The 54,433-nt window shown below is 71.7% G+C and carries 60 protein-coding genes and 1 pseudogene (1 of these 61 cut by a window edge); 35 read left to right on the top strand and 26 right to left on the bottom strand.

The genetic code is table 11. The annotated features are described in order from the left end of the window. Positions 1-166: 166 nt before the first annotated feature. On the top strand, positions 167-2,131 hold the full coding sequence (locus ABD976_RS02660) for a PhoX family protein (RefSeq protein WP_345356517.1): 1,965 nt from the start codon (positions 167-169) through the stop codon (positions 2,129-2,131). 181 nt (positions 2,132-2,312) lie between these two features. Continuing rightward, positions 2,313-2,867, top strand: coding sequence for a TetR/AcrR family transcriptional regulator (locus ABD976_RS02665; protein WP_345356520.1), 555 nt, complete (start codon positions 2,313-2,315; stop codon positions 2,865-2,867). Positions 2,868-2,978: 111 nt separating this feature from the next. On the opposite strand, the gene ABD976_RS02670 is transcribed toward ABD976_RS02665, so the two are convergent. From ABD976_RS02670 to ABD976_RS02705, 8 genes are all read right to left on the bottom strand, one after another. Further along, on the bottom strand, positions 2,979-3,179 hold the full coding sequence (locus ABD976_RS02670) for a hypothetical protein (protein ID WP_345356523.1): 201 nt from the start codon (positions 3,177-3,179) through the stop codon (positions 2,979-2,981). Continuing rightward, positions 3,176-3,397, bottom strand: a complete 222-nt coding sequence (locus ABD976_RS02675) for a hypothetical protein (RefSeq protein WP_345356526.1) — start codon at positions 3,395-3,397, stop codon at positions 3,176-3,178. The genes ABD976_RS02670 and ABD976_RS02675 overlap by 4 nt, the downstream gene beginning before the upstream one ends. An 83-nt stretch (positions 3,398-3,480) precedes the next feature. Further along, positions 3,481-4,668 (bottom strand): helix-turn-helix domain-containing protein, encoded by a 1,188-nt coding sequence (locus ABD976_RS02680; protein ID WP_345356529.1) that lies wholly within the window; start codon positions 4,666-4,668, stop codon positions 3,481-3,483. A gap of 298 nt (positions 4,669-4,966) precedes the next feature. Then, complete coding sequence (locus ABD976_RS02685) at positions 4,967-5,167, bottom strand: hypothetical protein (protein ID WP_345356532.1); 201 nt, start codon at positions 5,165-5,167, stop codon at positions 4,967-4,969. Then, positions 5,164-5,382: a hypothetical protein gene (locus ABD976_RS02690; protein ID WP_345356535.1), complete on the bottom strand. Its 219-nt coding sequence runs from the start codon at positions 5,380-5,382 to the stop codon at positions 5,164-5,166. Before ABD976_RS02690 ends, ABD976_RS02685 begins: the two co-directional genes overlap by 4 nt. Positions 5,383-5,471: 89 nt before the next feature. Next, positions 5,472-6,704, bottom strand: a complete 1,233-nt coding sequence (locus ABD976_RS02695) for a helix-turn-helix domain-containing protein (RefSeq protein ID WP_345356538.1) — start codon at positions 6,702-6,704, stop codon at positions 5,472-5,474. Positions 6,705-6,826: 122 nt separating this feature from the next. Then, entirely contained in the window at positions 6,827-8,035 is a 1,209-nt protein-coding gene (locus ABD976_RS02700) for an acyl-CoA dehydrogenase family protein (RefSeq protein ID WP_345356541.1), read from the bottom strand. A gap of 7 nt (positions 8,036-8,042) precedes the next feature. After that, positions 8,043-8,579, bottom strand: coding sequence for an SCP2 sterol-binding domain-containing protein (locus ABD976_RS02705; protein WP_345356544.1), 537 nt, complete (start codon positions 8,577-8,579; stop codon positions 8,043-8,045). A gap of 119 nt (positions 8,580-8,698) precedes the next feature. Here ABD976_RS02705 and ABD976_RS02710 point away from each other — a divergent pair, with 119 nt between their 5' ends. Beyond that, positions 8,699-9,349, top strand: coding sequence for a TetR/AcrR family transcriptional regulator (locus ABD976_RS02710; protein ID WP_345356547.1), 651 nt, complete (start codon positions 8,699-8,701; stop codon positions 9,347-9,349). Between the two features lie 74 nt (positions 9,350-9,423). Here ABD976_RS02710 and ABD976_RS02715 read toward each other — a convergent pair whose 3' ends face one another. The 3 genes from ABD976_RS02715 to ABD976_RS02725 all read right to left on the bottom strand — a co-directional run bounded on the left by ABD976_RS02715 (position 9,424) and on the right by ABD976_RS02725 (position 12,333). Further along, positions 9,424-9,975 carry a DUF4232 domain-containing protein gene (locus tag ABD976_RS02715; protein ID WP_345356550.1) on the bottom strand — a complete coding sequence of 184 codons (552 nt, stop codon included), beginning with the start codon at positions 9,973-9,975 and terminating at the stop codon, positions 9,424-9,426. 199 nt (positions 9,976-10,174) lie between these two features. Then, positions 10,175-10,993: a MaoC family dehydratase gene (locus ABD976_RS02720; RefSeq protein ID WP_345356553.1), complete on the bottom strand. Its 819-nt coding sequence runs from the start codon at positions 10,991-10,993 to the stop codon at positions 10,175-10,177. Between the two features lie 2 nt (positions 10,994-10,995). Further along, positions 10,996-12,333 carry a 3-oxoacyl-ACP reductase gene (locus ABD976_RS02725; protein ID WP_345356556.1) on the bottom strand — a complete coding sequence of 446 codons (1,338 nt, stop codon included), beginning with the start codon at positions 12,331-12,333 and terminating at the stop codon, positions 10,996-10,998. 111 nt (positions 12,334-12,444) lie between these two features. On the opposite strand from ABD976_RS02725, the gene ABD976_RS02730 reads away from it, so the two are divergent. Then, on the top strand, positions 12,445-13,719 hold the full coding sequence (locus ABD976_RS02730; protein ID WP_345356559.1) for an acetyl-CoA C-acetyltransferase: 1,275 nt from the start codon (positions 12,445-12,447) through the stop codon (positions 13,717-13,719). Positions 13,720-13,971: 252 nt separating this feature from the next. Here the strand turns inward: ABD976_RS02730 and ABD976_RS02735 are convergent, their stop codons facing one another. Continuing rightward, on the bottom strand, positions 13,972-14,589 hold the full coding sequence (locus tag ABD976_RS02735) for an SIMPL domain-containing protein (RefSeq protein ID WP_345356562.1): 618 nt from the start codon (positions 14,587-14,589) through the stop codon (positions 13,972-13,974). Positions 14,590-15,091: 502 nt separating this feature from the next. Between ABD976_RS02735 and ABD976_RS02740 the strand changes: the two genes are divergently transcribed. Further along, positions 15,092-15,745, top strand: coding sequence for a trimeric intracellular cation channel family protein (locus tag ABD976_RS02740; protein WP_345356565.1), 654 nt, complete (start codon positions 15,092-15,094; stop codon positions 15,743-15,745). 6 nt (positions 15,746-15,751) lie between these two features. On the opposite strand, the gene ABD976_RS02745 is transcribed toward ABD976_RS02740, so the two are convergent. The 3 genes from ABD976_RS02745 to ABD976_RS02755 are packed head-to-tail and all read right to left on the bottom strand — an operon-like array spanning position 15,752 to position 17,443. Beyond that, complete coding sequence (locus ABD976_RS02745; RefSeq protein ID WP_345356568.1) at positions 15,752-16,696, bottom strand: phosphotransferase; 945 nt, start codon at positions 16,694-16,696, stop codon at positions 15,752-15,754. Between the two features lie 58 nt (positions 16,697-16,754). Further along, on the bottom strand, positions 16,755-17,162 hold the full coding sequence (locus tag ABD976_RS02750) for a type II toxin-antitoxin system VapC family toxin (RefSeq protein ID WP_345356571.1): 408 nt from the start codon (positions 17,160-17,162) through the stop codon (positions 16,755-16,757). Further along, positions 17,159-17,443, bottom strand: a complete 285-nt coding sequence (locus ABD976_RS02755) for a type II toxin-antitoxin system prevent-host-death family antitoxin (RefSeq protein ID WP_345356574.1) — start codon at positions 17,441-17,443, stop codon at positions 17,159-17,161. The genes ABD976_RS02750 and ABD976_RS02755 overlap by 4 nt, the downstream gene beginning before the upstream one ends. Before the next feature lie 120 nt (positions 17,444-17,563). Between ABD976_RS02755 and ABD976_RS02760 the strand changes: the two genes are divergently transcribed. The 13 genes from ABD976_RS02760 to ABD976_RS02820 all read left to right on the top strand — a co-directional run bounded on the left by ABD976_RS02760 (position 17,564) and on the right by ABD976_RS02820 (position 30,015). Continuing rightward, positions 17,564-17,944, top strand: a complete 381-nt coding sequence (locus tag ABD976_RS02760) for a YunG family protein (RefSeq protein WP_345356577.1) — start codon at positions 17,564-17,566, stop codon at positions 17,942-17,944. Between the two features lie 95 nt (positions 17,945-18,039). Beyond that, entirely contained in the window at positions 18,040-18,255 is a 216-nt protein-coding gene (locus tag ABD976_RS02765; RefSeq protein WP_345356580.1) for an antitoxin, read from the top strand. Beyond that, a complete protein-coding gene (locus ABD976_RS02770; protein WP_345356583.1) occupies positions 18,248-18,397 on the top strand; it encodes a type II toxin-antitoxin system RelE/ParE family toxin in 150 nt (49 codons plus the stop codon). Before ABD976_RS02765 ends, ABD976_RS02770 begins: the two co-directional genes overlap by 8 nt. A 10-nt stretch (positions 18,398-18,407) precedes the next feature. Further along, positions 18,408-18,707, top strand: coding sequence for a HigA family addiction module antitoxin (locus ABD976_RS02775; RefSeq protein ID WP_345356586.1), 300 nt, complete (start codon positions 18,408-18,410; stop codon positions 18,705-18,707). A 99-nt stretch (positions 18,708-18,806) separates the two neighbouring features. Continuing rightward, positions 18,807-20,666, top strand: a complete 1,860-nt coding sequence (locus tag ABD976_RS02780; RefSeq protein WP_345356589.1) for an NHL domain-containing thioredoxin family protein — start codon at positions 18,807-18,809, stop codon at positions 20,664-20,666. A 46-nt stretch (positions 20,667-20,712) separates the two neighbouring features. Next, the gene (locus tag ABD976_RS02785; RefSeq protein ID WP_345356592.1) at positions 20,713-21,033 is read left to right on the top strand and encodes a GroES family chaperonin; all 321 of its coding nucleotides are present in this window, start codon (positions 20,713-20,715) and stop codon (positions 21,031-21,033) included. A 95-nt stretch (positions 21,034-21,128) separates the two neighbouring features. Continuing rightward, positions 21,129-23,153 (top strand): VanW family protein, encoded by a 2,025-nt coding sequence (locus ABD976_RS02790; RefSeq protein WP_345356595.1) that lies wholly within the window; start codon positions 21,129-21,131, stop codon positions 23,151-23,153. A 404-nt stretch (positions 23,154-23,557) separates the two neighbouring features. Then, the gene (locus ABD976_RS02795; protein WP_345356597.1) at positions 23,558-24,367 is read left to right on the top strand and encodes a basic amino acid ABC transporter substrate-binding protein; all 810 of its coding nucleotides are present in this window, start codon (positions 23,558-23,560) and stop codon (positions 24,365-24,367) included. Positions 24,368-24,552: 185 nt separating this feature from the next. Next, a complete protein-coding gene (locus ABD976_RS02800) occupies positions 24,553-25,362 on the top strand; it encodes an amino acid ABC transporter permease (RefSeq protein WP_345358664.1) in 810 nt (269 codons plus the stop codon). Then, a complete protein-coding gene (locus tag ABD976_RS02805) occupies positions 25,359-26,114 on the top strand; it encodes an amino acid ABC transporter ATP-binding protein (RefSeq protein WP_345356600.1) in 756 nt (251 codons plus the stop codon). Before ABD976_RS02800 ends, ABD976_RS02805 begins: the two co-directional genes overlap by 4 nt. Before the next feature lie 170 nt (positions 26,115-26,284). Next, positions 26,285-26,506 (top strand): hypothetical protein, encoded by a 222-nt coding sequence (locus ABD976_RS02810; protein WP_345356603.1) that lies wholly within the window; start codon positions 26,285-26,287, stop codon positions 26,504-26,506. 283 nt (positions 26,507-26,789) lie between these two features. Next, positions 26,790-29,057, top strand: coding sequence for an oxidoreductase (locus ABD976_RS02815; protein ID WP_345358667.1), 2,268 nt, complete (start codon positions 26,790-26,792; stop codon positions 29,055-29,057). Between the two features lie 85 nt (positions 29,058-29,142). Further along, positions 29,143-30,015 carry an SGNH/GDSL hydrolase family protein gene (locus tag ABD976_RS02820; protein ID WP_345356606.1) on the top strand — a complete coding sequence of 291 codons (873 nt, stop codon included), beginning with the start codon at positions 29,143-29,145 and terminating at the stop codon, positions 30,013-30,015. A 126-nt stretch (positions 30,016-30,141) separates the two neighbouring features. On the opposite strand, the gene ABD976_RS02825 is transcribed toward ABD976_RS02820, so the two are convergent. Continuing rightward, a complete protein-coding gene (locus ABD976_RS02825) occupies positions 30,142-31,326 on the bottom strand; it encodes a serine hydrolase domain-containing protein (protein WP_345356609.1) in 1,185 nt (394 codons plus the stop codon). 136 nt (positions 31,327-31,462) lie between these two features. On the opposite strand from ABD976_RS02825, the gene ABD976_RS02830 reads away from it, so the two are divergent. From ABD976_RS02830 to ABD976_RS02850, 5 genes are all read left to right on the top strand, one after another. Then, on the top strand, positions 31,463-32,587 hold the full coding sequence (locus tag ABD976_RS02830) for a sensor histidine kinase (protein ID WP_345356612.1): 1,125 nt from the start codon (positions 31,463-31,465) through the stop codon (positions 32,585-32,587). Then, the gene (locus tag ABD976_RS02835) at positions 32,584-33,276 is read left to right on the top strand and encodes a response regulator (RefSeq protein WP_345356615.1); all 693 of its coding nucleotides are present in this window, start codon (positions 32,584-32,586) and stop codon (positions 33,274-33,276) included. The genes ABD976_RS02830 and ABD976_RS02835 overlap by 4 nt, the downstream gene beginning before the upstream one ends. 218 nt (positions 33,277-33,494) lie before the next feature. Further along, positions 33,495-33,866: a type VII secretion target gene (locus ABD976_RS02840; RefSeq protein WP_345356618.1), complete on the top strand. Its 372-nt coding sequence runs from the start codon at positions 33,495-33,497 to the stop codon at positions 33,864-33,866. Positions 33,867-33,874: 8 nt separating this feature from the next. Further along, entirely contained in the window at positions 33,875-34,966 is a 1,092-nt protein-coding gene (locus tag ABD976_RS02845; RefSeq protein ID WP_345356620.1) for a polymorphic toxin type 44 domain-containing protein, read from the top strand. Next, positions 34,966-35,547, top strand: coding sequence for a hypothetical protein (locus tag ABD976_RS02850; RefSeq protein WP_345356622.1), 582 nt, complete (start codon positions 34,966-34,968; stop codon positions 35,545-35,547). Before ABD976_RS02845 ends, ABD976_RS02850 begins: the two co-directional genes overlap by 1 nt. A gap of 12 nt (positions 35,548-35,559) precedes the next feature. Here ABD976_RS02850 and ABD976_RS02855 read toward each other — a convergent pair whose 3' ends face one another. Then, entirely contained in the window at positions 35,560-36,768 is a 1,209-nt protein-coding gene (locus tag ABD976_RS02855; protein ID WP_345356624.1) for an ROK family transcriptional regulator, read from the bottom strand. Positions 36,769-36,880: 112 nt separating this feature from the next. Here ABD976_RS02855 and ABD976_RS02860 point away from each other — a divergent pair, with 112 nt between their 5' ends. The 4 genes from ABD976_RS02860 (at position 36,881) to ABD976_RS02875 (ending at position 41,940) form a co-directional block, all read left to right on the top strand. Next, complete coding sequence (locus ABD976_RS02860; protein ID WP_345356627.1) at positions 36,881-38,215, top strand: extracellular solute-binding protein; 1,335 nt, start codon at positions 36,881-36,883, stop codon at positions 38,213-38,215. 11 nt (positions 38,216-38,226) lie between these two features. Beyond that, on the top strand, positions 38,227-39,075 hold the full coding sequence (locus tag ABD976_RS02865; protein ID WP_345356630.1) for a carbohydrate ABC transporter permease: 849 nt from the start codon (positions 38,227-38,229) through the stop codon (positions 39,073-39,075). An 8-nt stretch (positions 39,076-39,083) separates the two neighbouring features. Beyond that, entirely contained in the window at positions 39,084-39,911 is an 828-nt protein-coding gene (locus ABD976_RS02870) for a carbohydrate ABC transporter permease (RefSeq protein WP_345356633.1), read from the top strand. A 409-nt stretch (positions 39,912-40,320) separates the two neighbouring features. After that, positions 40,321-41,940 (top strand): alpha/beta hydrolase, encoded by a 1,620-nt coding sequence (locus ABD976_RS02875; protein ID WP_345356636.1) that lies wholly within the window; start codon positions 40,321-40,323, stop codon positions 41,938-41,940. A 564-nt stretch (positions 41,941-42,504) separates the two neighbouring features. Here ABD976_RS02875 and ABD976_RS02880 read toward each other — a convergent pair. The 4 genes from ABD976_RS02880 to ABD976_RS02895 all read right to left on the bottom strand — a co-directional run bounded on the left by ABD976_RS02880 (position 42,505) and on the right by ABD976_RS02895 (position 46,315). Then, the gene (locus tag ABD976_RS02880; RefSeq protein ID WP_345356639.1) at positions 42,505-42,663 is read right to left on the bottom strand and encodes a hypothetical protein; all 159 of its coding nucleotides are present in this window, start codon (positions 42,661-42,663) and stop codon (positions 42,505-42,507) included. A 287-nt stretch (positions 42,664-42,950) separates the two neighbouring features. Further along, the gene (locus tag ABD976_RS02885) at positions 42,951-44,765 is read right to left on the bottom strand and encodes a phosphoenolpyruvate carboxykinase (GTP) (RefSeq protein ID WP_345356642.1); all 1,815 of its coding nucleotides are present in this window, start codon (positions 44,763-44,765) and stop codon (positions 42,951-42,953) included. A 398-nt stretch (positions 44,766-45,163) separates the two neighbouring features. Then, complete coding sequence (locus ABD976_RS02890) at positions 45,164-45,847, bottom strand: DUF6802 family protein (protein WP_345356645.1); 684 nt, start codon at positions 45,845-45,847, stop codon at positions 45,164-45,166. An 87-nt stretch (positions 45,848-45,934) separates the two neighbouring features. Then, entirely contained in the window at positions 45,935-46,315 is a 381-nt protein-coding gene (locus ABD976_RS02895; protein WP_345356648.1) for an effector-associated constant component EACC1, read from the bottom strand. 211 nt (positions 46,316-46,526) lie between these two features. Between ABD976_RS02895 and ABD976_RS02900 the strand changes: the two genes are divergently transcribed. Then, positions 46,527-48,353 carry a caspase, EACC1-associated type gene (locus ABD976_RS02900; protein WP_345356651.1) on the top strand — a complete coding sequence of 609 codons (1,827 nt, stop codon included), beginning with the start codon at positions 46,527-46,529 and terminating at the stop codon, positions 48,351-48,353. A gap of 48 nt (positions 48,354-48,401) precedes the next feature. Here ABD976_RS02900 and ABD976_RS29575 read toward each other — a convergent pair. Continuing rightward, a pseudogene (locus ABD976_RS29575) lies at positions 48,402-48,476 on the bottom strand (MerR family DNA-binding transcriptional regulator); the annotation flags it as partial. A gap of 127 nt (positions 48,477-48,603) precedes the next feature. Between ABD976_RS29575 and ABD976_RS02905 the strand changes: the two are divergent. Together ABD976_RS02905 and ABD976_RS02910 are read left to right on the top strand one after the other, a co-directional pair. Next, positions 48,604-48,909, top strand: coding sequence for a hypothetical protein (locus ABD976_RS02905; RefSeq protein WP_345356653.1), 306 nt, complete (start codon positions 48,604-48,606; stop codon positions 48,907-48,909). Between the two features lie 24 nt (positions 48,910-48,933). Next, positions 48,934-49,758: a hypothetical protein gene (locus tag ABD976_RS02910; protein WP_345356655.1), complete on the top strand. Its 825-nt coding sequence runs from the start codon at positions 48,934-48,936 to the stop codon at positions 49,756-49,758. 16 nt (positions 49,759-49,774) lie between these two features. Here the strand turns inward: ABD976_RS02910 and ABD976_RS02915 are convergent, their stop codons facing one another. The 4 genes from ABD976_RS02915 to ABD976_RS02930 form a co-directional block, all read right to left on the bottom strand. Continuing rightward, entirely contained in the window at positions 49,775-49,963 is a 189-nt protein-coding gene (locus ABD976_RS02915) for a DUF397 domain-containing protein (RefSeq protein ID WP_345356658.1), read from the bottom strand. Continuing rightward, on the bottom strand, positions 49,963-50,160 hold the full coding sequence (locus ABD976_RS02920; protein WP_345356661.1) for a DUF397 domain-containing protein: 198 nt from the start codon (positions 50,158-50,160) through the stop codon (positions 49,963-49,965). Before ABD976_RS02920 ends, ABD976_RS02915 begins: the two co-directional genes overlap by 1 nt. Before the next feature lie 137 nt (positions 50,161-50,297). Then, on the bottom strand, positions 50,298-50,489 hold the full coding sequence (locus tag ABD976_RS02925; protein WP_345356664.1) for a DUF397 domain-containing protein: 192 nt from the start codon (positions 50,487-50,489) through the stop codon (positions 50,298-50,300). Between the two features lie 16 nt (positions 50,490-50,505). Then, positions 50,506-51,348, bottom strand: a complete 843-nt coding sequence (locus tag ABD976_RS02930; RefSeq protein WP_345356667.1) for a helix-turn-helix domain-containing protein — start codon at positions 51,346-51,348, stop codon at positions 50,506-50,508. Between the two features lie 113 nt (positions 51,349-51,461). Here ABD976_RS02930 and ABD976_RS02935 point away from each other — a divergent pair, with 113 nt between their 5' ends. From ABD976_RS02935 to ABD976_RS02955, 5 genes are all read left to right on the top strand, one after another. Beyond that, positions 51,462-51,749, top strand: a complete 288-nt coding sequence (locus tag ABD976_RS02935) for an HC3 family zinc finger protein (RefSeq protein WP_345356670.1) — start codon at positions 51,462-51,464, stop codon at positions 51,747-51,749. Next, on the top strand, positions 51,746-52,204 hold the full coding sequence (locus ABD976_RS02940) for a hypothetical protein (RefSeq protein WP_345356673.1): 459 nt from the start codon (positions 51,746-51,748) through the stop codon (positions 52,202-52,204). Before ABD976_RS02935 ends, ABD976_RS02940 begins: the two co-directional genes overlap by 4 nt. A 175-nt stretch (positions 52,205-52,379) precedes the next feature. Continuing rightward, positions 52,380-53,405, top strand: coding sequence for a helix-turn-helix domain-containing protein (locus tag ABD976_RS02945; RefSeq protein ID WP_345356676.1), 1,026 nt, complete (start codon positions 52,380-52,382; stop codon positions 53,403-53,405). Positions 53,406-53,525: 120 nt separating this feature from the next. Then, on the top strand, positions 53,526-53,750 hold the full coding sequence (locus tag ABD976_RS02950; protein ID WP_345356679.1) for a DUF2283 domain-containing protein: 225 nt from the start codon (positions 53,526-53,528) through the stop codon (positions 53,748-53,750). A gap of 68 nt (positions 53,751-53,818) precedes the next feature. Next, positions 53,819-54,433, top strand: partial view of a TenA family protein gene (locus tag ABD976_RS02955; protein ID WP_345356682.1) — the 5' portion only. 69 nt of this gene lie beyond the right edge of the window; the window shows 615 of its 684 coding nt (coding positions 1-615); the start codon lies at positions 53,819-53,821; the stop codon falls past the right edge of the window.

Raw genomic sequence — 54,433 nt, forward strand, 5'->3', positions numbered from 1 at the left:
CCCTGAACCCAAGGGCACCCTTGCCCAAGTAACTTGGACAAGGGTGCCCCTCACTCATGTCACGTTCGGGTGAGGGGCCGACACGTCGACGTGCTGTGGGTCCGCGACCGGCGGTCGGGACGGGCTTACGCTGCGGTTTCCTTCGCGAGCAGCCTTGGAGGTCGCGGTGCCGGAACCGTCGGGCGAACATCGGTCCCTGCCCCTCGTGGGCCGGGCGCGGGCGACGTGCCGCCACCGGTGCGGCGACCAGTGCGCGGGTCCCCCGCCGAACCCCTCGGACACCCCGCACTTCGGCGACGTGCTGCGCGCGGTGCTGGACCGCCGGGGCCTGCTCAAGGCCGGTGCGGTGGTCGGCACCTCGATCGCGGTGCTGCCCGCGCTGCCGGGGCGGGAGGCCCGCGCCGCGCCGGGGCTCGACTTCACCCCGATCCGCCCGAGCACCGCCGACGCCGTGGTGGTCCCGGACGGCTACCGGCAGGACGTGGTGATCCGCTGGGGCGATCCGGTGCTGCCCGGCGCCCCGCAGTTCGACCCCGACGCGCAGACTCCCGAAGCGCAAGCCGCCCAGTTCGGCTACAACAACGACTTCTGCGCGCTGCTGCCGCTGTCCGGCCACCTCGACCTCATGGTCAACAACCACGAGTACACCAGCGAGGAGTTCCTGTTCCGCGGCTACGACCCGGCGCACCCCACCGAGCAGCAGGTGCGGATCGCCTGGGCGGCGCACGGCATGTCGGTGGTGGTGCTGGACCGCCGCGGCGCCCCGCGCCCCGTGCCGCACCGGCTGAACCGGCGGATCACCCTGCACACGGAGTTCGAGGTGCGCGGCCCGGCGGCGGGCAGCGACCTGCTGAAGACCCCCGCCGACCCCACCGGCACCCGCGTGCTGGGCACCATGAACAACTGCTCCGGCGGGGTCACGCCGTGGGGCACGGTGCTCTCCGGCGAGGAGAACTTCCACTTCTACTTCGCCGGGGCCGACCGGATCACCGACCCGGAGACGACGCGGCGGCTCGGCCGCTACGGGATCCGGGGCGGCGCCAGCGACCGCGGGTGGGAGCGGTTCGACTCCCGGTGGGACCTCGCGCGGCAGCCGAACGAGCCCAACCGGTTCGGCTGGGTCGTCGAGGTCGACCCGTACGACCCCGGATCGACGCCCGTCAAGCACACCGCGCTGGGACGGCTGAAGCACGAGGGCGCCACCGTCCGGATCGCCGACGACGGCCGCGTCGTGGCCTACACCGGCGACGACGAGCGGTTCGAGTACCTCTACCGCTTCGTCTCCGACGGCCGGGTCAAGCGCGGCGGCAGCAGGCACGCCCGCAGGCACAACATGGCGCTGCTGGACTCGGGGACGCTCTCGGTCGCCCGGTTCACCGGCGACAGCCCGCCCGCCGAGCTCGACGGTTCGGGCACGCTGCCCGCCGACGGCGAGTTCGACGGCACCGGCGAGTGGATCCCGCTGGCGCACGGCGACGTCAGCTTCGTGCCGGGGATGAGCGCCGAGGAGGTCCACGTCTTCACCCGGCTCGCCGCGGACGCGGTCGGCGCCACCAGGATGGACCGGCCCGAGGACGTGCAGCCGCACCCCCGCACCGGTCGGGTCTACTGCGCGCTGACCAACAACCGCCGCCGCGGCCCGGCCGAGGTCGACGAGGCCAACCCGCGCGCCGCCAACAAGCACGGGCAGGTCCTGGAACTCGACGACGACCACACCGGCACCGCGTTCCGCTGGAACCTGCTGCTGGTCTGCGGCGACCCGAACGACCCGTCGACCTACTTCGGCGGCTTCGACAAGTCGCAGGTCAGCCCGATCTCCTGCCCGGACAACCTGGCCTTCGACCGGCACGGCAACCTGTGGATCACCACCGACGGCAACGCGCTCGGCGCCAACGACGGCCTCTACGCGGTGCCGCTGGACGGACCGCAGCGCGGGCGGGTGATGCAGTTCCTCAGCGTGCCGCGCGGCGCGGAAGCCTGCGGGCCGGTGATCGCCGACGACCTCGTGCTGGTCTCCGCCCAGCACCCCGGCGAGGTCGACGGCGCCGACGCCGACCACCCGGCGTCGCACTGGCCGGACGGCGGGAACTCCCTGCCGCGGCCCGCGGTCGTCGCCGTCCGCCGCCGCTGAGACCACCCGTTCAGGTGCTCTTTCGCCGAGTGCGGGGCACCTTCGTCCGACATGGCCGGATGGAGGTGCCCCGCACTCCGCCGGTGCCGGGGAGCGCACCGCCGCGGCTCCCCGACCGGTGTGCCCCGGACGCGCCGCCGAACCGCCCGGGTCGTCGCCGACCGCCGGTAGACTGCGCTGCGTGCCCACCGGTCAGACGAGCGTGCACTCCGAGGACAAGCGGGCGCGGCGCTCGCGGGAGGCGATCGTCGGCGCGACCATCCGCTTGGTGTCCCGCGCGGGAAGCGAGGTCTCGGTCGCCGAGATCGCCCACGAGGCCGGGGTCAGCCGCCGCGCCGTCTACCTGAACTACGAGACGCGCGACAACGTGCTGCTGGCCTCGGTCGCCCACCTGCTGCGCTCGGCGTTCCCGGAGCACGACATCAGCGCCGCGCGCGGCGACGGCGACGAACCCCCCGAGCTGCTCCGGGACCTCGCCGGGCACCTGCTGGCGCACCGCGACTTCTACGCCACGGTGCTCACCGGCCCCAGCGCCCACCACGTGCAGCGCCACGTGCTCGACACCTTCGCCCCCGACGTCGCGGGCATCATGGGCACCGACCGGCCCGACCACGACATCCACTTCGTGATGTACGGGATCATCGGGCTGTGCACCGAGGCCCTCACCACGGCCGGGCCGACCGACGCCGAAGCCGTGGCCGCGACCATCTGGTGCACCCTCCGCCGCATCCGCTGAGCGCGCTACAGGCGGCGGAGTCCGGCGAGGACCCGTTCGAGCAGCCACCTGGGCGGTCGATTCAGGTCGCCGGAGAAGGCGGTCACGTAGCCGCGCGGGGGTCGGCGGTGCTCAGCCATGGCAGCCCGGTCCGCAGGCGTGGTGTCGGGCGTAGTGCTCGATCGAGGTCGTCACGCACGTCGTGCAGGCTTCTCGGGGCCTCGCCGCCGGGCGGAAGGCGGACGGCATGCCGCAGAGCGTTTTCGGCCCGCGTACCCGGATGTGCACGATGCCGCTCGTGTCGGTCCACGGACCGGTCGAGATCGTCGTCATCCCCGGACCACCACCCGGGGACGCGCGGGGCCGGTGGTCTTGGCCACCGGCCCCGCCGGGGTGCCGCCGCGCGCCGCGCTGAGCATCGGGGGATCGCGTCGCGTCGGGCGGTCGGTGGCCGTTCCGGGTCTGCTGATCCGCCACCACAGGCAGAATCCGGGGACGAAGATCGCGGCCCAGACCAGCACGGCGACGAGGACCAGCAGCGGTTGCGCCATGTCCTGAGCGTCGTCACGCGCTCACCGCCGCCACAGGGGTTGCGCGCGGATGCGCATCGCTGATCTGCCGATGCGCATGGGTGCTACCCGCCGTGGATCATCCCCCGGTATGCCTCGCGCAGTTCGGACGATTCGGGGAGCGGCGTCACCGCGGTGACCACCTCGCTGAGTCGCCAGTAGTTCGACGGGGGGATCTGACCGGTGGCGATCGCGGTGTGCGCGGCTCCGCACGCCTCGTCGAGCCGGTTGGTCTTCGCGGCGATGAGCGCGAGGTCGACGTGTGCTGAGGCGTAGCGACGTGGCCATGCCTGCACGGAGCCGTGCGGGGCGAAGCGGGCGATCACCTCGCGCGCGTAGCGTTCGCCTTCCGGGTCCCCGAGCCAAGCGAGGGTCGTTGCGGTGTAGGCATCCGCCTTGGTCGGGTCGTAGCGGTAGTGGTGCTCCACATCGGCGGGGGTGCCCAGACGCGCGCACAGGTCGTGGACCACCTCCAGCGCGCGGTAGGTCGCATCGGCGTCGCCGAGGCGGGCGGCGGCTCTCCCCTCCTGCGCGGTCGCCTGGATGGCGATGGAGCTTCCGGTGGGAGCGTGGTGCCGGGCGGTGCGGGCCAGCTCCCGCGCTCGACGGTGATCGCCTCGGGTGATGGCCCGCCACGCTTCGGTTTCGGCGATCCATGCCCGGATCTCGGGGTGCTCGGCGTCGTTCGCGAGGCTCGCCGCGCACCGGAGCCACGCCGTCGCCTGTCGATGCTGGTCGAGGTCGATGTGCACGGTCGCGGCGAGCAGGGACAGCCATCCGCCGATGATCACGAGGCGGCGGTGCTGCCCGAGGCTCATGCGGCCGGTGTCGAGCAGTCGGCCGACGTAGCCGACGTGTTCATCGATGCGCGGCAGCAGGTCGATCGGGGCCGTCGTCGGGTAGTCCGTCGCCAGATCGTCGAAGGCGCATTCCAGGTTCGTCAGCGTTTCATCGCCCACGTCGCTGGCCGCTACCCGACGGGCGAGCTCCAGAGCCTCGAATTCGCTACCGGTTCCGGGGTCGGTCTGTCGTGCGGGGGTGCGTTCGCGACCACGGGCGAGTTCCCGGAGCATCCCGCCCGTGCTGAGCAGATCGTCCAGTCGGCTCGCGGTGTGGAGGTCGACGGCCTGCCGCCCGGACTCGTACCGGGACAGGCTCGATTGGCTGCACGGCACCAGTGCCGCGAGCCGCGGTTGCGACAGGCCCGCAGCTTCCCGCGCAGCGCGCAGAGCTCCACCGAAGGTGGTGACCATGATGACGCCTCTTCCGCCGAGTCCCCGCCGTCGGCGTTCCGGGCGTCCCCGGGGCCTCCGGCGGGGAGGTACTACGAGCGTAGCGACGTCCTGATCAGGTGACGAGCGCCTGACGACTGCTCGCCCGAGTCTGGCTGGCGGCTTGGTGGGGGGATCGGAGGCGTACGCGGTGGATCGGCGTTTTGGGTTGTGCTACAGGCGGCGGAGTCCGGCGAGCACCCTTTCGAGCAGCCACCTGGGCGGTCGATTCAGGTCGCCGAAGAAGGCGGTCACGTAGCCGCGCGGGGGTCGCCGGTGCTCAGCCATGGCAGCCCGGTCCGCAGGCGTGGTGCCGGGCGTAGTGCTCGATCGAGGTCGTCACGCACGCCGTGCAGGCTTCTCGGGGTCTGGCCGCCGGGTGGAAGGCCGCCGGCATGTCGCAGAGGGTTTTCGGTCCGCTCACGCGGAGGTGGACGATGCCGCTCGCGTCGGTCCACGGACCGGTCGAGATCGTCGTCATCCCCGGACCACCTTCCGGGGGCGGGCGGGGCCGGTGGTGCTGGCCACCGGCCCCGCCGGGACGCCGCCGCGCGCCGCGCGGGATTTCGGGGGATCGCGTCGCGTCGGGCGGGTGGCCGCTCCGGGTCTGCTGATGCGCCACCACAGGCAGAATCCGGGGACGAAGATCGCGGCCCAGACCAGCACGGCGACGAGGACCAGCAGCGGTTGCGGCATGGCACAACCCTCGCCCCGGTCGGCGCGGGCGAGGGTTGCAGATCAACACGGGACGCCACGGGGTGCGGACTGCACCCTGCGGCAGGGGGTTACACGGTGAGCCCGAGGCGGGTCGCGAGGTTCCGGGCGTCGCGTTCGACGAGGCGACCGCCGGAGGTCACCAGTTCCCCGGCGAGCCCCCGGCTGAGCGGGTGGCAGCGCATGGATTCCTCGCTGATGTCGGTGGCGCGCTGGAGGGTGTGCAGCGCGGCCAGCGAGTCCCTCTTCTGGTGGTAGGAGCGCGACATCTCCAGCCACAGCCGGGCGCGGCGGTCCACGCTGGGCACGGAATCGGGGTCCACCGCGTCGGCGCGTTCCAGGGCGCTGGCGGACTTCCGCATGTCCACGTGGACCGACACGGCGGTCAGCATCGTGTTCGCGGTGCCGAACAGGGTCCAGGGGTGGGTGAAGTCCCGCGGCATCCGGCGGGCCATCTCTTCGCCCTCGTCCAGCGCGTGCAACGCGTTGCCCTCCTCGCCCATGCGGGCGGCCGTGATCGCGGCATGGAGGCGCACCGAGCCCCACAGGGCGCGGGAGTCGTCCGGACCGCTCGCCAGGTACGGCTCCAAGAGGTCAGCCGCGTCGTTGGCCAGCCGGTAGGCGTCCTCCTCCCGGCCGGTGGCCCGCCATACGTTGCCCAGCACCCACGCGGCCCCGGCGAGGGGCTCGGGCCGGTCGGCTTCCTGCGCCGAGGTCATGCACCGGTCCGCCGCGAGCCACAGCAGCGCGGAGTCCGCCACCCACGCGAGGACTTGTTCAGCCAGCGCGTAGGCCGAGGTCAGCGCCATGTGCGCAGTGCGGCGGTCCTTGCCGGTCGTGACCCGGGCGGCGCGGCGACCGTCGCGGACGAGCTGCGGCAGCAGCGCTCCGGCCGAGGCACGCGGTGTCGGGGAGGTGTGCCAGAGGTGCCAGGCGTCGGCCGCGCGTTGCAGCAGTGCCCGCACGTCCGGCTCCGGCCCGTCGTCCTGGAACCGGAATGGGGTGGACTCGATCGCCTCGCGCAGTCCGGACACCACGGGATGACCCTCGCGGCGCTGGAGACCGGCCGAAATCGGCGCGGACCCGGTCCCGGTCAAGGTCGTCACGTCAACGTGGAGCACGCTCGCCAGCGCCACCAGCATGTCCCACCGCGGGGGGAGCCTGCGGCCCCGCTCCACGTCCTTGAGCCACTGGGCGCTGCGGCCCACCAGGTTCGCCACGACGGGCCGGGACTTGCCCTGGCGTTCGCGTATCGCCTGGATGCGGGTACCGATCGGCAGGCCCGCGAGTTCGTCAGCGTTCATCGCTCTTCACCTCGTCCGCCGAGTCCCCGCCGTTGGCGTTCCGGGCGTCCCCGGGGCCTCCGGCGGGGAGGTACTACGAGCGTAGCGACGTCCTGATCAGGTGACGAGCAGCGTTCGGCGGGTCACTGGATGTGGCGGCCGGAGATGGCTCGGGCGATGACGAGCTGCTGGATCTGCTCGGTGCCTTCGAAGATGTCGTAGATCTTCGCGTCGCGGTGCATCCGCTCGACGGGGAACTCCCGGGTGTAGCCGTTGCCGCCGAGGATCTGGATGGCGCGTTCGGTGGCCCAGGTGGCGACCCGGCCCGCCTTGAGCTTGGACATCGAGCCCTCGCCCGCCCGGAATCCGTCGTTGCGGCCGAGCCAGGCGGCGCGGTGCACCAGCAGCCGGGCCGCGTCGATCTCCATCCGCATGTCGGCGAGGGTGAAGGCGATCGACTGGTTGTCGATGATCGGCCGCCCGAAGGTCTCGCGCTGCTGCGCGTACTCCAGCGCGGTCTCGTAGGCGGCGCGGGCGATGCCGAGGGCCTGGGCGCCGACCGTGGGGCGGGAGAGCTCGAAGGTCTTCATCGCGGCCTGACCGCTGGCCTTGCCGCCCTCGCGGGCGCGGGCGAGCCGCTCGTCGAGCTTCTCCTTGCCGCCCAGCAGGCACCGGCCCGGCACCCGCACGTCGTCGAGGAACACGTCGGCGGTGTGCGAGGCGCGCAGCCCGTGCTTGCGGATCTTGCTCGGGGAGCTGAGCCCCTTGGTGCCCGGCGGGACGACGAACGCGGCCTGACCGCGCGAGCCCAGCTCGGGGTCGACCACGGCCTGCACGACGTGGACGGTGGCGATGCCGCCGTTGGTGGCCCACGCCTTCTGGCCGTTGAGCACCCACTCGTCGGTGGCCTCGTCGTAGACGGCCTTGGTCCGCATCGCGGCGACGTCGGAACCGGCGTCCGGCTCGGACGAGCAGAACGCGGCGACCTTCGGATCGTCCGCGTCGCCGTAGCACTGCGGCACCCACTCGGCGAGCTGGTCGGGCGTGCCCGCGGCGAAGATCCCGGCGACGGCCAGCGTGGTGCCGAAGATCGCCATCCCGATGCCGCCGTCGCCCCAGAACAGCTCCTCGTTGGCGATGGGCAGCGACAGCCCGGTGTCGTCGGCCCAGAACGTGGCGACCGACTCGAAGCCGTAGAGCCCGACCTTGGCGGCCTCCTGGATGATCGGCCAGGGCGTTTCCTCGCGCTCGTCCCACTCGGCGGCGGCGGGGCGGATGGTCTTCTCGGCGAAGCCGCGCACCCAGTCGCGCAGCTCCCGCTGCTCCTCGCTCAGTTCCAACGAGAAAGTCATGGCGTCCTCAGGCTTTGGGGATCTGGAACAGCTTCGTGAGCCCGGCGGCGAAACCGACGTCGCCGGCCACCTTCAGCTTGCCGGTCATGAACATCATCGGTGCCGAGGCGTTCCCGGAGGCCAGTTTGAGGAATTCCGCCGGGGCCGCGGTGATGGTGACCCGGGGTTCGTGCTCGGGTTCCTTGCTGGTGGTGCAGGTCCCGCCGGAGAGCACGCACTCGTAGCGCAGCAGGTCGGACTCGTCGGTGCCGATCCGCCAGCGCACCACCGCCTCGGTGCGCTCCCCGCCGTCGTAGTGCTCGCCCATCCGCCGGAACACCTCGTCGAGGATGCGTTCGCGCAGTTCCGGGTGGGCCATCACGGCCTGGATCTGGGCGTCGGAGGCGCGCGAGATGAGCCGGGCGAACTGCTCGGGCGCCAGCTCGGCCAGCGCGGCGCCGGTGTCCGGCTGCGCGGCGGCGGCTTCGAGCAGGGCGACGAACCGCTCCTGGTCGACCTTCTTGGGATCGAGGTCGCCGAGGGCGGCGATCGGGTTCTCCGGCATCTGGTCCTCCATTACCTACTCGCGAGTAAGACTACGTTCGAGTAGCTTCGGTGACAACCGCCCACGGGTGATCTGTCCTGTTCTAACCTGGTGGGCAGGACCGGGGGACAAGAGGTGTGATGAAGGCCGAGGACAACGGGCGCCCGCGCAGCCGGCGGCTGCCGCGCGAGGTCCGGGAGCGGCAGATCCTGGACGCGGCCGTCGAGGTCTTCGCCGCCAGGGGCTTCCACAACGCCTCGATGGACGAGATCTCCGAGGTGGCCGGCGTGTCCAAGCCGATGCTCTACGCCTACCTCGGGGCCAAGGACGAGCTGTTCATCGCCTGCGTGCGGCGCGAATCCACGCTGCTCATCGAGACCATCGGCGGTGCGGCCGAAAGCGACCTGCCGCCCGTCGAACAGCTCTGGCGCGCGCTGCGCGTCTTCTTCGAGTACGTGCAGCGCAACCGCGCCGGCTGGACCGTGCTGCACCGGCAGACCAACTCCCAGGGCGAACCGAACGTCGCCGAGCTCGTCGAATGGCGGGAACGCGCGATGGTGCTCATCGCCGAACTCCTCGCCCGCGCCACCGACGGCTCGGCCCAGCCGATGCAGCCGCAGCAGACCGAACCGTTCGCCGCCGCCCTCGCCGGGGCGGGCGAAGCGCTGGCGGACTGGTGGGTGGACAACCCCGAGCACACCGCCGACGGCCTGGCGATGCGGCTGATGAACATGGTCTGGATGGGCTTCGGCGACCTCGTCGAAGGCCGCACCTGGACCCCCGCGGAGTAGCCGCCGGACGGTGCGGCTGCGGGCCGAGGGGCGCGGTCGGCCGGGGTGGGGCGCCCGGCCGACCGCGTTCGGGCTCAGCTGAGCTGACCCGGGTCGGCGACCATCTCGGTGACCTCCAGGGACTTGGCGGGGATCTCGATGGCGCCCTGCGGGAGGTCCACCACCAGCTGCTCCGGCATGTCGGGCAGGTGGGCCTGGAAGCCGCTGATCACGTAGCTGTTCGGGTCGCTCTTGGCTCCCTCGTGCACCGCGACGCCCGCGTAGGCGGCCTGACCCGGGGCGAGGCTGAAGTGGTCCACCGCGGGCGGCGTCTGCACGTTCTCGGTCGGCAGCTGCTCGACCGGCTCGCCGGTCATGTCGGTGCCGGACACGCCGGGCCATCCGCCGTTGAGCTCGCAGGTCTTGTCGGAGGTGTTCTTGATCTCCAGCGCGAAGGCGGGCCCCGGCTTGTCCGGCAGTGGCGTCATCGACAAGGCGAAGTCCGTGGCCGCGCAGTTGGAGGTGCCGATGTCGCCCGGGGCGGGGTCGGCCTGCTGCGACGCGGCCATCGCACCGCCACCGAGGAGCAGCATCGCGCCGCCGGCGATCGCGGCGATGGTCGAGGTCTTCTTGGTGCGGTTGAACATTTCGTCCCCCGTGCGCTCGTTGGTTCTTTCACCCCCTAAGACGCCCATCCCCCGGAGGGGTTGCGCGCCCGCCGGAAAAAAGATCATCGGCGCGCTCGACCGTCGTGGACCAGGTGAGGGGCACCTTCATCCGACATAGCCGGATGAAGGTGCCCCTCGCTCACCACACTTCTGGACTCACCACGCTCCCGGGTGACGATCAGCGGACGGTGCCGAGGAGGTGCGGTTTGCCCGAGCGCGACGTCAGGGCGAAGTCGCGGCCCCCCTCGGTGCGCCGCGCCGCGAAGTCCACGGTGGACGGCAGCAGCAGCGGCTTGGCGAAGTCCACCTCGACGGTGCAGGACTCCGGCAGCCGCAACGCCGCCAGGCACCGCGCCTTCGACCACATGCCGTGCGCGATCGCGCGCGGGAAGCCGAACGCCTTGGCCGCCAACGGGTTCAGGTGGATCGGATTGCGGTCGCCGGAGACCGCGGCGTAGCGGCGGCCGAGGTCGCCGGGCACCCGCCAGGTCGCGGTGCGCTCCCCGGCGTCCACCTCGCGCCGCGACGGCTCGCCCGAACCCGGACCGCGCCGCAGGTAGGTGCTGGTCTCCCGCCACACCACCGCGCCGTCCACCTCGGTCTCGGTGAGCACGTCGAACCGGACGCCCTTGGGGTGCGGGCGCGCGTCGGCGACCCGGACCCGCTGGGTCAGCTCCTCGGTCAGCAGCAGCGGCCGGTGCTGCTCGATGCGGTTGGCCACGTGCACCAGGCCCACCAGCGGGAACGGGAACCCCGGGTCGGTCATCAGCTTCACCGACATGCCGAAGGACAGCACGTGCGGGTAGGTGATGGGCAGCTCGTCGCGGAGGCCGAACCCGCACACCCGGTCGTAGGCGGCGAGGTGGTCGGGGTCCACGCGGATGCCGCGCCGGACGTACTCGGTGCTCGGCAGCTCGCCCCCGCGCCGGGTGGGCGTGGTGGCCACCGCCTTGGCGTAGAGCGCGGTGAGGTTCGGTGCGCCGGTCAGCTCGGTCATCGTCACGCTCCCAGCAGGCTCTGGCCGCAGACCCGGACCACGTTGCCGTTCACCCCGGCGGAGGACGGGTCGGCGAACCACGCGATCGTCTCGGCGACGTCGACCGGCAGCCCGCCCTGGCGCAGGCTGTTCATCCGGCGCCCCGCCTCGCGCACGGTGATCGGGATCGCCGCGGTCATCGACGTCTCGATGAACCCGGGCGCCACCGCGTTGATCGTCGCGCCGTGCTCGGCCGCCGCCGTCGCGGTGGCGCCGACCAGGCCGATCACCCCGGCCTTGGAGGTGGCGTAGTTGCTCTGCCCGACGTTGCCCGCGATGCCGCTCATCGACGACACGCAGACGATCCGGCCACCGGGGCGCAGCGGCGATCCGGGCGCCAGCAGCGCCTCGGTGATCCGCTCCGGCGCGGTGAGGTTCACCGCGAGCACCGCGGCCCACTGCTGCTCGTCCATCCGGCCGATCGTCTTGTCCCGGGTGATCCCGGCGTTGTGCACCACGACGTCCACCCCGCCGTGCCGCTGCGCCAGGTGTTCGGTGATCCGGCGCGGCGCGTCCTCGCCGGTGATGTCGAGCTGGAGGGTGGAGCCGCCGATCTCGTTGGCCACCGCGGCCAGGTCACCGCCCTGCGCGGGCACGTCCAGGCACACCACGTGCGCGCCGTCGCGGGCCAGGGTCCGCGCGATGGACGCGCCGATGCCGCGCGAGGCGCCGGTGACCAGCGCGACCTCGTCCGCCAGCGGGCGATCCGGGTCGACCTCGGGCACCTCGGCCGCGCCGACCCGCACGACCTGCCCGGAGACGAACGCCGATTTCGCCGACAGCAGGAAGCGCAGCGTCGAGTCGGTGGCGCCTTCGGCGCCGCGCGAGACGTGGACGAGCTGGGCGGTGGCGCCGCGCTTGAGCTCCTTGCCCGCGGTGCGCACGAAGCCCTCCAGCGCGCGCTGGGCGGCCCGCTCGCGCGGGTCGGTGATCTCCTCCGGCGGGGTGCCCAGCACGAGCAGCCGACCGCAGCGGTCGATCTCGCGGATCGTGGGGCCGAAGAAGTCGCGCAGCGCGTGCAGGTCCTCGCTGCGCGCGATGCCGGTGGCGTCGAACACCAGGCCCGCGTACCGCTCGCCCTCCTGGCCGGTGTGCCGGGCCGGGGCGCCGACCTCGGCCAGCGTCGCGGCGATCGCGTCGCCGAGCCGGGAACCGGGCGCCGCACCGACCAGGACCGGGCCGGTGACGACCGGGTCGCCGGGCTGGTGGCGGCGCAGCGGGGTCGGTGCGGGCAGCCCGAGGCGCTTGGTGATCTGCCGCCCGATCGGCGACGTGGTGAACTGCTGGTACCGGTCGGACATAGGACACTCCTGCGGGTTCGGCCATCGCTCGACGCACAAGCTACCCGCCGGTAACGTAGATTGCCCAGTGATGGCGACGCCGCCGCCCAGCCGACCAGCCGAGGAGTCACCATGTCCGTTCGCCGAGTAGCCATCGTCGGTGGCAACCGGATTCCGTTCGCGCGGGCGGGCGGGCCCTACTCGCGCGCTTCCAACCAGGACATGCTCACCGCCGCGCTGGACGGGCTGGTCGCCCGCTTCGGCCTCCAGGACGAGCGCGTCGGCGAGTTCGTCGCGGGCGCGGTGCTCAAGCACAGCCGCGACTTCAACCTCGCCCGGGAGACCGTGCTCGGTTCCCGCCTCGACGCGGCCACCCCCGCCCACGACGTGCAGATGGCCTGCGCGACCGGGCTGGAGGCCGTGGTGTCGGTGGCGAACAAGATCGCCCTCGGCCAGCTCGACTCGGGCATCGCCGGCGGCGTCGACACCACCAGCGACGCCCCCATCGAGCTCAACGACGACCTGCGCCGGGTGCTGCTGGAGCTCAACAACGCCAAGACCACCGCCGGACGGCTCAAGGCGCTGCGCGGGCTCCGGCCGCAGCAGGTCGTCCCCGGCCTGCCGCGCAACGCCGAACCGCGCACCGGGCTGTCCATGGGCGAGCACGCCGCCACCACCGCGCAGGCCTGGGAGATCGGCCGCCAGGAGCAGGACGAGCTCGCCGCCCGCAGCCACCAGCGCCTCGCCGCCGCCTACGACCGGGGTTTCTTCGACGACCTGCTCACCTCCTACCAGGGCCTGTCCCGCGACCAGAACCTGCGGCCGGACAGCGACGCCGACAAGCTCGCCAAGCTCAAGACCGTCTACGGGCGCGGCGCGGACGCCACCATGACCGCGGGCAACTCCACCCCGCTGTCCGACGGCGCCTCCACCGTGCTGCTGGCCAGCGAGGAGTGGGCCCGGCAGCGGCGGCTCCCGGTGCTGGCCTACCTCGGCGACGTGGTCACCGGCGCCGTCGACTACGTCGGTGGGGACGAGGGCCTGCTCATGGCGCCGACCTACGCCGTGCCGAAGCTGCTCGCCCGCACCGGCCTCGGCCTCGGCGACTTCGACTTCTACGAGATCCACGAGGCGTTCGCCTCGCAGGTGCTCGCCACGCTCAAGGCCTGGGAGGACCCCGGGTTCGGCCGCGACCGGCTCGGCCTCGACGGCGCCCTCGGCAGCCTCGACCGGGACAAGCTCAACGTCGTCGGCTCCTCGCTGGCCGCCGGGCACCCGTTCGCCGCCACCGGCGGCCGGATCGTGGCCACCCTCGCGAAGCTGCTCGCCGAGCGCGGCTCCGGCCGCGGCCTGATCTCGGTCTGCGCGGCGGGCGGCCAAGGCATGACCGCGGTCCTGGAGCGCTGAGCCCCCGCCCACGACGCCGGGGAGCCCGCACGCTCGCCGCTCGGAGCACCGCGGGCTCGACGTCCGGGTGAATCCGGCTGAGTGAGGGGCACCCTTGTCCCAGTTACTTGGGCAAGGGTGCCCCTCACTCATGTCCCCAACGGGTGATGCGGGCGTCGGTTCACCCGGACGGTTGGTGAGTGAGGGGCACCCTGTACCGAGTAACGCGGTACAGGGTGCCCCTCACTCGGCACGGATCACTCGGGCGTGGGGTCAGGCGAGGTTCCAGGTGGCGTTGCAGACGACGGTGACGGTGACCTCGCCGGGCGTGAGGTCGAGTTCCCGGACGTGGGCGGCGGTGCCCCGGGAGGCGCCGCCGAGCTGCGGGGCGGCGGGGCCCGAAGCGCGCGGGCGGTCGGCGCCGACGTCGCTGAGCCGGACGAGCTCGCCGAGGCGCACGCCCAGCGCGTCGGCGTAGGACTCGGCGCGGCGGCGGGCGTCGTGGACGGCGAGCCGCTGCGCCTCGTCGGTGGCCTCGGTCGGGTCGCTCAGCTCCCAGCGGGGGCCGTCCAGGCGCTCCGGTTCGGCGTCGATGAGCTCGGCGGCGAGCTGCTCCAGCGCCGCCGGGTCGCCGACCCGCAGCATGAAGTGCTGGACGGCGCGGCTGCCCGCGGGCGCGCCGTCCGCGACGTGCGGGCGGACCGACAGGGTCCTGGACGCGACCTCGACGTGCTCGGCGCCGAGGGTGGTCTCCAGCCCGGAGACGCGGGCGGCGAGATCGGCGATCGCCTGCTGGCGCTCGGCGGCGACCGCGCTGAACACGACGGTGAGGACGGCGCGGTCGGCGGTGCGCGGCACCTGCCCCGTTCCGGTGGTGACGACTTCGGCCATGCCCCCAGCCAACCACTCCCGCGGTGCCGATCGCTCGTGAGCGGACGCGGGTACCGGCGCGCGGAACGTCGTAACGCGGCGCTGACCAGGGGTGATGCGGTCCGCGGGCGGTTCCGGAGCGGCCCACGCTGAAGTGACGTACGACACACACGGCCGGGTGTGTAACGCCGGCCCGTCGTACGCCGATATGCAGGATGACCCCGCGGTGCTGTCGGACCCCCGACCTGGCAGCATCGCGGGGCTTTCCAATTCCCCGGGATTCGGTCCCTCTCCCCTGCTACCCGAAGAACCTCCGTTCATTCGCGTTTGTTCCCGAATGCCCGGTTTTTTCACCCGTTTCGACGATGCGGAAAGGAGAACGTGGCGTGGAAGCGCTCATCATCCTGATCGGCACCCTGGTCCCGACGCTGGCCGCGACCGCGTTCTACGTCGGCGACCGGCGCCGCTGACCCCGGCGCGGGACGGCGGGTGGGCGCGCACCGGTCGGCGCCAGACTGGTGGCATGCCACCCTCGCCGCTGCTCCTCGCGCTGGACCTGACCGGAACGTTCGCGTTCGGTCTCAACGGCGCGCTGACCGCGGTGCGCGCCGTCCGGCTGGACCTCGTCGGCGTCCTCGCCCTGGGCATGATGACGGCGCTCGGCGGCGGGATCATCCGCGACGTGCTGATCGGTTCGCTGCCGCCGGCGACGTTCAGCGATCTCCGCTACCTGGGGGTCGCCGCGGGCGGGGCGCTGGTGGCCTTCTTCCTGAGCGTGGAGCTGGAGCGCTTCACCAAGCTGATCACGATCTTCGACGCGGTCGGGTTGGGCGTGTTCTGCGTGACCGGGGCGCACATGGCGATCGAGTTCGGCCTGGGACCGGTGCAGGCGGTGCTGCTCGGAACGGTCACCGCGGTCGGCGGGGGAACGCTGCGCGACGTGGCCGTGCGGCGGGTCCCCTCGGTGCTGACCAGCGACTTCTACGCCGTTCCGGCCTTGGTGGGCGCCGCGCTCACCGTCCTGGCGATGCACCTCGGGATCTACGGGATCGCGAGTGCGCTGGTCGCGGCGGGGGTGGCCGTCGCGATCCGGCTGGCCGGGGTGCGCTACCGGCTCCGCGTGCCGAGCACCCCGAGGCGGCGCGGCGAGGCCGACCCGGGGCGCGGCGAGGGGTGAGGCGCGTCAGCCGGTCACGCCGCCCGCGAACGGCAACTCCCGCCAGTGCTCGACGGACGGCTTCAGCAGGTCGGCCAGCGACGGGAGCTGGGGCACGAGGGCCAGGCACATCAGCGTCCGGGACATGCCCACCGCCTCGATGAACCGCAGCGCCCGCTGGTCGAGCCGGCGCAGGCCGCGGCGCTGCGCGGCCTCGTCGTAGGCGTCCGCGCACTCGGGGCCGAAGGAGGCGAGGTCCCATTCCACCGGGCCGAGCGCGGTCAGCTCGAAATCGCCGTGCAGCGGGCCGTCGGCGGTGACGATGACGTTGTAGGCGGGGGCGTCGCCGTGCAGCGGTTGCAGGTCGACGCCGGGGAACTCCGCCTCGAACCGCTCGCGCGAGCCGACCAGGGGTGCCAGCACCGCCCACTCCCGCTGCGCGCGGTCGAGGTCGGCCGGGTCCATGAGGTCGGGGCGCCCTTCGAGGGCGGTGAGCCCGGCCCGCACCGCGTCCGGCTCGTCCGACGACAGGAACGGCAGCTCGCCGGGGTACTCGCGGAGGGTGGCGTGCAGGTCCGCGGTCATCCGGGCGCCCCGCACGAAGTCCGGTTCGGCGGTCTTGTCCACCAGCTGCCAGAACGTCATCGAGAAGCCGTCCCGCCGCACCGGTTCCAGCGGCACCAGCGGGCTCGGCGGGACCACCGGCGCGCCCTGCTCGACGAGCCAGCGCACCACGTCGAGCTCCCGCCGCTGCCGCGCGGCCTGGATCTCCGGGTCGCTGCCCGGCATCAGCACGGTGGGGACCCGCACCACCACCGGCGACGGGGCCAGGTGCACCACCACGGAGAACAGGTCGTAGAGCACGGTCGGCTCGGTCACCTCGAGCCCGAGGTCCCGGCCCGCGGCGGTGGCAGCCGCCACGGCGCGCGACGTGCGGGCGGCGATCTGCTCGGGCGTCATGAGTTCGGGCACGTCGGCGATGGTGCCACGCCCGACCCGGCGGCGGCGACGGATTTTCCGGGGGGCGGTGTCAGCCGATACCGGGCGCGGCGCATTCGAACCCCACCCGCGCTGCCGCGTCGAGCAGTCGGCGGTCGTAGGTCACGAAGGTGAGCTCCCGGCCGCCGGTCCGCGCCAGCACGGAGGCCGTGGCCAGGTGGATCGCGTCGAGGCTCCGCAGCTGGTGGTCGTCGTAGGCGGCTGCGGTGGCGCGCACGGTGCTGTCGATGTCGACGCGGAAGAGCCGGTTCAGGACGGCGGGCACGGCGGGCAGGGTGTCCGGGGCGCTCCGGCGCAGCGCCCTCGGGACCTCGACCTCCGCCAGAGCGGACGAGACCAGCGCGCGTTCGCTCCGGTCGCGGAGCCAGGCGACCAGCTCGTCGGTGCCCGGTTCCGAATGGCAGAGCTTCACGATGGCGGCCGCGTCCAGGTAGATCACCAGCGCTCCTCGTCGCGCTCGGCGGCGAGGGCGGCTGCCACGTCGACGGGGTCGCCCGCTGACGGCGGTGGTGCGGTGATCGGGCCGTGCACCGTGGGAGCGGTGGCCCGTCCGGCCGCGACGAGCTGGTCGAGCACCGCCGGTCCCCGACTGACCGGCACGAGTTGGACACCGGTCGGCTCGCCGTTGCTGGTGATCTCCACGGCATGCCGTTCGGCGGCGATCCTGCGGACGACCTCGCTGGTCCGCTGGTTCAGGTCGCGCATCGAAATCGAGTCCACGGTCCCGAGTGTAGAACAAAGCGTTCTACCCGGGTGCTGTCGACTCGCCTGCTGTCGGCGTGCGGGCTCATGCGGCTGAGGGCGCGAATGGCGTCGGTGGTCTGCGGCAGGCTGCGCCACATGATGCTCTGGTCCCTGGCGGACGTGGAACGTGCGATCCGAGCCTCTTGGGGTGCGGACACCTGTGCTCCGGAGGACATCCCGGACTGGCACCGAGGCAACCCCGCCCGCGGCCAATGCGGCACCACGGCCCTCGTGCTCAACGATCTCCTCGGCGGCGACCTCGTGCGAGGCGATGTGCACCGCGACGGCGAATGGGCCGACTACCACTGGTGGAACCGCCTCGGCGACGGCGTGGAACTGGACCTCACCCGGGAGCAGTTCGCCTCCCACGAGCTCGTCGGCCCCGGCGAACCCGTCCCTCGGCCGACCGGCCATACGCGCCTCGACACGGAGTACGGAATCCTTCGAGAACGAGTGCTGACGCACCTCAGGCGCTAGCCCTGCGACGGCGTCCAGCGCCCGTGTCGCACAGCTTCGGGCGTGCACCGCAGGAGAACAGCGCTGGCCCGCAGAACGATATGGATGGTGCGTGGATGAGCCGCATGAACGCGTGGGTGCCTGACGAGCTCGCCGAGCGGGCCCGCGATGCCCGACTCGACATCTCGGCGTCGACGCCGGCCGCCATCGCCGCTGAGCTGGCACGCATCGCTCCTGACGCCTGGTTGGCGACGTTGCCCGAGCCGGATGGGCTCAGCCGTGAGGCGGCCGTTGCCGCGCTCGATGACGCGCGTGCGGAGTTCGGTGCGTGAGCTCAGCGTCGAACGCCGTGGTGCTGGACTGAAGGGTGACCGCGCCGGGCAGTGCAGCATCCGCGTGAACCAGCAGTGGCGGATCTGCTTCCGCTGGACCGACGCCGGACCGGAAGCCGTTGAGTTCACCGACTACCACTGAGGGGGAGGTCATGGACACCGACATCGTGATGCCACCCACGCATCCTGGGGTGGTCCTGCGCGAGGAGTTCCTCGAACCGATGGGGATCACGGAGTACTGGCTGGCGAAGGATCTGGGCATTCCGCAGACCCGGGTCAGCGCGATCACGCACGGCCGGCGGGGGATCACGGCTGACACCGGATTGCGCCTGTCGCGCTACTTCGCCATGTCCGAGGGCTTCTGGACCGGGCTGCAGGACGACTACGACCGGGCGATCGCCAAGGACAAGCTCGGCGGGACGCTCGACTCGATCACACCGATCAGCGCGTGATCGTTTCGTCCGCGCGGTGGCGGAACTCATGAGCGAGGGCCGACCCAGGAGTGACCGCCCCGCGGAACAGCGCCGGGTGCGGTGTTGTTGACTCCGGGCGTGAGCATCGAGCAGCAGCCCCGGCGCGCCCGCGTGCGCGCGCCCGAGTTCGTCGGCCGCCAGTGGTTGAACACCGGCGGTGCGCCGATCACCCTGGCCGACCTGCGCGGACGGGTCGTCCTCTTGGACTTCTGGACGTTCTGCTGCATCAACTGCCTGCACGTGCTCGACGAGCTGCGCCCGCTGGAGGAGGAGTTCGCCGCGGAGCTGGTGGTGCTCGGCGTGCACTCGCCGAAGTTCGAGCACGAGGCGGACCCGGACGCGCTGGCCGCCGCCGTGGAGCGCTACGCGGTGCACCACCCGGTGCTGGACGACCCGGAGCTGGCGACCTGGCAGAACTACGCGGTCAAGGCGTGGCCGACCCTGGTGGTGATCGACCCGGAGGGCTACGTGGTGCACGTCGCCGCCGGTGAGGGGCACCTGGAGGCGCTGCGCGGGGTGGTCGCGGAGCTGGTCGCCGAGCACGGCGCGAAGGGCACCCTGCGGCGCGGTGACGACCCGTACGTGCCGCCGCCCGCGCCCGCCACGACGTTGCGCTTCCCCGGCAAGGTCGCCGCGCTGGGCAGCGGGAACCTGCTGGTCTCGGACTCGGCGAACCACGCGCTGGTGGAGTTCGAGCCCGACGGCGAGACGGTGCGGCGGCGGATCGGCAGCGGGCGCCGCGGCGCCGCCGACGGCGGTCCGGACCAGGCGGAGTTCGCCGAGCCCGCCGGGGTCGCGGTGCTGCCCGCCGAGGTCGCCGAGCGGGTCGGCTACGACGTGGTGGTCGCCGACACGGTCAACCACCTGCTGCGTGGGGTGCGGCTGTCCGACGGGCAGGTCACGACGCTGGCCGGCACCGGTGAGCAGTGGCGCGACGGCGCCGACTCCGGTCCGGCCCGCGAGGTCGCGCTGAGCAGCCCGTGGGACCTCGCCTGGTGGGAGCCCGCCGGCGGCGTGGTGATCGCGATGGCGGGCAACCACACCCTCGGCTGCTTCGACCCGGTCACCGGGCAGGTGCGCCGGTTCGCCGGGACGACGGTGGAGAGCCTGCGCGACGGCGAGGTGTCGCAGGCGTTCTTCGCCCAGCCCTCCGGCCTGGCCGCCGCTGCCGACCGGTTGTGGCTGGCCGACTCCGAGACCTCCGCGCTGCGCTGGGTGGAACCGGTCGAGGGCGGTTTCGCGGTGCGCACCGCCGTGGGCACCGGGCTGTTCGACTTCGGCCACGTCGACGGGCCCGCCGCCGAGGCGCTGCTGCAGCACCCGCTGGGCGTGGCGGTGCTGCCGGACGGCTCGGTCGCGGTGTGCGACACCTACAACGGCGCGATCCGCCGCTACGACCCGGCGACCGAGGAGGTCTCCACGCTGGCCACCGACGTCGCCGAGCCCTCCGGCGCGGTGGTGGTCGACGGCGAGCTGGTCGTGGTGGCCTCGGCCGCGCACCGCCTGGAGCGCCCGGTGCCGCCGGGGGTGTCGGCCACCCTGGTCCGGGGCGCGGCCCAGCAGGTCACCCGCCCGGACACCGAGCTGGCCCCGGGCGAGGTGGAGGTGGCGGTGGTGTTCACCCCACCGGCGGGCACCAAGCTCGACGAGCGCTACGGGCCGTCGACCCGGGTGGAGATCAGCGCCTCGCCGCCGGAACTGCTCGTCGAGGGAGCCGGGGCCGACACCGCGCTGAGCCGCCGCGTGGTGCTCTCCGACACCGTCGAGCACGGCGTGCTGCACGTGGTGGCGCAGGCCGCGAGCTGCGACGACGACCCCGCCGTGGAGCACCCGGTGTGCCGGCTCACCCGCCAGGACTGGGGCGTGCCGATCAAGGTGACCGCCGCCGGTCCGCGGCGGCTGCCGCTCATGATGGGCGGGCTCGATGCCGAGGTGTGATGCCCTGCTCACCGACACGCGTGGTAGCGCCGAGTAAACTTTTCGGGTGACCGATGGCAAGCTCGAAATCCAGATGCTGCACGACCGGGTCATGGTGCGGATCTCCCAGGAATCGGGGGAACGCCGCAGCAACGGCGGCATCGTGATCCCGGCGACCGCCCAGATGGCCAAACGGCTCGTCTGGGGCGAGGTATTCGGGGTCGGCAGCCACGTCCGTGCCGTCAAGACGGGCGATCAGGTGCTGTTCAACCCCGAGGACCAGTTCGAGGTCGAGGTCCAGGGGCAGGCGTACCTGGTGATGCGGGAGCGGGACCTGCACGCGGTGGCCAGCGAGGGCACCGAGCAGGGCACCGGCCTGTACCTGTGACCGGCGGCCCGCTCGCGCGCGGGCGGGCGCGGAGCCGATGCGCCGACCTGTTCTGACGTGCCCCGCCGCAAGACCGACAGGGAGAAGGGGAAGCGGTGTCGGAAAACCACGACCGCCGTCACGGTGGTGAGGAGCCGACCGAGCGGCTCTCCGCCGGGCCGGAGACCAGCGCGGAGCGGACCCAGCGGATCCCGCCGGTCGACGACCGGACCCGCCCGGACGTCCCGCGCCCGCCGGCCGAGACCGACACCGAGCGCACCGAGCAGATCGCCGCGCTGCCGTCGGACTTCCCCGGCTACTCGGCGCACGAGGCCACCCAGGCCATCCCGCGCTACCCGGAACCCCCGCAGCAGCAGCCGCAGCCGCCGCAGTCGCCGCAGCAGTCGCCCAGGGGGCGCAAGAGCGGTCTGGTCAAGGCGGGCATCGCGGCCGGTTCGGTGGTCGGCGCCCTGGCCCTGCTCTACCTCGGCGACCTGGCGTTGAGCAGCGGCACCGTGCCGCGCGGCACCGTCGTCGCCGACGTGGCGATCGGCGGGCTGGAACCGGCGGCGGCCGAGCAGCGGCTGCGCACCGAGCTGGAGCCGCGACTGGACGACCCGGTGCAGCTCCAGGTCGGCGACAACCTGGCCCCGCTGGACCCGGCGCAGGCCGGGCTGCGGATGGACTGGGCGGCGACGGTCGAGCACGCGGGCAGCCAGCCGCTGAACCCGTTCACCCGGATCTCCTCGCTGTTCACCACCCGCGAGGTCGCACCGGTCAACGGCGGCGACCGGGACCAGCTCGTGCAGGCGCTGGAGGAGGTCAAGCCCCGGCTGGACCGCGCGCCCGCCGAGGGCACCATCCGGTTCGAGGGCACCCGGCCGGTCCCGGTGGACCCGGTGACCGGGCGCAGCGTCGACGTCGCGGCGGCCGCGAGCACCGTGCTGGCCGACTGGGCCGACGAGGGACCGGTGCGGCTGCCGTTCTCCGAGCAGCAGGTGAGCACCACCGCCGACGGCGTCCGCCAAGCGGTCCGGGAGGTGGCCCGCCCGGCGGTGTCCGCACCGGTGACGGTGCGCGGCGAGGGCAAGGACGCCCAGCTCGCCCCGGAGACGATGGCCGCCGCGCTGCGGTTCGAGCCGAACGGCCAGGGCGGGCTGAAGGCCTCGATCGACGTGCCGACCGCGGTCGCCGGGGTGGAGCCGCAGCTCGCGGACACGATCAAGCCGGGCAAGGACGCGGAGATCGTGGTGGAGGGCGGCCGACCGGTGGTCAAGCCGTCCAGCGACGGCATCGGCATCGACTGGGGCAAGAGCTTCGAGAACCTGCTGGAGGTCGCCAAGCGGGAGCAGGACCGCTCGGTGCGGGCGATCTACGTCCACGAGCCGGCCGAGCTCACCACCGACGAGGCCAACGCGCTCGGGGTGCGCGAGGTCGTCGGCGAGTTCACCACCGGCGGGTTCGGGCAGACGTCCGGGGTGAACATCCGGCGCACCGCCGAGGAGGTCAACGGCGCGCTGGTCAAGCCGGGCGAGACGTTCAGCCTCAACGGGCACACCGGTCCGCGCGGCGTCGAGCAGGGCTACGTGGAGTCCGGGATCATCGAGGACGGCCGCCCGGCGAAGGCGGTCGGCGGCGGCATCTCGCAGTTCGCCACCACGATCTACAACGCGGCGTACTTCGCCGGGATGCAGGACGTGGAGCACAAGCCGCACAGCTACTACATCAGCCGCTACCCGGAGGGCCGGGAGTCGACGGTGTTCCAGAGCCCCTCCGGCAAGAGCCTCATCGACGTGAAGTTCAAGAACATCTCGGACAGCGGCATCCTGATCACGACGCAGTGGACGCCCTCGTCGATCACGGTGAAGCTGTGGGGCACCAAGCAGTTCGACGTGACCTCCGAGATCGGGCCGCGGTCGAACCCGACGCCGCCGCCGGAGAAGGTGATCCCGCCGGGCGAGCCGTGCAGCCCGAGCAGCGGCATCGGCGGCTTCACGGTCACCGACACCCGCACGATCCGCAACCTCAAGACCGGCAAGGTGAGCACCGAGCGGCAGACCACGGTGTACGACCCGCAACCGATCATCCACTGCGGCGGGCCGCCCCCGGCCCAGGGCGCGGCAGGCGCGCCGCCCCGCTGAGCCCGTGCTCGCCAGGCGCTGATCGAACCGAGTGAGGGGCACCTTCATCCGACTATGCCGGATGAAGGTGCCCCTCACTCATGCATCGGACGGCTGCGGCCGCGTTCCGTCACCGTGCGCGCACGGCAGGTGCGCCGCGCCGGTCGACGCGGGCGGGCGTCGACCCGTGGTGGTGACCACACCGCCCCGGCGCGCAGCGCCGCAACAACCCGGCGGCGCCCGGACGCCGACCGGAAGGTTTCCGGTACCGATCCGTCTCGGCGAACGGGTTTCCCGGAGATGGCCATCCGGCGTCGGTTCGGGGCGGCAAGACGTGATGGCTTCGCAATCCGGGCGGCTGGGATTGCGCCTGAACGAGTGGCACCATTCGAGAACTTGCGTTCCCACCTACTAGGAGTGACATCGTGGCGCGTCGCAGAACTCCCCGAGCGCTGGCCCTGCTGCCCGCCCTGGCGCTCGCCGCCGCGGCGGCCGGCTGCGCGGAACCGACCACCAGCGGCACCGGCAAGGGCGGGGTGGCCCTGATCGAGCCCGGGGTCCTCACCACCTGCACCCACCTGCCCTACGAGCCGTTCCAGTTCCCGCAGGGACCGGAGATCGTCGGCTTCGACGTGGACCTCGTCGACCTCATCGCCCGCGACCTCGGGGTGGAGCAGAAGATCGTCGACGCGCCCTTCGACGAGGGCATCCAGTCCGGTGAGTCGCTCAACACCGGGCAGTGCGACGTGGCGGCCGCGGCGATGACCATCACCGAGGAGCGCCGGCAGAACATGGACTTCTCGGAGCCCTACTTCGACGCCACCCAGGCGCTGCTGGTCAAGCCGGACTCGGGGATCACCGACTTCGAGCAGCTCCGGGGCAAGAAGCTCGGCGTGCAGGTCGGCACCACCGGCTTCGAGTACGCCGAGGAGAACAAGGAGAAGTTCGGCTACGAGATCATCGTCTTCGACGACCTCGCGCTGCAGACCACCGCGGTGCAGACCGGCCGGATCGACGCCGCGATCAACGACAACGGCGTGCTGCTGAACTTCGCCAAGCAGAACCCGGACACCCGCGTCACCACCGAGTTCCCCACCGGCGACCAGTACGGCATCGGGGTGCGGACCGGCAACACCGCGCTGCTGGAGCAGGTCAACGAGTCCCTGCGCAAGGCCAAGGAATCCGGCGAGTACGACGCCATCTACGAGAAGTGGTTCGGCACCAAACCGCAGTGAGGGCCGCAGTGAGCGATGCCCTCCCCCGGGGGCCGGCGCGAACCGCCGGCCCCCGATACTGACCGGGGCGCGGCGGCACCCCCACCGCACGCCCGGCCCGCCGGAACGCCAGCGGTGCGCCACCCGCGCGCCGAGACACACAGGAGAGGTCGATGACAACCGAGATCGACCGGCCCAAGAGCGGGATGGGCCGTCGGCAACGCGCGAGGCTCAACCGGGCGGTCCAGTACGCGGTGCTGGTGGTCGTCCTGGTCGTGCTCGCCCTGGTCGCCGACTGGGAGCAGATCGGGCGGGCGTTCTTCAACGTCGAGGTCGCCAAGGCGCAGTTCCCGGGCGTGATCACCACCGCCCTGCTGAACACCGTCATCTACACCGTGCTCGGCTTCGCCTTCGGCCTCGGCCTGGGCGTCGTGCTCGCGCTGATGAAGATGTCCCCGGTCGCGCCGTACCGGTGGATCGCCACCGGCTACATCGAGCTGTTCCGCGGCCTGCCCGCGCTGCTGGTGTTCATCGCGCTGGGCTTCGGCGTGCCGATCGCCTTCCAGCTCCGCTTCGACATCTACTCCACGGTGATGCTCAGCCTCGGCCTGGTCGGCGCCGCCTACATCGCCGAGACCATCCGGGCGGGCATCCAGGCGGTCCCCAAGGGCCAGGTGGAAGCGGCCCGCTCGCTGGGCATGTCGCCGAGCCGCACCATGCTGACCGTGGTGCTGCCGCAGGCGTTCCGCATCATCCTGCCGCCGCTGACCAACGAGCTGATCCTGATCACCAAGGACTCCTCGCTGATCTACCTGCTCGGTCTGTCCGCCGACCAGTACGAGCTGGCCAAGTTCGGCCGCGGCGCGCTGAACCAGTACCAGTCGCTGACCCCGATCCTGATCGCGGGTCTGTGCTACCTGATCATCACCATCCCGCTCTCCCGGCTGTCGGTGCTGCTGGAGCGCAAGTACGGCGGCGGGGCGCGGTCCAAGGCCGGACACGGAGGCGCGGCATGAGCGACGTCGTGATCGAGATCGCCGGACTGCACAAGTCCTTCGGGTCGCTGGAAGTGCTGCGCGGTGTCGACGTGCGGGTGCGGCGCGGCGAGGTGGTGTGCGTCATCGGGCCGTCCGGCTCCGGCAAGTCCACCCTGCTGCGCTGCGTGAACCTGCTGGAGGAGCCCACCGCGGGCACCGTCTCGGTGGACGGCGCCGAGCTGACCGACCCGGACGCCGACATCGACGCCGCGCGCCGCCGGATCGGCATGGTCTTCCAGCAGTTCAACCTGTTCTCGCACCTGTCCGTGCTGGACAACCTCACCGTCGCGCAGCGCAAGGTGCTCAAGCGGGACAAGCAGGAGGCCGAGCGCGTCGCGCGGGAGAACCTGGCGCGGGTCGGGCTCGCCGAGAAGGCCGACTCGATGCCCGCGCAGCTCTCCGGCGGCCAGCAGCAGCGCGTCGCGATCGCCCGCGCGCTGGCGATGAACCCGCAGGTGATGCTGTTCGACGAGCCGACCTCGGCGCTGGACCCCGAGCTGGTCGGCGACGTCCTCGGCGTGATGCGCCAGCTCGCCGACGAGGGCATGACGATGCTCGTGGTCACCCACGAGATGCAGTTCGCCCGCGAGGTCGCCGACCGGGTGCTGTTCATGGACGGCGGCGGCATCGTCGAGCAGGGCCCGCCCGCCGAGGTGATCGGCGCCCCGAAGCAGGAGCGGACGAAGACGTTCCTCGCCCGCGTCCTCGACCCGACGCACGCGGTGGAGTAGGCGGCGGGCGCCGTGGTTCCACGTGGAACCACGGCGCCCGCCGTTGGGCGACATGGTGGATTTCCGCCGCTCTTTCGGGTCGCATCCGGCCGCACCGCGGTCCGGGGCTGGTCGAATCGCAGCGGAAGCGGCGCCCGAGACGCCGCTCACGTTTCGAGGTGGGAGTCCCCATGCTTCGCAAGATCGCCGTCAGCGCCGCGCTCGCGGCCGGGTTCCTGGTCACCGCCGCTCCGGGCATCGCCGCCGCCGCCGAGCCCACGTGGCGGTACGTGACCTCGGGTGGTCACTCATACGTGCACAACGAGTGCCGGAACCTCAAGCGGTTCAGCAACGTCACCGAATGCATGATCGTGAAGGTCGGCAACCTCAAGTACGAGCTCTACGTCCGATGACCCCGGCCGGGCGACCTGCCGCCCAACGGTCCCCGAGCCGCCGCCCGGCCCGAGCCGGGTGACGCTTTCCTGAGTGAGGGGCACCCTTGCCCGAGTAACTGGGACAAGGGTGCCCCTCACCTATGTCCCCGAAGGGTGACGCCCGGGTGACTGGTCCGATCGGTTGGACCCTGCCGATCGGGGAAACTCCCGGGGGCCGCCGCACGTCCGAACCGGTAGCGGTAGTTGATCGGCTACCGTTCGCGTGGAGCAGCGGGGCGGACATCCGGGGGTGCGGGCGTTGGTGGTCAGGCCGTGGGACAGCAGCACCGGTCCGACGTCCCTGGCGGAGCACCGGTTCGACGAGTCGCTGCGCCAGAGCCGCGGTGAGCGGCGCGCGACCCTGCCGCTGGACGTCCACTCGCCGCACTACGACGACGCCCGCGTGCTGCGCGGCGAGTACCTGACCCGGCGGCTGATCGAGTCGCTGGAGGAAGCCGGTGGCTGGCGGCCGTTCTCCCGCCGCACCGGGCAGCAGCCGGTGATCGTCATCGAGGACGCGGTGATCACCGGGCAGGTGGACCTGCGCGCGGCGGACCTGCCGTACCTGCTGGAGTTCGTCCGCTGCCGGTTCGAGACCACCCCGGACCTGCGGCAGGCGACGCTGGCCGGGCTGGTGCTGTGGCACTGCCGGTTCCCCGGGCTCAACGCGCGCAACCTCAACGCCGCCAACGACACCGTGCTGCGCGGCTGCACCAGCGTCGACGGCATCGTGGACCTGGCCGACGCCGACCTGGGCGGCTCGCTGCTGCTCAACGACAGCGAGCTGCGCAACCCCGGCGGGCGGGCGATCTACGCCGACCGGCTCTCGGTGTCCGGTGCGCTGCTGGCGCTGCGGTTGCGGACGGCGGGCGAGATCCGCATCCCCGGCGCGAAGGTCGGCGGCAACCTCACGATCTCCGGCGGTTCGCTGCGCAACCGGGGCCACTTCGCCATCAACGGCAACGGGATCCAGATCGGCGGCAGCCTGCGCCTCGACGTCGACCCGCACACGGGTCGGGCGTTCACCACCGCCGGGCTGCTGTTCCTGCCCAGCGCGCACATCAGCGGCGACCTGCGGCTGCGCGACGCGGTGCTGGAACCGGGCGTGCCGCCGCCCAAGCGCGGCGAGTCCAAGTACGACGACCCGACCAGCACGCTGATCCTGGACCGGGGCAGCGTCCGGGGCGACATCCAGATCGACCAGAACTTCCGCAGCGGCGGCACCCTCCGGATGGTCAGCACGCACGTCGGCGGTGACCTGCGGATGTCCGGCGCGCACATCGACCTGAGCTGGTCGCGTTCGCAGTCGGCGTCGGTGGAGCAGCCGCTGCGGGCGCTGCACATCGACGGCGCCGAGATCCTCGGCAACCTGGAGGCCTCGCGGGTCGCGCTGCACGGGCAGCTCCGGATGATCGACGTCCACGTGCACGGCAGCTTCCAGCTCAACCACAGCACGGTGGTCGGTCCGCGCACGGACGCGGTGCTGGCCAGCCGCCTGCAGGTGGGCAGCAACCTGGAGTGCCGGGACGCCGACGTCCTCGGCAGCCTCCAGCTCCAGGGCGCCCGGTTCGGCGCGAACGTCGACCTGCGCGCCAGCCACCTCACCAAACCCGCCTGGCACCGGCACCGGATGGCCTACAAGCCGTCGGTGGACCTGCGCGCCGCGCACATCGAGCGCGACCTGGTGTGCGCGGCCAGCAACGTGCGGGCGTTCCGCGCCGAGGGCGAGATCCAGCTGCGCCGCGCGGAGGTCGGTCGGCAGGCCAACTTCTGGGGGTGCCAGCTCGGCGACGGCGGTTCCCGCAACGCGATCAACGCCTTCGGGCTGGTCGCCCAGGAACTCACCCTGGTGCCGGGCGAGCCGCCGCTGGGCCGGATCATGCTGCGCCGCGCCCAGTGCGAGCTGCTGGCCGACAACGCCGAGCTGTGGCGGGCGCAGGGCGGCGTGGACGTCGAGGACTTCGGCTACGACAACTTCTCCGAGCCGGTGGAGCCGACCGACACCGCGCGGGTGCGGGAGCGGCTGGACTGGCTGCGCACCACCGGCGGCCGGTACCAGCCCGGCCCGTACGACCAGCTCGCGAAGGTGTTCCGGGGCAACGGCAACGAGGAGCACGCGGTCACGGTGCTGATCGAGAAGCAGCGCCGCCGCTACCAGGCCATCGCGGCGGCGACCCGGCCCGCGTTCCGCTGGCCGGTGCGGTTGTGGAGCATGCTGCAACTGGTGACGGTCAGCTACGGCTTCCGCCCGCTGCGCGCGCTGATCTGGCTGCTGCTGCTGACCGGGGCGGGCTCGACCTGGTTCAGCTTCCACGAGCTGCGCCCGATCAACGAGGAGGACCACCCGGTGTGGAACCCGTTCCTCTACACGGTCGACCAGCTCGTGCCGATCATCAACCTGGGCCACGACGTGATGTGGCAGGCGCACGGGAGCTCGCAGTGGATCACCGTGGTGCTCATCGCCGCGGGCTGGATCCTGGCCACCACGGTGGCGGCGGGCATCACCAGATCGCTGCGCCGGGAGGTGTAACTTCGCGCGGGATTCGGGTGATTCGTCCGGTCCGGCGCCGCAGGGCGTGCTAGTTCAGGAAGGTCCGCCTGACCAGGAGGTCCTCGTGCGCCTTCCCGCCCGCCTCACCGCCGCGGTCACCACCGCCGCCGCCGCGTCCGCGCTCCTCGCCCCGGCCGCCGCCGCCCAGGACACCTACGAGTACGTCGCGCTCGGCGATTCCGCCGCGGCCGGCCCGCTGATCCCGAACCCGGACCCGAACCTGCTGTGCCTGCGATCCCGGTCGAACTACCCGGGCGTGGCGGCCGACCTGCTCGGCGCCGCGCTCACCGACGTCACCTGCTCCGGGGCGGTGATCGACGACTTCAGCGGGCGGCAGCACGGTTTCCTCGCCCCGCAGTACGACGCGCTGTCGGCGAGCACCGACCTGGTCACCGTCACCATCGGCGGCAACGACGCCGAGCTGGTGCAGGCCGCGATCTCCTGCATCAACCTGCTGCCCGAGCCGATCGGCCGGTCCTGCGCGGACCGCTTCACCGCGGGCGGCCGGGACGAGCTGGCGGCGCGGATCGCCGCCGTGGAGCCGGAGTTCGACGCCGCGCTGCGCACCATCCGGCAGCGCTCGCCGCAGGCGCACGTCGTGGTGGTCGGCTACGGCACCTACATCCGGCCCGGCGGCTGCTACCCGAGGCAGCCGATCTGGGGCCGCGACGCGACCTACGTCCAGCAGGCGGTGGACGGGATCAGCGCGATGCTGGCCGAGGTGTCCGCCCGGCACGGGGCGACGTTCGTCGACATCGGGCCGATGAGCGTCGGCCACGACGTGTGCGCCCCGATCGGCGAGAAGTGGTTCGAGGGCGTGCTGCCCACCTCGCCCGCCGCGCCGCTGCACCCCAACGAGGCCGGGATGCGCGCGTTCGGCGAGGCCGTCGCCGCCGCCGTCAAGGCCACCAGCCCCACCCCGGCCACCGCGTCCTGACCCGGCATCACCCGAACGTGAAGTGAGTGAGGGGCACCCTTGCCCAAGTTACTCGGACAAGGGTGCCCCTCACCTCGTTCCGGAACGGTGACGGCGGGGGCGCCGTCGCCGCGTCGTCAGCGGAGATCAGGGGGTGCCGCAGAGGGCGTTCTCGACGAGGTCCGCGGCGTGGTCGCCCGCCACGGGCGGGGCGCCTTCCTCGGGCAGCATGGAGTCGGTGTTGATGGTGACCATCACGCTGCGGCTGCCGTCGTCGGTGACGCCGTTGCGGGTCATGAAGCCCGGGATGTCGCCGCCGTGCGACCAGAAACCGCCGCACTCGTTGGGCGCCCACATCAGGCCGAGGCCGTAGCGGGCACCGGGCCACACGACGTCGAACATCTCGGCGCGCACGGTCTTCTTCATCTCGGCGAGCTCGGCGGGGCGCAGCACCTCACCGCGCATCAGGGCCTGCAGGAACCGGTTGCCGTCCTCGGTGGTGCTGATGATCTCACCGGCTGCCCCGGCCCAGGACGGGTTGAGCGCCGTGGCGTCGATCGGCGGGCCGTAGGTGGGGTTCGGCGAGGTCATGTCGTCGGGGAAGCGCTCGTAGCCGACGGCGTGCGGGGCGGGCAGGAACGGGAACTCGCCGGGGATGTGGGTGTCGTGCAGGCCCAGCGGCTCGATGATGCGCTCCCGCGTCTCCTGCGCCCACTCGTTGCCGGTGACCGACTCGATGACCATCCCGGCCAGGATGTAGTTCGTGTTGGAGTAGGCCCAGGAGGTGCCGGGGGCGAACAGGGGCTGCTGGGCCATCGCGAACTCGACGAGCTGCTCCGGCTCGAAGCTGGTGAACCGCTCCCGCAGGAAGCCTTCCTGCTCGAACATGTCGGTCATCCCGTTGATGAACTCGGGCAGCCCGCTGGTGTGCTGGAGCAGCTGCCGCACGGTGATCGCGCGGCCGTCGTTGCCGTTGCCGGTGACGACCCCGGGCAGCCACTTCGCCACGGGGTCCTCCAGCGAGAGCTTGCCCTCGCCGACCAGTTGCAGCAGGGTCGTGGCCACGAACGTCTTGGTGTAGCTGCCGATCCGGAACTTGGCGTCCCACGGGACCGGAGTGCCGGTCGTGGTGTTGCCGACGCCGCTGCGCACCTTGACCTCGCCGCGCGGGGTGTCGAGCTCGGCCAGCACGCCGGGAGCGCCCTGGACCAGCAGTGCGTCGGCGTCGCGCTGCATGGTGTCGGCCTCGGGGGTGGCCTGGGCGAGCCCGGCCAGCATGGTGCTCTGCGCGGTGACGATCATCAGGGCGGCTGCTACGAAAGTTCGCTTCATGGGGAGGAACAGTAGGTTCGCCGAGCACGGTGGGTCGTCGCCCCGGAACGGGATCTTCGGCTACCCCCTCGGGGGTAGCCGCGGATACCCCCGGAGGTGGGTCCGCGCGGGGGAGGCGCTCGCCTAACGTGAGCCCATGCCGGCGAATCCCCGAACCACCGCGGCCGACGTGCTGCTCGCGGTGCTGCTGACCGCGTTGGCCATCGTCACGCAGGCAGGCTCGCCCGCCCCGGAACCGGACTGGTCGGCGTACGTGCTCGCCGCGCTGACCGCCGCGCCCGTCGCGCTGCGGCAGACCGCTCCGGTGCTGACCCTGCTGGTCATCCTGGCCGCGACCACCGCGAGCGGCCTGCTCGGCCACGGCCTGACCAACGTCGGGATCGGCTCGCTGATCGGGCTGTTCTCGGTCGCCATCCTGCGTTCCAGACCGGTGGCCGCGGCCATGTGGGCGCTGTCCTTCGCCGTGATCCTGTTCAACGGCTTCCACTCCGTGCCCGAGGTCGTCTGGACGCACGGCCTGATGGCCGGGGTGGCGCTGGCCGGTGTCTGGATGCTCGGCGACAGCACGAAGCGCTGGTCGCAGCGCGCCGAACGGGCCGCCGAGGAGGCGGCGCAGGCGGTCGCCAACGAGCGGGTGCGCATCGGCCGGGAGCTGCACGACATCGTCGCGCACCACATGTCGGTGATCTCGTTGCAGGCCGGGCTCGCCAAGTACGTCATCGACACCGATCCGCCGACCGCGGTGCGGGCGATCGACACCGTCGGGGACACCAGCCGCGAAGCGCTCACCGAACTGCGTCGACTGCTCGACGTGCTGCGGGTGGACGACGACGCGTCCGAGCCGGACGACGCCTACCACCCGCAACCGGGGCTGGCGTCGCTGGACGAGCTCGTGGAGCGGACCCGCGGCGCCGGGTTGCGGGTCGACCTGGTGACCACCGGGCAGCCCCGAGACCTCCCGGCGGGCCCCGATCTGTGCGCCTACCGCATCGCCCAGGAGTCGTTGACCAACGTGCTCAAGCACGCGGGACCGGCCAGCGCGCGGATCGAGCTCGATTACGGTGAGCGGATGCTCACCCTGGGAGTGACCGACGACGGTGCCGCGCCCGCGAAGTCCAGGACTTCCCCGAAATCGCACGGGATTCGCGGGATGCGGGAGCGCGCGGAGCTCTACGGCGGCGCGCTCACCGCCGGGCCGCGGGAGACCGGGGGGTTCGGCGTGGTGCTGCGCTTGCCGATCGACGAGGTGGGGAAGGCATGAACATCCGCGTGCTGGTCGCCGACGACCAGGACCTGATCCGCGCCGGTCTCGTCGCGCTGCTCACGGCCGCGCCGGGCCTGGAGGTCGCGGGCGAGGCCGCCGACGGCGCCCAGGCGGTGCGGATGGCCGCCGAGACCCGTCCGGACGTGATCCTGATGGACATCAAGATGCCCGGCGTGGACGGGATCAGCGCGACGCACCAGATCCTCCGGGCGCACCAGGAGGACCCGCCGCGGGTGATCGTGCTGACCACCTTCGACCTGCCGGAGTACGTCTACACCGCGTTGGGCGAAGGCGCCGCGGGGTTCCTGCTCAAGGACACCCCGCCGGACCGGATCATCACCGCGGTGCACGCGATCGCGGCGGGCGACGTGCTGATCTCGCCGCACATCACCTACCAGCTGGTCGAGACCTACGCCCAGCACCACCACCGCGCCACGGCCGTCGAGGACTCCGCGCTGCGCGCCCTGACCGCGCGGGAGACCGAGGTGCTGCGCCTGGTCGGCAACGGGCTGACCAACGCGCAGATCGCCCGGCGGCTGGTGCTCAGCGAGGCGACGGTCAAGACCCACGTCAAGCGGATGATGGGCAAGCTGCACCTCACCAGCCGCGCCCAGGCCGTCGTCGTGGCCTACGAGACCGGCCTGATCGTCGCCGCCGCGAACGCCCCTCACCCGAACGTGAAGTGAGTGAGGGGCACCCTGCACCCCGTAACGTGGTACAGGGTGCCCCTCACCTCGTTCCCGGACCGGTGACGGCGTTGCCGAATGGCCGCGGGCGGAATCGGACAACGGGGGGTTGATCCCCCATCGGGGTGGCGGCAGGATGAATCGTCCGGAATTCGCGGGGCCGACTGGGGGTCTCCTCGCGATCGTGTTCTGTTCGCGGCCTGGTGGGGTGGAGGCGCATGGGCATCTTCGATCGGCTCAATCCTGGTTCCGAACCGCCCGCCGGCGGCGGGGGAGGTGAGATCCAGGTCGATCCCGCGAAGCTGACGCAGATCTCCGGGGCGGCCGAGGACGTCGCGGGCGGGGTCCGGTCGGACGGCACGCACGCCGAGGAGGGGTCGGGCGCGGCGTCGCGGGCGCTCGGCGGTGCGGACTTCGCGCTGGGGGACGCGCTCGCGAAGACCTCCGAGACGTGGGGCACGCAGATCGGCACGCTGGAGCTGGCCTGCACCAAGATCGCCGACTCGCTGGCGGCCACGGCGAAGGACCACGAGTACACCGAGGCCGAGAACGAGATGTCGATGGCCGAGATCGCCCAGCACTTCGAGTGAGGTAGTCGATGCTGTCCTACGAATCCGTCTACAACGCGCCGGTGGACGAGCTCAAGGCCGCCGTCGACGCCTGGAGCGAGCAGATCGGCAAGCTCAAGTCCCTCGAAGCCGACATGAACGAAACCGTGCTCATGCCCGTGCAGACCTGCGGGTGGACCGGGCAGGACGCCTCGGCGGCCATCTCCTTCATCGACCAGACCTCGCAGGAGTTCGCCGACGCGGTCGCGCAGGCCACCGGGATCCGCGACATCCTCCAAGAGGCCCACGACGCGATCCGCACGGCCAAGGAGCGGCTGCACACCATCGCCGAGACGGAAGCGCCGGACAAGGGCTTGAAGGTCAGCGGCTCCGGCGAGGTCGAGGCCGACAGCTGGATCCCGGGCTCCGACTGGTGGAACGAGGAGGAGATCCAGCAGATCTCGCTGGAGATCGACCGCGCCCGGGTCAACGCCACCGAGGCCGACGACAACGCCGCCGCCGCGCTGCGCCGCAACGTCGCCGAGGACCACGACTTCAACGCGCCGACCCACCAGACCCTCGCCGAGGCCGAGGCCGCGATCAGCGAGGGCCGGTTCAACAAGGCCGAGAAGCTGATGTTCGACGAGATGATGCGCAACGTCGGCAGCGACGAGGTCAAGGAGATGCGGGAGAACCTCGACTCCAAGCTCACCACGCCCGAGGCGTTCCTGGACTGGTTCAACCAGGTCAAGACCGGCGCGGAGTGGGACCACAAACCGATCCTGGAGGAGGAGCTCGGGCTGGAGGTCCAGCAGGAGTACAACCTCAAGATCCCGGGCGATCCGGAGGGGCGCTCGGTCAGCTACGACATGTGGTCCAACATCCACTACGGTTACGTCGGCGCCGCGGCGGGTTTCGACGCCGAGACGCTGATCCAGGGCGCGTCGATCAGCGAGGGCGCGACCGGCCGGGACGACGCGGGCGACCAGGTCACCATGCGCGCCGGGATCGAGCTGTACGAGAAGTACGGCGACGATCTGACGCAGGAGCAGTTCCACCAGGAGATGATCAAGACCATCGACAAGATGGAGGACCAGGGGGCGCCCCAGGTCGACGAGTGGGAAGCGCGGAAGTACGAGTGATGCGCCGGATCTGGTGGATCGTCCTCGGCGTCGTCGTGCTGCTCGTCGTCGGGCTCGCCGCGTGGGCCGTGCCGCTGCTGGCCCAGGGGCGCGCCGACGTCCCGGCCCGGCGGTTGGTCGTCGCGACGCCCGCCGCACCCGGGGACTGGCGGGTGACCTCGGACGAGCTCCGCGCGGTCCCCGAGCTGACCGGGCTCGACGAGCGGTGGTCGCGGGTGTGGGAGCGGCCCGACGGCGCGGACGTGCAGCAGGCCGCGCTCCGGTTCTCCTCGCCGCTGTGGGCCGCGCGGGCGTTCGGCGGCGACGATCCGGCGCAGCAGCAGGCGGAGTTCTTCGACGCGGTCGACGAGCTGCCGGTCGAGCCGGACACGGGTGCCGACGAGGCGGCGGTGTTCTGCGGCCGGGAGTTCGCCCGGGGCGACGGCTGCGCGAGCTGGTTCGTGTGGCTGCGCTACGGCCAGTACGTCATCTCGCTCACCGCCGACGACCTCGCCGACGACGCCCCGGACGACCGGTTGCCCGGGTGGCTCGCCGACACCGTCGCCGAGGCCGATCGCGCGGTCACCGGCGCCCTGCGCTGAGACCCGCGCCGCTCACGCCGGGGCCTCGGCGCCGAGCAGCGTGGTGAGCCGGGGCGAGTAGCTGCGGTCCAGCACCAGCGAGGCCGCGCCGACCGCGCCCGCGTGCTCGCCGATCAGCGCGGTCTGCACCCGCACCGGGCGGACCTCCGGCGCCCACACCTGGGCGTCGAGGACGGTGGCGACCCGGTCGCGGACGAGGTCGCCGACGTGGCGCAGCGCCGGTCCGCCGAGCACCACCCGGTCCACGTCGAGCATCCCGACCACCGCGGCCAGCGAGCGGCCGAGCCGGGTGGCGGCCTGCCGCAGCACCTTCACCGCGTCGGCCTCGCCCGCGGCGGCGCGGCGGCACAGCCGCGCGTAGGACTCGGCGATCGGACCGCCGTCCCCGCCGCCGGAGTCGGCGACGATGGCGCGCATCGAGCAGTACGCCTCCAGGCAGCCGCGCCGACCGCAGTGGCACAGCCGGGTGCCGCCCGCGGGCACGTGCCCGATCTCGCCGGCGTTGCCGCTGACGCCGCGGTGCACCCGGTCGGCGAGCACCACGCCGAGCCCGACGCCCGAGCCGAGGTAGGCGTAGGCGAACGAACCGGCGCGCTGCTCGCCCCCGGCCCAGCGCTCGCCGATCGCCGCGGCGGTCGCGTCGTTGTCCATCACCACCGGCAGCCCGATCCGCTCCGACACCGCGTCGGCCAGCGGGACGGCGGGCCAGCCGGTGAGGTTCGGCGGGGACAGCACGGTGCGCTGCGCGGCGTCCAGCGGCCCGGGCACGGCGAGCCCGGCGCCGAGCACCTCGTCCGGGTCGACGCGGGAGACGAGCTGCTTGCAGGTCCGCGCCAGCGCGCTGATCACGGCGGCGGGTTCGGCGCCCGCGGGCACCCGCCTGCTCGCGGTGTGCCGGACGCCGCCCGCCAGGTCCAGCAGCACGCCGGTGATCCGCTCCGGGTCCAGGTGCAGCCCGACCGCCGAGCAGGCCTCGGGCACCACCTGGAGCAGCACCCGCCGCTTGCCGCCGGTGGACGGCGCGTGCCCGCTCTCGCTGACCAGCCCGTCGGCGATCAGGGCGCGCACGATGTTGGACATGGTCTGCGCGGTGAGCCCGGTGCGCTGGGCGAGTTCGACCCGGCTGACGCCGCCGCCGCGGCGGATCGCGTCGAGCACCACCGCCCGGTTGAACCCGCCCACCCGGGGGAGATTGGTGCCCTGCCACGACTCCTCCGCCATCGGCGCTCCTCATCCGGTGGGCGACACGTTGACTTGGTTCAACGAATGGAATTAACGTGCTCGAAGAGTGTGATCCGGGTCTCAGGTCAGGCGCAACCACCGGAGGACCGCAATGCGTCGAAGAACCGCTCTGCTGCTCGCCGGACTGCTGGCGCTGCCGCTCGCCGCGTGCGGGGGCGGCGCCGCCGCCGATCCCGACACCATCACCGTCGCCTACCACCGCTACGGCAACATCCAGTCCGTCGAAACCTGGATGCAGCGCGTCAAAGCCCAGTACGAGCAGGCGAATCCGGGCAAGCACGTCAAGCTCGACCCGGTGGTGGCCCCGGAGAGCGAGTACCTCTCCAAGCTCCAGCTCCGGATGCGCTCGCCGTCCACCGCGCCCGACGTGCTCTACGAGGACAGCTTCAGCATCAACTCCGACGTGGCCGCCGGGTACCTCGCCCCGCTGGACGAGCGGCTCGCCCAGTGGCCCGACTGGGACCAGTACATCGAGACCACCAAGCAGGCCGGGCGCGCCGCGGACGGGCGGATCTACGGGGTTCCGCTGGACACCGACACCCGCGGCCTCTGGTACAACCGCGAGCTGTTCGCCGACGCCGGGCTGCCGACCGACTGGCGGCCCCGCACCTGGGCCGACGTGCTCGACGCCGCCCGCCGGATCACCCAGCGGCATCCCGACGTCATCGGCCTCGACCTGGCGCTGGGCAAGTCCGAGGGCGAGTCGGTGAGCATGCAGACGGTGGAGATGCTGCTCTACGGCACGCCCACCGGCACCCTCTACGACGAGCGGGCGGGCAAGTGGATCGCGCCCAGCGCCGGGTTCACCGACGCCATGCGGTTCCTGTCCACCGCGATCGGCGAGGGCCTGACGCAGAGCAAGGCGCAGATCGCCGACGCCCAGTACGACAAGCGGCTGCGCGACGAACTGGCCAGGCAGGGCAAGGTCGCGATCCGGCTCGACGGCAGCTTCGCCTCCGGCAACTGGGAGAACGCGGGCTGGACCGACTGGCACCGCACCATGTCCGCCGCGCCGATGCCCACCCAGCACGGCCAGCCGCCGGGCACGGTGACGCTCTCCGGCGGGTGGACGCTGGCGATGAGCGCGTCCGGGCAGAAGAAGGACGCCGCGTTCGAGTTCATCAAGCAGGCCATGAGCAAGGACAACGTCGTCCAGTACGCGCTGGCCAGCGGCAACCTGCCCGCCCGGGCCGACGCCGCCGCCGACCCCCGCATCGCCGAGTCCAACCCGCTCAACCCGTTCTGGATCGGCCTGCTCGGCAACACCCACTACCGGCCCGCGCTGCCGGAATACCCCAAGGTGTCGGAGGAGATCCAGCGGTCGGTGCTCGACGTGGTCGGCGGCGCACCGCCGGAGCGGGTCGGCGACGAGTGGTCGCGCCGGGTCGCCGAGATCGTCGATCCGGCCAACACCCGCGCCGGCTGATGATCGGCCGGTTGCGGTGGTTGCCGCCGATGCTCCCGGCGCTGCTGCTGCTCGGGTTGTTCGTGGCCGGGCCGATCCTGTGGAGCGGCTACATCTCGCTGACCAACGCGGCGCTGACCGGGGCGGCGGCCACCGACCCGGAGTTCGTCGGGCTGGAGAACTTCCGGCGGCTGTTCACCGATCCGGAGCTGTGGCGCTCGGTGTGGCTGACCGTGGTGTTCGTGGCGGGTTCGGCGGTGTTCGGGCAGAACCTGCTCGGCCTGGGCATCGCTCTGCTCACCCGGCACCGCAACCGGTTCATCAGCGGCGCGGTGGGCACCGTGGTGGTCTCGGCGTGGGTGCTGCCGGAACTGGTGGCGGCGTTCGCCGTCTACGCGTTCCTCAACCCCGACGGCACGCTGAACGCGCTGCTGGCCTGGTTCGGGCTGGACGGCCAGCAGTGGTTGTTCACGGCGCCGATGCTGGCGGTGGTGCTGGCGAACGTGTGGCGCGGCACCGCGTTCTCGATGCTGGTCTACCAGGCCGCGCTCGCCGAGGTGCCCGGCGATCTGACCGAGGCGGCGCAGGTGGACGGCGCGGGTTCGGTGCGGCGGTTCTGGCACGTGGTGCTGCCGGTGATCCGCCGGTCGGTGCTGACCAACCTGATGCTCATCACGTTGCAGACCATCGGGGTGTTCACGCTGATCTACGTGCTCACCGCGGGCAGCCTCGACGGCGCCACCCGCACGCTGCCGCTGCTGATGTACGAGCAGGCCTTCGAGCTGGACGAGATCGGTTACGCCGCCGCGAGTTCGCTGGTGCTGCTGGGCATCGGCGCGCTGTTCGCGGTGGTGTACGCGGCGACGCTGGAGGAGAAGTGATCCCGTCGGTGACCGCCGCGCGCCGGCGCACGGCGTCGGTCGTGGTGAACCTGGTGCTGGCCGCGATCGGCCTGGTGTTCCTGGCCCCGCTGCTGTGGCTGCTCACGGCCGCCTTCGACGCCGACGCGCCGCTGGCCGCCCGGCCGCCGCGGGAGCTGACGCTGGACAACTTCGCCCGGGTGCTCACCTGGGACGTCAGCCTCGGCCCGGTGCTCAACGGGCTGCTGATGTGCGGCGGCGCGGCGCTGGTCGCGGTCTCGGCGGCGGTGCTGTGCGCCTACCCGCTGTCGCGCTACCAGCTCCGGTTCCGGCGACCGTTCCTCTACGCCGTGCTGTTCGCCTCCGGGCTGCCGATGACGGCGGTGATGGTGCCGGTGTACAGCATGTTCGTCCGGCTGCACCTGATCGACTCGATGGCGGGCACCGCGCTGTTCCTGGCCGCGACCTCGCTGCCGATCGCGATCTGGATGACGAAGAACTTCATGGACGGCGTGCCGATCGCGCTGGAGGAGGCGGCGTGGGTCGACGGCGCGTCCGGGATGCAGGCGCTGCGGCGGATCGTGCTGCCGCTGGTGCTGCCGGGGCTGAGCGTGGTCGCCATCTTCACGTTCATCACGGCGTGGGGGAACTTCTACGTGCCGTTCGTGCTGCTGCTCGACCCGGCCAAGCAGCCCGCCTCGGTCGGCGTCTACACCTTCTTCGGCCAGGGCGGGCTCATCGCCTACGGCGAGCTCGCGGCCTACTCGCTGGTCTACACGGCGCCGGTGGTGCTGCTCTACCTGCTCGTCAGCCGGACCCTCGGCGGAGCCTTCGCCCTCTCCGGCGCCATCAAGTGACCCGTTCCCGGTGAGGGGCACCCTGTACCCCATGACGTGGTACAGGGTGCCCCTCACTCACCACCCGACCGAGTGCCACACCACCCGACCTCACCCGTCTGGGAGCTGAGTGAGGGGCACCCTTGCCCAAGTAACTCGGGCAAGGGTGCCCCTCACTCATGGCGCATTCGGGTGACGGGCGGACCGGCGGCCCGGTGGTCCGCCCGCGCTTGCAGGTCGCGTCCGGGTGCGACCTCGACGTGGGCGGGGGTACCGCCGCGTGGGCGCTCGGGGGGCCGACTCGGTGAAAAGGCCCGTAGCTGACATTTGTCATCGCGGTAGTTGACCGAAAGCGGTACCCGGGCGGGGTGTCGCCTGATCGAATGACCTCGTGATCACCAAGGGTCACCTTGAGGATTGAGGGGGTTCGATGCGCAAGGCGACGCTGACCACGGCGGTCGCGATCGCGGTCGGGGCGCTGGTGGGCTCGGCCGCACCGGTGCTCGCCGCGCCCGCCGACGCGCCGTTCGAGGTGCCGGAGCGGTACGCGAAGCAGCGGATCGAGTGGGCGCCCTGCCTGCCCGATCCGCTGCCGCCCGGACTGCCGCCGGGCTCGGAACGGCTGGAGTGCGGCACGTTCACCGCGCCGATGGACTGGCACGACCCGGAATCCGGCGAGGACGTCACGATCGCGGTGAGCCGGCTGGCCGCGCCGGGCGGGGACGGCCGCGCGCTGTTCACCAACCCCGGCGGACCCGGCGGCGCGGGCCTGTCCATGCCGCTGGCGCTGCTCCAGATGGGCCGCACCGACCTGCTGGCGAACTTCGACGTCTACGGCATCGACGTGCGCGGCACCGGTGCGAGCAGCACGGTGTCCTGCGGCCCGCAGGAGTACTCGCCGCTGGACCCGAAGGACCGCAGCCCGGACAACATCCGCGCCATGCTGGGGATGGCCGAGGGCATCGCGGGCGACTGCCAGGAGCACAGCGGTGAACTCGGCCGCCACGTCACCACCGAGCAGACCGTCGCCGACCTCGACCTGCTGCGCCTGGTCGAGCAGCGCGAGCAGGTGAGCTGGTACGGCATCTCGGGCGGCACCTGGCTCGGCGCCTACTACGCGACGTACTTCCCGGACTCGGTGGAGCGCGCGGTGCTGGACTCCAACACCCAGTTCACCGGGAGCTGGCAGCAGGTCTTCGGCTGGCAGCCGCTGGCCATCGAACGGCGCTGGCGGGAGGACCTGCGGCCGTGGCTGGCCGAGGGCGACCACGCCTACGGCCTCGGCGCGACCCCGGAGGCCGTGCAGGCCACCGTCGACCGCGTCCGGGCGGAGCTCAAGGCGGACCCCATCCCCACGCCGAACGGGCCGCTCGACCACAACGCCGTCGACAACCTGCTGGTGCAGTCGCTCTACAGCAAGAGCAGCTTCGACACCTACGGCCGGACGATGGCCGAGCTCGCCGCCGGTGCGCCGACGGAGCAGGCGGTGTCGGCGCTGGTGGCGACCCGGACCCGGCAGCTGCCGATGCAGGCCGACCCGGCCGACTCGATGTCCGCCACGTTCTACTCGATCCGCTGCAACGACACCGCCCACCGCGGCGGGCCGGGCTGGGCCGTGGCCAACTCCGAGGTCCAGGGCCGGATGTTCCCCACCTACGGCTATCACACGATCAACCAGCCGTGCGCCTACTGGGACCGCCCCGACGTGCAGCTGAAGCGGCCGACCGGTGAAGGCGTGGTCCCGGTGCTGATGCTCCAGTCGGAGAACGACATGGCCACCGCCACCGAGGGCGCGAAGATCGCGCACCACCAGTTCGAGGGCTCCCGCATGGTGCTGGTCCGCGACGAGGGCGACCACGGGGTCTACGGGATCGGCAACACCTGCGTCGACGACGCGGTGGAGCGCTACCTGATCGACGGCGTGGTGCCCGAGCAGGACCTCACCTGCCAGGGCACCGGACTCCCCGAGCCGGGCGCCATCAGCGCTTTCGGGCAGGGGCAGGCAAGCATCTGGCAAAACCTGGAGCACTTCTCGGACGTGCTTGGTTGAGTCTTCCGGCCTGCGGAGCGGTGCGGGTGGCGGAACCTCAGCGGCCTTCTCGCTCCGGGCGCCCTTCCTGATGTACCAAGCACGTACACGGCGTCAGGGCGTCCTCGCGAGAAGGCCGCTGAGAACCCGCGGCGGTGCCGGTTGATCAGGTGGGGCAAAGCGGAAGCGGCTGGCGCCGCTTGCCTGACGATGGTTCCGGGTCGCGCGTGCGTGGGCCGGAAGCGGCTTCGCCGCTTGCCTGACGATGGTTCCGTTTGGCGCGTGCGTGGTGCGGCCGGTGGTCTCGTCCGGGTGATCTTCGTGGAGTGAGGGGCACCCTTGTCCAAGTATGTTGGGCAAGGGTGCCCCTCACTCATTCAACTTTCGGGTGAGCGGCGGTTCCGGGTTGCCGGGCGCGTGGGCCGCCGGTCGTGGTGAGGGCGGGGTGGGTCGCGCTCCGCCCGGGTCGTTCGGCTTCGTCCTCGGTCGTGGCACCCGCCGGGAAGCCCCGTCTCCGATAGGGCCGTCTCCGGCAGGTCTGTCTCCGGGAGGCCCGGAGACGGGCTGTCGCGGGTCGGTGGTCGACTAGCGGGTCCGGGGTCCTCCGTCCAGCTCGTCGATCCACTCGTCCGTCGTGCGGCGGTCGTCGTCCGCGTCGAACACCTCGTCGGCGTCGGAGCGCAGTGCGACGAACAGCGCGGCGATCGCGATCAGCGTCAGCATCAGCAGTGCCAGTGAAGCCACGGCACACCCCCCATCCGCCCCGGACGGGTCCGCCGTTCGGCGGGCCGGCGGGACACCGCCAGTGTCCGCCGAGTCGCTGGTCAGGAGCATTCCCCCACACCAGCGGCGGAACCGCGGCAAGATCGCCGGGGGCCGGACGCGAGAACGGCGCTCCCCCGAAAGGACTTCACCTTCCCTGGGGGAACGCCGCACGATCGCGCACGATTCGCCGTTCAGCACTGCGGGCAGGTGGCCCGGTCGGCTTCCCACGTTGCCGCCCGAAGACCACCTGCCCGAGTGTCGCCCGGTCAGTTACCGAGACGCTGTTTCAAGGCCGCGAGCTCGTCGCGCATGGAGCTGGGCAGCGCGTCGCCGATGGTGTCGAACCACTCGTCGATCAGCGGCAGCTCCGCCTTCCACTCCTCGACGTCGACCTTGAGGGACTCGTCCACGTCCGAGGCCGGGGTGTCCAGCCCGGAGAGGTCCAGGGAGTCGGCGTACGGGACCATGCCGACCGGGGTCTCGGCGGCGGTCGCCCGGCCCTCGATCCGCTCCACGATCCACTTCAGCACGCGGCCGTTCTCGCCGAACCCGGGCCACAGGAACCGCTTGTCGTCACCGCGGCGGAACCAGTTGACGTAGAAGATCCGGGGCAGCTTCGAGGAGTCGGCCGCCTTGCCGATGTTCACCCAGTGCTGGAAGTAGTCGCCGACGTTGTAGCCGATGAACGGCAGCATCGCCATCGGGTCGCGGCGCACCTCGCCGACCTTGCCCGCCGCGGCGGCGGTCTTCTCCGACGACAGGGTGGCGCCCATGAACACGCCGTGCTGCCAGTCGAACGACTCGTTGACCAGCGGGATCGTCGTCTTGCGCCGGCCACCGAACAGGATCGCCGAGATCGGCACGCCCTTCGGGTCGTCCCACTCCGGCGCCAGGATCGGGCACTGCGACATCGGCGTGCAGTAGCGGGAGTTCGGGTGCGCGGCGGGCTCGTCGGCCTCCGGCGTCCAGTCCCGGCCCTTCCAGTCGGTGAGGTGCTCGGGCTGGCCCTCCATCTCCTCCCACCAGACGTCGCCCTCGTCGGTCAGCGCGACGTTGGTGAACAGCGAGTTGCCCTGCTCGATGGTGCGCATCGCGTTCGGGTTGGTCTTCCAGTTGGTGCCCGGCGCGACGCCGAAGAAACCGGCCTCCGGGTTCACCGCGTAGAGCCGCCCGTCCTCGCCGAAGCGCATCCAGGCGATGTCGTCACCCAGGGTCTCCACCTTCCAGCCGGGGATGGTCGGCTGGAGCATGGCGAGGTTGGTCTTGCCGCACGCCGACGGGAACGCGGCGGCGACGTAGTAGACCTTGTTCTCCGGCGAGATGAGCTTGAGGATGAGCATGTGCTCGGCGAGCCAGCCCTCGTCCCGGGCCATCGCCGAGGCGATCCGCAGCGAGTAGCACTTCTTGCCGAGCAGCGCGTTCCCGCCGTAGCCGGAGCCGAAGCTCCAGATCATCCGCTCCTCGGGGAAGTGGGTGATGTACTTGGTGTCGTTGCAGGGCCACGGCACGTCCTGCTCGCCGGGCTCCAGCGGGGCGCCGACCGAGTGCAGCGCGGGCACGAAGTCGCCGTCGTCGCCGAGCCGCTCCAGCGCCGCGCTGCCCATCCGGGTCATGATCCGCATCGAGGCCACGACGTACTCGGAGTCGCTGATCTCCACGCCGAGCTTGGGCTCGTCGGCGGTCAGCGGGCCCATGCAGAACGGGATCACGTACATCGTCCGGCCACGCATGCAGCCCCGGTAGAGCTCGGTCATGATGGCCTTCATCTCGGCCGGGTCCATCCAGTTGTTGGTGACCCCCGAGTCCTTCTCCTCGCGGGAGCAGATGAAGGTCCGCTCCTCGACCCGCGCCACGTCGCTGGGGTCGGAGGCCGCGTGGAAGGAGTTCGGCTTGTCCGCCAGCCGGGTGAAGGTGCCCGCGGCTACCAGCCGGTCGGTCATGCGCTGCCACTCGGCGTCGGAGCCGTCGCACCACACCACCTGGTCCGGGGTGGTGAGCTCGGCGACCTCGCGCACCCACGACAGCAGCCGTTCGTGCGTGGTCGGTGCCTGGTCGAGACCGGGGATGGTCAATGCCGTCATCTCGTCGTGTCTCCTGACTGGGCGCCACAGCCCGGATTTTCGACGTCGGTCTCCCGACGTCTTGAGGGAATGCTCCGCCCGGCCCGAAGGCCGAGTGGATTGGGAAGGGATGCACCGAGGTTAACGGGGAAGGCGCCGCACAACGGAGATCGGAGTTGTTCCATCTCTCACAGGAACGATAAGGGAATCGATTCAGAACCGGACAGGGCAGTGGTCTGGACGAAATTCCCGCTGGAGACTCCGGCGGGCCATGCAAGGATTTCCGGCAATTCGGTCCCGGCGCCGGAGGGGTATGCGTGGTGACCCGCGGTGGTGAGCGCGGGCCATCGCGCGCTCAAACCCCCCGATGGCCTGGAATTCAATGGGATTTCCGGATTACTCCGGGTGGAAAGGGAAACTCAGTTCCACGCGGAGTCGGAAGGCGCGCCGGAAGCGGCGGAGGTGCCCGCGGCCGGGGCGGGCGGCTGCTCGTCGAACGTCCAGGCGGCGTCGTCGGTGGCGGCGGTGAGCCGGTCCGGGGTGTAGCCGCCGGACTGGTCCACGCTGCCCTGTTCGATGACCCGCCACTCGCCGTCGCCGGAGTGGTGGGAGATCGTCACCCCGCCGGCCTGGTCGATCTCGACCACCTGGTCGGCCGAGCCGTCGCCGTCGATGTCGGTGACCAGCATGGTGCCCTGCTCGTTCTGCACCACGGCGGTGTCGGCGATGCCGTCGGAGTTGGTGTCCTCGGTGGCGGGGCCGACCTGCACGTCGCCCTGCGGGGTGTCGAGCACCATCGACTGCTCGCCGCCGCCCTGGTCGCCGCCGTGCTGCTGCGGGGCCTCGCCCGTCCAGTGGCCGCTCGCCCCGTCGTACCGGGCCTGGCTGACGACCTGGCCTTCGGCGCCGATCGTCTGCATCACGTCGGCCTGCCCGTCGGCGTTCTCGTCGATGTAGGCGACGTAGCCGGTGTCGGTCATCACCGCGACGGTCTCGTCGATGCCGTTGCCGTCCAGGTCGTAGTTGGCCTCGGCGGTGTACTCCTCGCCTTCGACGGTGATGGTGAGGTCACCATTGCCGGCGCCGGTCTCCTCGATGTACACGTGCGGCCCCCTCGCGTAGCGGTCACTTGTCGATGGGATGCAGCGTAGGGCTCCCCGGTTCCACCCGACCAGGGGTTCGATCAGGGGTCAGTCGCGTTCGACGGCTTCGGCCTCGCGCGCCTTCAGCAGGCCGTCGATGATCCGGTCGTGCTGGTCCTGCGACGAGGCGACCAGTTCGATGCTGCGCTCGCCGTCCTTGATCAGCACCTTGCGGTTCTTGTTGGTCTGCACCCACATCCGGGCGAGCTGGCACACGGCGATCAGGACGGTGGAGTTCGCCAGCGTGACGACCAGCGTCCCCAGCTCGGTCGCCGCGCCCTTGGCGCCCTCCGGCGCGGGCGGCGCGTCCGGGATCGCCACGTCCTCGACGTCGAGGGCGAGCAGGTCGGCCCGCAGCCGCCGGGTCAGGCGGTCCAGCTCCTCGCCGTCGCTCCCGGCTTCGCTGACCTCGATGGAAACGCGGTTCATCGGTCCCCCTCCGCTGGTTGAATGCGGGACACCGTAGCGGAGGCGGGCGGTGGCCGGGCGGCTTTCGCGCGGACGCGACCGGAGACCGAGCGCGGGCGAGTTGTCCGATCCGCCCTCGGGGTGATCAGGAACCGTGATACATTCGTTATATTCGCGAGCGTGAGATCGCTGGCGTGGCACGCTGATCGTGGGTATGGGGGTTGGGGCTGTGGTGACGGGAAAGCGCCGGGCGCTGCTCATCGCGACCGAGAGCTATTCCGACGCCACCTTCCGGCGATTGCGGGCGCCGCACGCCGATGCCGAGGCGCTGGCCGCGGTGCTCCGCGATCCGGCCATCGGCGGGTACGAGGTGGAAGCGCTGCGCAACCCGCCCGCGCACGTTGCGAACCTGGCGATCGAAGACCTCTTCGCGGCGGCGCGGCTGGACGACCTGGTCCTGCTCTACCTCTCCGGGCACGGCATCAAGGACGACTACGGCCGGCTGCACCTGGCGATGGCCAACTCCCGCCACGACCGGCTCAACGCGACCGCGGTCAGCGCCCAGTTCGTCCGCAACCAGATGGACGGCACCCGGTCCCGCCGGGTGGTGGTCGTGCTGGACTGCTGCTTCGCCGGTGCGTTCCCGCCGGGATCGACCCACCGGACCGGGGAGAACGCCGGAGCCCTCGAACAGCTCGGCGGGCGCGGCAGCGCGGTCATGACGTCCTCGTCGGCGCTGGAGTACTCCTTCGAATCGGGCGAGGACGCCGGGTCGACGCTCGTCGGGGCGGCCGGTCCGTCGGTGTTCACCGGGGCCCTGGTCGAGGGGCTGCGCACCGGTTCCGCGGACCGCAACGCCGACGGCCTGGTCGACGTCGACGAGCTCTACGACTTCATCTACGCCCAGGTCGAAGCCGCGGGAAAACCCCAAACCCCCGGCCTGGACAGCAGGTTCCAGGGTCGGCTGGTCGTCGCCACCAGCCCGGCCGGGACCGACCTCCCGCCCGAGATCGGCCAGGCGATGCGCAGCCCGCTCCCGTCGGTGCGCCTGGCGATCGTGGGCGAGCTGTCCGGGCTGCTGCGCTCGGACGGCGCCGAGGTGGCGGAGGCCGCCCGCGCCGCGCTGGCGACGCTCACCGGGGACGCCGCCGGTTCCGTCGCCGCCGCCGCGCACGCGGCCCTGGCCCGAGCCGAAACCGCCGCGAAGGAGGCGGCGGACGAGCAGGCCAGCCGCCCGGTGAAAGCACCGGAAGTACCCGACTGGACCGACCACCACGAGGACGCCCAGGCCCCGGGGGTGTGGTCGCCTAGCGCGCGGCGGACGGTGCTCATCAGCCTCGCGGCTGCGGTGGCCACCGCGTCGTTGGTCGCGGCGGCGACGCTGTTCCCCTGGCAGGGGGGCTCCGAGGGTGGTTCCGCCGGTCATGCGGTCGGTGATTCCGCCGGTGAGCCCGTCACGCAGACCGAGCAGGTGCGGATCCCCCAGGGCTTCGTGACCCCACCGACGCGGCCGACCCCGCTGCCCGCCCAGGTCACGTGCCAGTACCCCTCGAACGGCGACGAACCGGTCAGGCCGGTGGAACGACCGGAAAGCGGCGAGGTTGCGGCGAGGGGCCTCGTGCGAGCCGACATCAACACCAGCATCGGCACCATCCCGGCGATCCTGGACCGGTCGCTGGCTCCGTGCACGGTCAACGCCTTCATCCACCGGGTCGGACAAGGCTTCTACGAAAGCACCCCGTGCCACGGCGGACTTCTCGCCACCCTGGATTGCGGATATGGTCCGGGCGCCGAAATCGCGAACCCCGGCTACTCCTGGACCAATGAGGTCATCCCTGACGAGCCGAACCTCCGCGGTTACCTGCTGATGGACGCTACGAGCCACGCGGCTTTCGGCATCGCCTTCGAAGACTACGGGCCTTGGGAGCGCACCACGGTGTTCGGCACGATCTCCGAGGAGGGCCTGAAGCTCATCGACGCCAAGCGGGCGGAGAGTGACGACCCCTCCAACCGCCACCTGAGCGACATCGTCGTCACCGGCGTCGACATCCAGAGCTGAGTAGTAGCGGTAGCCGGTGTCCGGGTCGACGTGGGCGGGCTGCAACTAGCCGATGGCGTCGTAGTGGCGCAGCATCCGGACCGAGACGCGACCGTGCCGGGCGAAGTCTCCGATGGTGAGCATGGCACGTCCGAGTTCAGCGCCTGACAGTGTCAGGGCCAAGGAGATTCGTGCCGCCGGAATACCGGATGGGCACGTCGGTCACGCGCTGTCCGCGGAAGCGGTCGGAGGCCGGCGATGAAGGGAGCGCATGGGCACGGTCATCGGGAGCGCGGTGTTCGCGCTGGTCGTCCTGTGGGTGGTGGCCGATCGGTTGCGGGCGCCGTTCCAGTCGGTGCGGCGCGGTGTCGGCTCGGTGCGTCGCGAGCTGCGCGGTTCCGCGACGAGCAGCGGGCACGTCGAGGTGACGGTCTGGAAGGCCCAGCCGTTGTCGGACCACATGATCAAGGAGATCGCGGTGGCCGAGGGGTTCGCGTACTCCGGGGAGACCAGCAGGTACGGCAGCGTGATGTTGCGGTTCGTCCCGCGAGGCGAGGGGGTGGTTGGTCGTGCCTGAGGAACTGGCGAACACCATCGCGCTGTGGATCCTGATCCCGTCGCTGCTGCTCGCGGTGATCGTGGTCGGCGCGACCGCGTTCGGTCCGGTCGCGGGACCCGCGCTCGTCGTCGGCAGCGGCAGCTCGCCGACCTCGAACGCAGGGCCGCCGAGGAGCGGGGCCGGAGCCGCGATCTCGAACTCGACTGGGTGCGCTACCGGGAGGTTCCGAAGAACGAGGTCATCTCGACCCTCGGTGGGCACGGCTGGCACTTCCGCGGGGAGGAGCTCGGGGACCGGGCGTGGACGCTCCGCTTCGTCCTCGCTCCGGCGCACGCTGGCGAAGCCGTCCGGGAGGGCGCGTCCCGGCACCGGATCGCCGCCGAGCTCGGCGGCGCCGAGCCCGACGAGCGCGGGCGGTACCGGCTGGACCTCTCCCAGTACGCCGACCTGGACCCTGCCGAGGTGCGCGCCGCCGCCGACGTCGCGGGGTGGTCGATCACCGGTTCCGATCCGGCTTCCGCCGGGAACGTGCTGCTCTTGTCGCGTTCCGGCGGTCGCGCCCGGGTGGTCGGCAGCGATCGTCTGGACTGGGCGCGGGGCAGGCACGAGCACTGGACCAAGCAGTTCAACCGGCAGGTCGTGCTGGCCTTCGCCTACGGCATCGTCGGACTGCTCGTGCTGTTCGCGACGCTGGGTTCGTTCGATCCCGGGGACGGGAGCCGGTTCTACGTCATGCTGGCGATCGCCATCGTGCTGCTGTGCCTGCTGGCGGTCGCGGTGCTCAAAGCCATGGGGGTGCGGCGGAAGCGGCACGCCGAGATCGGTGGCCTCCTCGACCCGAGCGGACGTGCCAAGGCGGACGGCTAGGTACGCTGCCCGGCCGTCAGCGGAAGCGGTCGGATTTGATCGCGGTGATGAAGGTGGTCCACTGGTCGGCGGTGGTGGTGAAGTAGCCGCCTGCGCGGTGCTTGGTGTCGCGGACGGCGGCACCGTCGCCCAGGCGGCCGACCTCGACACACGTTTGCGTCCCCGTGGTGCGTGTGCTGGTGCGCCAGCCTCGGGGGCTCGCCATCACGGTGCCTCGCCGTCGAAGTGGCCGTTCTTGACCGCGATGATGAATCGGGACCACTGCGCGGCCGTCGTGGTCAGTTGACCGCCTACGCGGTTCTTGGTGTCGCGGACGGCGGCGCCGTCGCCCAAGCGGCCGACCTCGATGCACGTCTGCGATCCGGTGGTGCGTGTGCTGGTGCGCCAGGATTCTGGCTCCATGTCGGCTCCTCCTAGCGGAAGCTGGAGGTCATCGACGGTAGTCCTGATGCCGTGGTGACGGTTCCGCTATCAGGGGAGAAGTGCGTGATGACGAGTGCCCGCCCGGAAGTCCGGGCGGGCACGTCGGGCGCGGTGCGTCAGCGGAAGCGGTCGGTCTTGATGGCGGTGATGAAGGTGGTCCACTGGTCGGGGGTGGTGGTGAAAAAGCCGCCAGCGCGGTGCTTGGTATCGCGGACGGCGGCACGCTCTCCGAGGCGGCCGACTTCGACGCAGTTGTTCGCCCCCTGCGTACGGCTCGACTTTCGCCATCCCTGTGGGCTTAGGGGCATTTCGCACACTCCATTGCTACGCCAAGTCTTCGATGCGGTTTTCCAGCATCCGCAGGGTTTCTCGCTCGGACGCGGCTGCTGCACGAAGGGTATCGAAGGCGCGGACATACTGGGATGTGTGGCTTGGCTTGTCGAGATAGTCGCTGCCTGTCAAGCCTTCGAGGTAGGCGTATGTGGCGACTGGCTCCGTCAGATGAAGTACAACGAAGCTGGAGCCCAAGCCGATGTGCTGACCTGCGCTGAAAGGGATCACCTGGAGTGCGACGTTGGGCTTTCGCGCGGCGCACCTCAGATGCTCTAGCTGCTCGCGCAAGGCATCTCGTCCGCCGACTTCCCGGTACAACGCGGCTTCACCGAGCACGCACCAGGTGGAAGGCCCTTCCCCATCCAGGATGCGAGAGCCTCGTTCTACACGCTCGGCCACTGCTGGTTCTACGTCGCGCGTGTCATCGAGGGGGTCGCTCAGGATGGCTCGCGCGTAGGTTTCGGTCTGCAGGGCGCCATGCACCAGCTCGGCGTCGTAGCTCTTGATCTCTGTGGCGGCGCTTTCGAGCGCAACGTACGTCGCTGCCCAATCCGGCACCCTCGCGGGGCGGTCTCGCCGCCGTGCCTCCTTGGCCAAGGTGCGCAGGCGGTCCGCCTCGCCCGCGTCGTTCACCTCGAACATTCGCAGCAGCTCTTCGACTTCCGCTGCGGAGACCATCAGCTCACCCTTCTCCACGCGGGTGAGCTTGCTGTTGTACCAGTCCAGCCGAGCTGCGATGTCCTTCGGCTTGACACCTGCGCGTTCCCGCATGCCACGAAGGATCAGCCCTACCTGTACTCGCCGGACGGCTGGCCATGTCTGCACGGTGCCCATCCTGCCCGAGGGAGACAGGTACACGACTGAGGGATCCCCAACTGAAATTTCAATTTGTATCTTTTCACTTGGGTTCATTACTGCAAAGAGTCTTCAGTTGGAGGCGAACCACCATGCATGAGCAGTTCCACGGCGGACAGCAAGCCGATTCGGCGTCCATCGCCATCGGGGGCCGCAAGTACCAGCCGCATCCGTTCCACTGGGTGCCCGGTGCTGGTCTGCGGCACGCGAGCACCGCGCCGAACTTCGGCCTGTACCCGGATGGCGAGGAGGTCGTGACGTTGTGCGGCGCTCTCGTCGCGGCCGACAACTCGGTGCTGGCGTGGTTGTGGCGGACCTGCACGGTCTGCGACGCCGAGGCGCGAGTGCTCGCCGGGATGCCGAAGGCGGGCACCCGATGAACTGCGCCGGGTGGATCGCCTTCGGGGCGACCGCCGTCGCCGCCGTCGCCTCGGTGTGGGCGGCGCGCTACTTCGCTCCCGGCCGCCACGGCAGCGCCGGAGCCGGGGCCACTTCCGCCTGGCAGGTCATCGACGAATGCCGCCGCGCACCCGCCCCCGCCCGCACCAGGACGCCCGCGCGCACCCGGGTACCCGCGCACCCGCGCACGCCCGCACCTGCCCGCCCGCGCGTGTCCGCCGCTCCCTGCGCCGGGGAAGGCCTCCCGCCGGTCCCCACGCCCGCCCCCAGACCTCCGCGATGGCTGACGCTGCGCGGCGACCTCGCCGACGCGCTCGCCGACGAACCCACCCGCCTGCTGCCGCGCATCCCCGCTCCGCGCGTGGAACTCCCGCCCGGCTACACCCGCGACACCGCGACGCTGAACCGCATCCTCGACGCGCTGCACCGGCTCTGATCGCCGCGCGCCCCGACGTCCCGGCGCCCCTCCCCGACACCGCCGGGACCGGCTCACCACTCGGAAGGGTGGTGAGTGAGGGGCACCCTGTACCACGTCACTGGGTACAGGGTGCCCCTCACCTGGATCGCGCGGGGCTTGCACCTCAAGCGGCTTGAGGTCGCATGGTGGGCGCATGAACGTCACGGACGACCACTTGTTCCCCATCGGAGATGCCGCGCGCCGGACCGGATTGGCCGTGAGCGCGATCCGCTTCTACGCCGACGAAGGCATCGTCGAGCCCACCGAGGTGACCGCCGCCGGGCACCGGCTGTACGACGTGCGGGCGATCGCGCGGCTGGAGCTCATCCGCACCTTGCGGGACCTCGGCACCGGCTTGGAGCAGGTCCGCCGCCTGCTCTCGGGCGAGTCGGCGTTGCGCTACCTGCTGGCGGAGCACCTGGACCTCGTCGAGCGGCAGGGCGCCGAGCTGCGGACCAAGCGGGCCGTGCTCCGGGCCTTGGTGCGGCACGACGATCCCGGCGAACGGCTCCTGCTGATGCGCGGTCTGGTCACGATGCCGGACGCGGAGCGGGAGCGGCTGCTCGACGAGTTCTGGAACGAGGTGAGCGCCGGGCTGCCCGCCGGGTCCGCCGAGCGGCTCCGCGGGGTCCGGCCCCGACTGCCGGACGACCCCACGGCCGAGCAGCTCCAGGCGTGGATCGAGCTGGCCGAACTCGTCCAGGACCCGGAGTTCCGCGCGGCCGTCCGCAGCTACCTGCACGACACCTACGCGACCGGCCCCGGGCTGCTGATGGGCGCCGAACCGGTGCAGGACTTCATCGCCTCGTCCGGGCACGACCTCATGTCGAGGATCATCGCGGCGCACCGCAGCGGGTTGGCCCCGGACGCCTCGCACGCACGGGACCTGGCCGCCCGGTTGGTGCGGCAGACCGCCGAGGCGACGGGCGCGACCGTCGACGCGGAGCTGTGGGACCGGATGGCGACGGGTTTCCCGCTGATCGCCGAGATGCACCACGAAGCCCTGCACGACCCGGAGTACGAGGCCACCCACGGCAGGTACCTGTCCCTGGTCGCGGCGATCAGCGGGACGCCCGAAGCGGAGCCGGGCGGCGATCCGGCGGACCCGCGCGGGGAAGACCTGGCCGGGCTGGGCACCTGGCTGTCCGAGGCGCTCCTGGCGTCGAAGCCGACGTCCTGAACAGCCCGATCACCCGGTGGGGTGGTGAGTGAGGGGCACCCTGTACCACGTCACTGGGTACAGGGTGCCCCTCACCTGGTTCAGCCCCCGCGGGGTGGGGCGCCGTCGTAGGGTCGGTTGATGGCTTATCCGGAGTTCACGTTCGATGCCGAGGCCGATGCCGCTTACGTGGCGTTCCGGGAAGTCGGGCGCGGTGCAGCGGCGCGGAACGTGCCGGTGGAGGACGCGGCGGGGCAGGTCGGCGTGGTGCTCGACTACTCGGCGGACGGGGAACTGCTCGGCGTGGAGATCCTCGGCGCGGCGCGGTCGCTCGATCCGGCGCTGCTCGATCGGTACCGCGGCTGAGCGTTGATCTTCCGGGGCCGGTGCCCGGATGGGATGCTCGGCGGCGGCACCGTCGTCGAGGAGGAGTCGTGACGTTCAGCGAGTGGTTGCGGGAGCGCAGCGAGCCGGCGTGGACGAAGGTGGTCGAGCACCGGTTCGTCGACGAGCTGTTCTCCGGATGCGTGGCGGCGGAGCGGATGCGCTCGTACCTGGTGCAGGACTACCAGTTCGTCGACGGGTTCCTCGCGCTGCTCGGCGCGGCCGTGGCCCGCGCCGACCGGTACACCTCGCGGCTGGCCGTGGCGGGCAGCATCGGGGTGGTCACCAGCGAGGAGAACACCTACTTCCAGCGGGCCTTCGACGAGCTCGACGTGCCGGAATCCGACCGCACCGCCCCGGTTCTCGACCCGGCCACCGCCGAGTTCCGCGAGCTGATGGCCGACACCACCGACAAGGGCAGCTACGCCGACGTGCTGACCGTGCTGCTGGTCGCCGAGTGGACCTACCTCGACTGGGCCTCCCGGGCGCCCGACTCGCCGCCCCCGAGCTTCGTGCACGCCGAGTGGATCGCGCTGCACGCCAACCCCGAGTTCCGGCACTGGGTCGACTGGCTGCGCGCCGAAGTGGACCGGATCGGCGAAGGGCTCGACGAGCGCGAGCGCGCCCGCTGCCTCCGGCTGTTCCAGCACGCCACCCGCTGCGAA

The organism is Saccharopolyspora cebuensis (assembly GCF_039542665.1).
GTDB classification, from domain to species: Bacteria; Actinomycetota; Actinomycetes; order Mycobacteriales; family Pseudonocardiaceae; genus Saccharopolyspora; species Saccharopolyspora cebuensis.

Bases quoted from the DNA above. Each gene is read 5' to 3' on its own strand.
- ABD976_RS02680 (WP_345356529.1), bottom strand. From the start codon at position 4,668: ATGGTCACCACCTTCGGTGGAGCTCTGCGCGCTGCGCGGGAAGCTGCG.
- ABD976_RS02885 (WP_345356642.1), bottom strand. From the start codon at position 44,765: ATGACGGCATTGACCATCCCCGGTCTCGACCAGGCACCGACCACGCAC.
- ABD976_RS02730 (WP_345356559.1), top strand. From the start codon at position 12,445: ATGTCCGTTCGCCGAGTAGCCATCGTCGGTGGCAACCGGATTCCGTTC.
- ABD976_RS02860 (WP_345356627.1), top strand. From the start codon at position 36,881: ATGCGTCGAAGAACCGCTCTGCTGCTCGCCGGACTGCTGGCGCTGCCG.
- ABD976_RS02700 (WP_345356541.1), bottom strand. From the start codon at position 8,035: ATGACTTTCTCGTTGGAACTGAGCGAGGAGCAGCGGGAGCTGCGCGAC.
- ABD976_RS02685 (WP_345356532.1), bottom strand. From the start codon at position 5,167: ATGACGACGATCTCGACCGGTCCGTGGACCGACGCGAGCGGCATCGTC.
- ABD976_RS02875 (WP_345356636.1), top strand. From the start codon at position 40,321: ATGCGCAAGGCGACGCTGACCACGGCGGTCGCGATCGCGGTCGGGGCG.
- ABD976_RS02895 (WP_345356648.1), bottom strand. From the start codon at position 46,315: ATGAACCGCGTTTCCATCGAGGTCAGCGAAGCCGGGAGCGACGGCGAG.
- ABD976_RS02845 (WP_345356620.1), top strand. From the start codon at position 33,875: ATGCTGTCCTACGAATCCGTCTACAACGCGCCGGTGGACGAGCTCAAG.
- ABD976_RS02940 (WP_345356673.1), top strand. From the start codon at position 51,746: ATGAACTGCGCCGGGTGGATCGCCTTCGGGGCGACCGCCGTCGCCGCC.
- ABD976_RS02775 (WP_345356586.1), top strand. From the start codon at position 18,408: ATGGACACCGACATCGTGATGCCACCCACGCATCCTGGGGTGGTCCTG.
- ABD976_RS02720 (WP_345356553.1), bottom strand. From the start codon at position 10,993: ATGACCGAGCTGACCGGCGCACCGAACCTCACCGCGCTCTACGCCAAG.
- ABD976_RS02690 (WP_345356535.1), bottom strand. From the start codon at position 5,382: ATGCCGCAACCGCTGCTGGTCCTCGTCGCCGTGCTGGTCTGGGCCGCG.
- ABD976_RS02760 (WP_345356577.1), top strand. From the start codon at position 17,564: ATGATGCTCTGGTCCCTGGCGGACGTGGAACGTGCGATCCGAGCCTCT.
- ABD976_RS02840 (WP_345356618.1), top strand. From the start codon at position 33,495: ATGGGCATCTTCGATCGGCTCAATCCTGGTTCCGAACCGCCCGCCGGC.
- ABD976_RS02710 (WP_345356547.1), top strand. From the start codon at position 8,699: ATGAAGGCCGAGGACAACGGGCGCCCGCGCAGCCGGCGGCTGCCGCGC.
- ABD976_RS02835 (WP_345356615.1), top strand. From the start codon at position 32,584: ATGAACATCCGCGTGCTGGTCGCCGACGACCAGGACCTGATCCGCGCC.
- ABD976_RS02740 (WP_345356565.1), top strand. From the start codon at position 15,092: ATGCCACCCTCGCCGCTGCTCCTCGCGCTGGACCTGACCGGAACGTTC.
- ABD976_RS02805 (WP_345356600.1), top strand. From the start codon at position 25,359: ATGAGCGACGTCGTGATCGAGATCGCCGGACTGCACAAGTCCTTCGGG.
- ABD976_RS02850 (WP_345356622.1), top strand. From the start codon at position 34,966: ATGCGCCGGATCTGGTGGATCGTCCTCGGCGTCGTCGTGCTGCTCGTC.
- ABD976_RS02825 (WP_345356609.1), bottom strand. From the start codon at position 31,326: ATGAAGCGAACTTTCGTAGCAGCCGCCCTGATGATCGTCACCGCGCAG.
- ABD976_RS02725 (WP_345356556.1), bottom strand. From the start codon at position 12,333: ATGTCCGACCGGTACCAGCAGTTCACCACGTCGCCGATCGGGCGGCAG.
- ABD976_RS02855 (WP_345356624.1), bottom strand. From the start codon at position 36,768: ATGGCGGAGGAGTCGTGGCAGGGCACCAATCTCCCCCGGGTGGGCGGG.
- ABD976_RS02920 (WP_345356661.1), bottom strand. From the start codon at position 50,160: ATGGAGCCAGAATCCTGGCGCACCAGCACACGCACCACCGGATCGCAG.
- ABD976_RS02765 (WP_345356580.1), top strand. From the start codon at position 18,040: ATGAGCCGCATGAACGCGTGGGTGCCTGACGAGCTCGCCGAGCGGGCC.
- ABD976_RS02930 (WP_345356667.1), bottom strand. From the start codon at position 51,348: ATGGGCACCGTGCAGACATGGCCAGCCGTCCGGCGAGTACAGGTAGGG.
- ABD976_RS02675 (WP_345356526.1), bottom strand. From the start codon at position 3,397: ATGGCGCAACCGCTGCTGGTCCTCGTCGCCGTGCTGGTCTGGGCCGCG.
- ABD976_RS02925 (WP_345356664.1), bottom strand. From the start codon at position 50,489: ATGCCCCTAAGCCCACAGGGATGGCGAAAGTCGAGCCGTACGCAGGGG.
- ABD976_RS02735 (WP_345356562.1), bottom strand. From the start codon at position 14,589: ATGGCCGAAGTCGTCACCACCGGAACGGGGCAGGTGCCGCGCACCGCC.
- ABD976_RS02935 (WP_345356670.1), top strand. From the start codon at position 51,462: ATGCATGAGCAGTTCCACGGCGGACAGCAAGCCGATTCGGCGTCCATC.
- ABD976_RS02695 (WP_345356538.1), bottom strand. From the start codon at position 6,704: ATGAACGCTGACGAACTCGCGGGCCTGCCGATCGGTACCCGCATCCAG.
- ABD976_RS02715 (WP_345356550.1), bottom strand. From the start codon at position 9,975: ATGTTCAACCGCACCAAGAAGACCTCGACCATCGCCGCGATCGCCGGC.
- ABD976_RS02945 (WP_345356676.1), top strand. From the start codon at position 52,380: ATGAACGTCACGGACGACCACTTGTTCCCCATCGGAGATGCCGCGCGC.
- ABD976_RS02670 (WP_345356523.1), bottom strand. From the start codon at position 3,179: ATGACGACGATCTCGACCGGTCCGTGGACCGACACGAGCGGCATCGTG.
- ABD976_RS02830 (WP_345356612.1), top strand. From the start codon at position 31,463: ATGCCGGCGAATCCCCGAACCACCGCGGCCGACGTGCTGCTCGCGGTG.
- ABD976_RS02915 (WP_345356658.1), bottom strand. From the start codon at position 49,963: ATGGCGAGCCCCCGAGGCTGGCGCACCAGCACACGCACCACGGGGACG.
- ABD976_RS02800 (WP_345358664.1), top strand. From the start codon at position 24,553: ATGGGCCGTCGGCAACGCGCGAGGCTCAACCGGGCGGTCCAGTACGCG.
- ABD976_RS02905 (WP_345356653.1), top strand. From the start codon at position 48,604: ATGGGCACGGTCATCGGGAGCGCGGTGTTCGCGCTGGTCGTCCTGTGG.
- ABD976_RS02705 (WP_345356544.1), bottom strand. From the start codon at position 8,579: ATGCCGGAGAACCCGATCGCCGCCCTCGGCGACCTCGATCCCAAGAAG.
- ABD976_RS02810 (WP_345356603.1), top strand. From the start codon at position 26,285: ATGCTTCGCAAGATCGCCGTCAGCGCCGCGCTCGCGGCCGGGTTCCTG.
- ABD976_RS02950 (WP_345356679.1), top strand. From the start codon at position 53,526: ATGGCTTATCCGGAGTTCACGTTCGATGCCGAGGCCGATGCCGCTTAC.